This is a genomic window from Lachnospiraceae bacterium KGMB03038 (assembly GCA_007361935.1).
In the GTDB taxonomy this organism is placed as follows: domain Bacteria; phylum Bacillota; class Clostridia; order Lachnospirales; family Lachnospiraceae; genus Massilistercora.
Map to the genome: position 1 here is coordinate 1,197,843 of CP041667.1, position 57,671 is coordinate 1,255,513.

At 43.7% G+C, this 57,671-nt stretch carries 53 protein-coding genes and 6 pseudogenes (2 of these 59 cut by a window edge); 48 read left to right on the forward strand and 11 right to left on the reverse strand.

All coding sequences use genetic code 11. From position 1 onward, the window contains the following. The 12 genes and pseudogenes from FND36_05735 to FND36_05790 all read left to right on the forward strand — a co-directional run. Nucleotides 1–2,368 carry the 3' portion of a TonB-dependent receptor gene (locus FND36_05735; GenBank protein ID QDW73582.1) on the forward strand. The gene continues 1,862 nt to the left of window position 1, outside the view, so only the last 2,368 of its 4,230 coding nucleotides appear in the window; its start codon lies beyond the left edge, outside the window; the stop codon is at nt 2,366–2,368. A gap of 153 nt (nt 2,369–2,521) precedes the next feature. Beyond that, nucleotides 2,522–3,127: a hypothetical protein gene (locus tag FND36_05740; GenBank protein ID QDW73583.1), complete on the forward strand. Its 606-nt coding sequence runs from the start codon at nt 2,522–2,524 to the stop codon at nt 3,125–3,127. Nucleotides 3,128–3,250: 123 nt separating this feature from the next. Continuing rightward, on the forward strand, nt 3,251–3,460 hold the full coding sequence (locus tag FND36_05745) for a hypothetical protein (GenBank protein ID QDW73584.1): 210 nt from the start codon (nt 3,251–3,253) through the stop codon (nt 3,458–3,460). After that, nucleotides 3,457–3,735 carry a hypothetical protein gene (locus tag FND36_05750; GenBank protein QDW73585.1) on the forward strand — a complete coding sequence of 93 codons (279 nt, stop codon included), beginning with the start codon at nt 3,457–3,459 and terminating at the stop codon, nt 3,733–3,735. Before FND36_05745 ends, FND36_05750 begins: the two co-directional genes overlap by 4 nt. A gap of 834 nt (nt 3,736–4,569) precedes the next feature. Further along, nucleotides 4,570–4,923 carry a TnpV protein gene (locus tag FND36_05755; GenBank protein QDW73586.1) on the forward strand — a complete coding sequence of 118 codons (354 nt, stop codon included), beginning with the start codon at nt 4,570–4,572 and terminating at the stop codon, nt 4,921–4,923. Beyond that, nucleotides 4,851–9,494: a hypothetical protein gene (locus FND36_05760; protein ID QDW73587.1), complete on the forward strand. Its 4,644-nt coding sequence runs from the start codon at nt 4,851–4,853 to the stop codon at nt 9,492–9,494. Before FND36_05755 ends, FND36_05760 begins: the two co-directional genes overlap by 73 nt. A 430-nt stretch (nt 9,495–9,924) precedes the next feature. After that, a pseudogene (locus FND36_05765) lies at nt 9,925–10,107 on the forward strand (hypothetical protein). Further along, nucleotides 10,070–11,884, forward strand: a complete 1,815-nt coding sequence (locus FND36_05770; protein QDW73588.1) for a group II intron reverse transcriptase/maturase — start codon at nt 10,070–10,072, stop codon at nt 11,882–11,884. Before FND36_05765 ends, FND36_05770 begins: the two are co-directional and overlap by 38 nt. Beyond that, on the forward strand, nt 11,881–12,858 hold the full coding sequence (locus tag FND36_05775) for a hypothetical protein (GenBank protein ID QDW73589.1): 978 nt from the start codon (nt 11,881–11,883) through the stop codon (nt 12,856–12,858). Before FND36_05770 ends, FND36_05775 begins: the two co-directional genes overlap by 4 nt. Beyond that, nucleotides 12,839–13,213, forward strand: coding sequence for a TnpV protein (locus FND36_05780; protein ID QDW73590.1), 375 nt, complete (start codon nt 12,839–12,841; stop codon nt 13,211–13,213). Before FND36_05775 ends, FND36_05780 begins: the two co-directional genes overlap by 20 nt. A 366-nt stretch (nt 13,214–13,579) precedes the next feature. Next, nucleotides 13,580–15,500: pseudogene (gene tet(O) / locus FND36_05785) on the forward strand (tetracycline resistance ribosomal protection protein Tet(O)). Nucleotides 15,501–15,551: 51 nt separating this feature from the next. Further along, complete coding sequence (locus tag FND36_05790) at nt 15,552–15,725, forward strand: conjugal transfer protein (GenBank protein ID QDW73591.1); 174 nt, start codon at nt 15,552–15,554, stop codon at nt 15,723–15,725. On the opposite strand, the pseudogene FND36_05795 reads toward FND36_05790, so the two are convergent. Continuing rightward, nucleotides 15,722–15,947: pseudogene (locus FND36_05795) on the reverse strand (hypothetical protein). The gene FND36_05790 and the pseudogene FND36_05795 overlap by 4 nt on opposite strands. A 71-nt stretch (nt 15,948–16,018) precedes the next feature. On the opposite strand from FND36_05795, the gene FND36_05800 reads away from it, so the two are divergent. The 7 genes from FND36_05800 (at nt 16,019) to FND36_05830 (ending at nt 20,277) form a co-directional block, all read left to right on the forward strand. Next, nucleotides 16,019–16,219, forward strand: coding sequence for a hypothetical protein (locus FND36_05800; GenBank protein ID QDW73592.1), 201 nt, complete (start codon nt 16,019–16,021; stop codon nt 16,217–16,219). Continuing rightward, nucleotides 16,213–16,770 carry a sigma-70 family RNA polymerase sigma factor gene (locus FND36_05805; protein QDW73593.1) on the forward strand — a complete coding sequence of 186 codons (558 nt, stop codon included), beginning with the start codon at nt 16,213–16,215 and terminating at the stop codon, nt 16,768–16,770. Before FND36_05800 ends, FND36_05805 begins: the two co-directional genes overlap by 7 nt. Then, nucleotides 16,748–16,936 carry a hypothetical protein gene (locus FND36_05810; protein QDW73594.1) on the forward strand — a complete coding sequence of 63 codons (189 nt, stop codon included), beginning with the start codon at nt 16,748–16,750 and terminating at the stop codon, nt 16,934–16,936. Before FND36_05805 ends, FND36_05810 begins: the two co-directional genes overlap by 23 nt. A gap of 166 nt (nt 16,937–17,102) precedes the next feature. Next, entirely contained in the window at nt 17,103–17,195 is a 93-nt protein-coding gene (locus FND36_05815; GenBank protein QDW73595.1) for a GNAT family N-acetyltransferase, read from the forward strand. A 211-nt stretch (nt 17,196–17,406) separates the two neighbouring features. After that, nucleotides 17,407–18,378: a DUF3991 domain-containing protein gene (locus FND36_05820; protein ID QDW73596.1), complete on the forward strand. Its 972-nt coding sequence runs from the start codon at nt 17,407–17,409 to the stop codon at nt 18,376–18,378. Nucleotides 18,379–18,392: 14 nt separating this feature from the next. Beyond that, complete coding sequence (locus tag FND36_05825; GenBank protein ID QDW73597.1) at nt 18,393–18,797, forward strand: hypothetical protein; 405 nt, start codon at nt 18,393–18,395, stop codon at nt 18,795–18,797. A gap of 283 nt (nt 18,798–19,080) precedes the next feature. Continuing rightward, a complete protein-coding gene (locus tag FND36_05830; protein QDW73598.1) occupies nt 19,081–20,277 on the forward strand; it encodes an IS256 family transposase in 1,197 nt (398 codons plus the stop codon). A 1,184-nt stretch (nt 20,278–21,461) separates the two neighbouring features. Here FND36_05830 and FND36_05835 read toward each other — a convergent pair. After that, nucleotides 21,462–21,686 carry a tyrosine-type recombinase/integrase gene (locus tag FND36_05835; protein QDW75548.1) on the reverse strand — a complete coding sequence of 75 codons (225 nt, stop codon included), beginning with the start codon at nt 21,684–21,686 and terminating at the stop codon, nt 21,462–21,464. A 479-nt stretch (nt 21,687–22,165) separates the two neighbouring features. Between FND36_05835 and FND36_05840 the strand changes: the two genes are divergently transcribed. The 20 genes and pseudogenes from FND36_05840 to FND36_05935 all read left to right on the forward strand — a co-directional run bounded on the left by FND36_05840 (nt 22,166) and on the right by FND36_05935 (nt 41,475). Further along, nucleotides 22,166–23,266, forward strand: coding sequence for a hypothetical protein (locus tag FND36_05840; GenBank protein QDW73599.1), 1,101 nt, complete (start codon nt 22,166–22,168; stop codon nt 23,264–23,266). Next, nucleotides 23,263–24,462 (forward strand): hypothetical protein, encoded by a 1,200-nt coding sequence (locus tag FND36_05845; protein ID QDW73600.1) that lies wholly within the window; start codon nt 23,263–23,265, stop codon nt 24,460–24,462. The genes FND36_05840 and FND36_05845 overlap by 4 nt, the downstream gene beginning before the upstream one ends. A 583-nt stretch (nt 24,463–25,045) precedes the next feature. Then, nucleotides 25,046–25,480 carry a helix-turn-helix transcriptional regulator gene (locus tag FND36_05850; GenBank protein QDW73601.1) on the forward strand — a complete coding sequence of 145 codons (435 nt, stop codon included), beginning with the start codon at nt 25,046–25,048 and terminating at the stop codon, nt 25,478–25,480. After that, nucleotides 25,434–27,452 carry an N-6 DNA methylase gene (locus FND36_05855; protein QDW73602.1) on the forward strand — a complete coding sequence of 673 codons (2,019 nt, stop codon included), beginning with the start codon at nt 25,434–25,436 and terminating at the stop codon, nt 27,450–27,452. Before FND36_05850 ends, FND36_05855 begins: the two co-directional genes overlap by 47 nt. 44 nt (nt 27,453–27,496) lie before the next feature. Continuing rightward, nucleotides 27,497–28,918 (forward strand): hypothetical protein, encoded by a 1,422-nt coding sequence (locus tag FND36_05860; protein ID QDW73603.1) that lies wholly within the window; start codon nt 27,497–27,499, stop codon nt 28,916–28,918. Next, nucleotides 28,915–29,985: a hypothetical protein gene (locus FND36_05865; protein QDW73604.1), complete on the forward strand. Its 1,071-nt coding sequence runs from the start codon at nt 28,915–28,917 to the stop codon at nt 29,983–29,985. Before FND36_05860 ends, FND36_05865 begins: the two co-directional genes overlap by 4 nt. A gap of 297 nt (nt 29,986–30,282) precedes the next feature. Beyond that, nucleotides 30,283–30,700, forward strand: a pseudogene (gene tnpA, locus FND36_05870) (IS200/IS605 family transposase). A gap of 693 nt (nt 30,701–31,393) precedes the next feature. Continuing rightward, nucleotides 31,394–32,365, forward strand: a pseudogene (locus FND36_05875) (DUF3991 domain-containing protein). Between the two features lie 210 nt (nt 32,366–32,575). Next, entirely contained in the window at nt 32,576–32,692 is a 117-nt protein-coding gene (locus tag FND36_05880; GenBank protein QDW73605.1) for a DUF3789 domain-containing protein, read from the forward strand. A gap of 93 nt (nt 32,693–32,785) precedes the next feature. Continuing rightward, the gene (locus tag FND36_05885; GenBank protein QDW73606.1) at nt 32,786–33,754 is read left to right on the forward strand and encodes a hypothetical protein; all 969 of its coding nucleotides are present in this window, start codon (nt 32,786–32,788) and stop codon (nt 33,752–33,754) included. After that, nucleotides 33,751–34,101, forward strand: a complete 351-nt coding sequence (locus FND36_05890; protein ID QDW73607.1) for a MobC family plasmid mobilization relaxosome protein — start codon at nt 33,751–33,753, stop codon at nt 34,099–34,101. Before FND36_05885 ends, FND36_05890 begins: the two co-directional genes overlap by 4 nt. A 1-nt stretch (nt 34,102) precedes the next feature. Further along, nucleotides 34,103–35,548 (forward strand): relaxase/mobilization nuclease, encoded by a 1,446-nt coding sequence (locus FND36_05895; GenBank protein ID QDW73608.1) that lies wholly within the window; start codon nt 34,103–34,105, stop codon nt 35,546–35,548. Then, nucleotides 35,523–36,437, forward strand: a complete 915-nt coding sequence (locus tag FND36_05900; GenBank protein QDW73609.1) for a PcfB family protein — start codon at nt 35,523–35,525, stop codon at nt 36,435–36,437. Before FND36_05895 ends, FND36_05900 begins: the two co-directional genes overlap by 26 nt. Nucleotides 36,438–36,442: 5 nt before the next feature. Then, nucleotides 36,443–37,330 (forward strand): annotated as a pseudogene (locus FND36_05905) (hypothetical protein). 159 nt (nt 37,331–37,489) lie between these two features. Beyond that, nucleotides 37,490–37,693: a hypothetical protein gene (locus FND36_05910; protein QDW73610.1), complete on the forward strand. Its 204-nt coding sequence runs from the start codon at nt 37,490–37,492 to the stop codon at nt 37,691–37,693. Continuing rightward, nucleotides 37,680–39,503, forward strand: a complete 1,824-nt coding sequence (locus tag FND36_05915; protein ID QDW73611.1) for a type IV secretory system conjugative DNA transfer family protein — start codon at nt 37,680–37,682, stop codon at nt 39,501–39,503. Before FND36_05910 ends, FND36_05915 begins: the two co-directional genes overlap by 14 nt. Then, a complete protein-coding gene (locus tag FND36_05920) occupies nt 39,487–39,828 on the forward strand; it encodes a glutamyl-tRNA amidotransferase (protein QDW73612.1) in 342 nt (113 codons plus the stop codon). The genes FND36_05915 and FND36_05920 overlap by 17 nt, the downstream gene beginning before the upstream one ends. 5 nt (nt 39,829–39,833) lie before the next feature. Continuing rightward, entirely contained in the window at nt 39,834–40,052 is a 219-nt protein-coding gene (locus tag FND36_05925; GenBank protein ID QDW73613.1) for a hypothetical protein, read from the forward strand. Nucleotides 40,053–40,121: 69 nt separating this feature from the next. Continuing rightward, nucleotides 40,122–40,958 carry a hypothetical protein gene (locus FND36_05930; protein QDW73614.1) on the forward strand — a complete coding sequence of 279 codons (837 nt, stop codon included), beginning with the start codon at nt 40,122–40,124 and terminating at the stop codon, nt 40,956–40,958. Between the two features lie 16 nt (nt 40,959–40,974). Beyond that, the gene (locus FND36_05935; protein QDW73615.1) at nt 40,975–41,475 is read left to right on the forward strand and encodes a hypothetical protein; all 501 of its coding nucleotides are present in this window, start codon (nt 40,975–40,977) and stop codon (nt 41,473–41,475) included. 49 nt (nt 41,476–41,524) lie between these two features. Here the strand turns inward: FND36_05935 and FND36_05940 are convergent, their stop codons facing one another. Beyond that, entirely contained in the window at nt 41,525–41,905 is a 381-nt protein-coding gene (locus FND36_05940; GenBank protein QDW73616.1) for a hypothetical protein, read from the reverse strand. 172 nt (nt 41,906–42,077) lie between these two features. On the opposite strand from FND36_05940, the gene FND36_05945 reads away from it, so the two are divergent. The 8 genes from FND36_05945 to FND36_05980 all read left to right on the forward strand — a co-directional run bounded on the left by FND36_05945 (nt 42,078) and on the right by FND36_05980 (nt 49,422). Then, nucleotides 42,078–42,335: an AbrB/MazE/SpoVT family DNA-binding domain-containing protein gene (locus tag FND36_05945; protein ID QDW73617.1), complete on the forward strand. Its 258-nt coding sequence runs from the start codon at nt 42,078–42,080 to the stop codon at nt 42,333–42,335. Nucleotides 42,336–42,338: 3 nt separating this feature from the next. Beyond that, a complete protein-coding gene (locus FND36_05950) occupies nt 42,339–42,737 on the forward strand; it encodes a putative toxin-antitoxin system toxin component, PIN family (protein QDW73618.1) in 399 nt (132 codons plus the stop codon). A 67-nt stretch (nt 42,738–42,804) separates the two neighbouring features. Beyond that, on the forward strand, nt 42,805–43,212 hold the full coding sequence (locus FND36_05955) for a PrgI family protein (GenBank protein ID QDW73619.1): 408 nt from the start codon (nt 42,805–42,807) through the stop codon (nt 43,210–43,212). After that, on the forward strand, nt 43,163–45,526 hold the full coding sequence (locus FND36_05960; protein ID QDW73620.1) for a TraE family protein: 2,364 nt from the start codon (nt 43,163–43,165) through the stop codon (nt 45,524–45,526). The genes FND36_05955 and FND36_05960 overlap by 50 nt, the downstream gene beginning before the upstream one ends. Before the next feature lie 68 nt (nt 45,527–45,594). Beyond that, nucleotides 45,595–46,002 carry a hypothetical protein gene (locus tag FND36_05965; protein ID QDW73621.1) on the forward strand — a complete coding sequence of 136 codons (408 nt, stop codon included), beginning with the start codon at nt 45,595–45,597 and terminating at the stop codon, nt 46,000–46,002. 12 nt (nt 46,003–46,014) lie between these two features. Then, nucleotides 46,015–46,794, forward strand: coding sequence for a hypothetical protein (locus tag FND36_05970; GenBank protein QDW73622.1), 780 nt, complete (start codon nt 46,015–46,017; stop codon nt 46,792–46,794). A 16-nt stretch (nt 46,795–46,810) separates the two neighbouring features. After that, the gene (gene srtB / locus FND36_05975) at nt 46,811–47,590 is read left to right on the forward strand and encodes a class B sortase (protein ID QDW73623.1); all 780 of its coding nucleotides are present in this window, start codon (nt 46,811–46,813) and stop codon (nt 47,588–47,590) included. 29 nt (nt 47,591–47,619) lie between these two features. Then, a complete protein-coding gene (locus tag FND36_05980; protein QDW73624.1) occupies nt 47,620–49,422 on the forward strand; it encodes a CHAP domain-containing protein in 1,803 nt (600 codons plus the stop codon). A gap of 198 nt (nt 49,423–49,620) precedes the next feature. On the opposite strand, the gene FND36_05985 is transcribed toward FND36_05980, so the two are convergent. From FND36_05985 to FND36_06015, 7 genes are read right to left on the reverse strand one after another with little or no spacing between them, the layout of a single operon-like run. Continuing rightward, on the reverse strand, nt 49,621–50,040 hold the full coding sequence (locus tag FND36_05985) for a winged helix-turn-helix transcriptional regulator (GenBank protein QDW75549.1): 420 nt from the start codon (nt 50,038–50,040) through the stop codon (nt 49,621–49,623). Further along, nucleotides 50,040–50,432 carry a metal-dependent transcriptional regulator gene (locus FND36_05990; protein QDW73625.1) on the reverse strand — a complete coding sequence of 131 codons (393 nt, stop codon included), beginning with the start codon at nt 50,430–50,432 and terminating at the stop codon, nt 50,040–50,042. The genes FND36_05985 and FND36_05990 overlap by 1 nt, the downstream gene beginning before the upstream one ends. Before the next feature lie 34 nt (nt 50,433–50,466). Then, nucleotides 50,467–51,879, reverse strand: a complete 1,413-nt coding sequence (locus FND36_05995; protein ID QDW75550.1) for an energy-coupling factor ABC transporter ATP-binding protein — start codon at nt 51,877–51,879, stop codon at nt 50,467–50,469. A 5-nt stretch (nt 51,880–51,884) separates the two neighbouring features. After that, nucleotides 51,885–52,586, reverse strand: a complete 702-nt coding sequence (locus tag FND36_06000) for an energy-coupling factor transporter transmembrane protein EcfT (GenBank protein ID QDW73626.1) — start codon at nt 52,584–52,586, stop codon at nt 51,885–51,887. Beyond that, on the reverse strand, nt 52,587–53,189 hold the full coding sequence (locus FND36_06005) for an MptD family putative ECF transporter S component (GenBank protein ID QDW73627.1): 603 nt from the start codon (nt 53,187–53,189) through the stop codon (nt 52,587–52,589). A gap of 22 nt (nt 53,190–53,211) precedes the next feature. Then, nucleotides 53,212–54,954: an ABC transporter ATP-binding protein gene (locus tag FND36_06010; GenBank protein QDW73628.1), complete on the reverse strand. Its 1,743-nt coding sequence runs from the start codon at nt 54,952–54,954 to the stop codon at nt 53,212–53,214. Next, nucleotides 54,951–56,723, reverse strand: a complete 1,773-nt coding sequence (locus FND36_06015) for an ABC transporter ATP-binding protein (GenBank protein ID QDW73629.1) — start codon at nt 56,721–56,723, stop codon at nt 54,951–54,953. Before FND36_06015 ends, FND36_06010 begins: the two co-directional genes overlap by 4 nt. Before the next feature lie 169 nt (nt 56,724–56,892). Here FND36_06015 and FND36_06020 point away from each other — a divergent pair, with 169 nt between their 5' ends. Next, complete coding sequence (locus tag FND36_06020; protein QDW73630.1) at nt 56,893–57,588, forward strand: TetR/AcrR family transcriptional regulator; 696 nt, start codon at nt 56,893–56,895, stop codon at nt 57,586–57,588. A gap of 45 nt (nt 57,589–57,633) precedes the next feature. Here FND36_06020 and FND36_06025 read toward each other — a convergent pair whose 3' ends face one another. Further along, nucleotides 57,634–57,671 carry the 3' portion of a helix-turn-helix transcriptional regulator gene (locus FND36_06025; protein ID QDW73631.1) on the reverse strand. 193 nt of this gene lie beyond the right edge of the window, so only the last 38 of its 231 coding nucleotides appear in the window; the start codon falls outside the window, past its right edge; its stop codon occupies nt 57,634–57,636.

Consider the following 57,671-nt stretch of genomic DNA (forward strand, 5'->3'; position numbering starts at 1 on the left):
GTACTTAAAGAGCGCAGGCAGCTATGACAGCGCAAAGGACAGTGAGCGGGATACTTTGGTGTGTGACGAGAACGGATATGCCGAGACCAAAGACCTGCCTTATGGTATTTATACCGTCCACCAGACGAAAGGATGGGAAGGCCGGGAGATGATTGAGGATTTTGACGTATATATCAGCAGTGACGGAGAAGTTTACCGCTATCTCATCAACAACCGCCTGTTTGAATCCTATATCAAAGTGGTCAAAAAAGATGCAGAAACCGGAAATACCATTCCTCTTGCGGGAGCTGGGTTCCAGATCTATGACGAGTCCGGGAATCTTGTGACCATGAAGTATACCTATCCGGAGGTAACAGAACTGGATACTTTCTATACAGGAAGCGACGGTTATCTCATTACGCCGGAGGTTCTTCCTTACGGAAATTACACATTGGTAGAGGTGCAGGCTCCCTATGGGTATGTACTGGACAGTACGCCGGTTCCATTCACGGTATCCGAGGAACAGTCTGGGGAGGACAGTGGAGTGACCGTGATCACGGTGGAAAAAGAGGATATACCGCAGAAAGGCAAGATCCTTGTGACAAAGACAGGGGAAGAATTTTCCTCTGTGCAGATATCCGGAGACGGTGTGGTAGACAAAGACGGGAACCTTGTGGAAGGAGAAAACATTTATACTCCTGTTTACGAAGTAACTGGACAGGCAGGGGCGGTATATGAAGTGATCGCTGCCGAGGACATTGTGACACCGGATGGAACTGTGCGGGCAGCCGCCGGGGAAGTGGTAGATACCATTACCACAGATGAAGAAGGAAAGGCTGAGACAAAAGAACTGTATCTGGGCAAATACCAGATTGTGGAAAAGACAGCGCCGGACGGTCTGGTGCTGAATACAGGAATCCATGAGGTGGAGCTGACGTATGCCGGACAGGAAGTATCCGTAACGGAGGCAGATACTGCTTTCTATAATGAGCGGCAAAAAGTGACGATTGACCTTACAAAGACACTGGAACAGGATGAGATTTTTGGGATTGGAAATGCGGGAGAAATTCAGAACGTGGCCTTTGGCCTGTATGCCGCAGAGAATCTGACAGCAGCGGATGGTTCCATGATCCCGGCGGACGGTCTGATCGAGATTGTGTTTTGCAGTACAGAGGGAACCGCCGCATTTCAGACAGATCTGCCTTTTGGCAGATATTATGTGAAAGAGGTTGCTACCGACCAGCATTATCTTCTGTCAGAGGAAGCCTATCCTGTGGACTTTACCTACCAGGGGCAGGATACCGCTGTGGTTCACATTTCTGTGAACGAGGGCAATGCCATTGAGAATGAGCTGATCCGGGGAAGGATCTCTGGTCAGAAAGTAGACTCGGATGGTGAGGCACTGGAAGGTGCAACGATTGGTCTGTTTTCCATAGGTACAGAAGAATTTACGGAAGAAACCGCCTTAATGGTAACAACCTCTGATAAAGACGGAGCGTTTGCTTTTGAGGATGTACCGTTTGGAAGATGGATTGTACGGGAAATCGCAAGTCCGGAAGGATATGTGCTGAATGAGGCTCTCCACTATGTATCGGTTACAGAAGATGAGGAAGTGATCGAAGTGGAACTGATCAACAAACTCATTGAGGGAAGTGTGCGTCTGACAAAAGTGGACGCAGAATATCCGGCGAACAAGCTGACGGGAGCGGTGTTTGAGCTGTATGCAGACACGGACAAAGACCAGAAACTGACCGAAAACGATGAACTTGTGGGAGAAATTCCGGAAATCTCAGAAGGCATTTACCAGACGGACGGTCTGCTTTACGGAGGATATTTTGTGAAAGAAAAGACTGCCCCGGAAGGCTTCAAGCTGGATGAGAACGCTTATTACTTTGAGATCAGCGAGGACGGAAAGATTGTAGACGTGGAAAATGAGGCGGGCGTTGGCTTTATCAATCAGCCGATTACCGGAAAACTAGAACTGACCAAGACAGACGTTGCGGATGGAAAACCTCTTCCAAACGCCGGATTCCGGATTAAGGACGAGGATGGGAATATTGTTGCCACAGGTGTAACAGATGAGAATGGAATCGCTACCTTTACTTTGCGATATGGAAAATACACCTATCAAGAATACAATGCACCGGAAGGATACGAGATTGATGAGTCCGAATACGCTTTTGAGATCAAAGAAGACGGTCAGATTATAAAAGCTACTATGACCAATGAAAAGATTCCGGAGGAAGTAATCACGACACCAAAAACCGGAGATGACAGCAGACCGGGCCTGTGGATGGCATTATCTGCCCTGTCTGGTGCAGGAGCGGCAGCTTTTGGTATTCTGGCAGTCGTAAAAGGAAAGAAAAAGAAAGAGGAGGAACAGGCATGAATGCAAAGATGTGGATCACGGTCATCTTAGTGGCATTTATCGCAGGAGCCTTGATTTGGTTGAATCTGCGGAACCGGAAGAAATAGACAGAATGTGACAGGAGGCGGTGGTAAGCCGCCTCTTTACATACCAGACGAAAGGAGGATGAGGACTATGCATGAGGAGGAAAAGAAACGGATGGTGGAAACCTATGAGATCACACAGGCGATCCGGATCGGAGACAGGGAGATACTGTTTGGTGTGGACGAAAAACAGGAACTTCCCTATTTCTGTGGATTTTATCGGAGCAATGCCCTTGTAGGAGAATACAGCGAGTGCATGGCCGGAGACGACTATGTGGAGATGATGGAACTACTTGCAGACAGAATAAAAACCCAGTGTGAGAAAGTCCGGGAAGAATGGGCGAAGGTTACAGTTCCGAGGGAAAAGATCACGGAGCAGATGTGTATCCCGCTTTCCAAATGTGACAATCTGAAGGGAAAAGTAATGGCTGTGCGCCCGGAGGTATTGAGACCAGAATACCGATCTGCGGAACACCAACTTGTCTATGTGCGGAGTGGGAACGGAATACGAAGTAATTCTTTTGGAACTGCCTGCTATTGTACGAACCTGTATGACGGGGAAAATGTACGGTGGGAGAGGTATGATTTTCAAGGTGAAGTGAAACCAGAGAACCTGCCGCTGTGGGCAAGGGAACGGGTAGAGGAAGTGCGGAAACAGGAGACAGAAAAAGTATCTTTATCACAGGAGGTGCGTTGATGGAGAAACGAGTAAACCAGGGATATGAGATAGTTCAGTCTATTGAGGTGGGAACAGCGGGAGCAGCGAAGAGGAACTAAAAAGGAAATACAGGAAACAGTACAGGAAAGGTAGGTGTGGAAAGTGGCGCAGATAAATCATAAGGCTGTGCGTTCACTCTCAAAATTGATGGAGGCGGGATTTGACAGCGAAAAAGCAGTTTTAAACATGACAATGGATGATATTCTATCGCTGCCGGGGATCACAGTGGCAGAGATCGGAATGATCAATGAAATTCAGAAAGCAGTGAAAGCCGGAAAAGTCATTACGTTTTTAGGAGGCGGAGAGATATGAGCAGCAGGAAAATAATCAGCTTTACCGACAGCCGGGGAAACCCGCTCTTTTCTCTGCCCGACAGTTCTTTTCTGCGTCTGGAGTATGGAAACGGGGATTGCGTTTGCGTTTTCTGCCGCTATCACAGTGAGGAACAGGTGGAGATGGACGGAAAGTGCAGAAGTATTCGCCAGTTTGCAAAGCAGATGGAGAAAAACGGAATCCGGTATCGGCCTATGAGCGAGACAAAACGGAAAGGAGGCAGGGAGGTATGGCAAAGAAGAAATATGACTTGATCACAGACCTTTATGCTGAGGCGGTCAAGGAAGTAACTGCCAGTCCGGAAAACTGGTTGGCTTTTTTACGCTCTGCTTGCCGGAACTTCCGTCTGCCTTTTGATGAACAGATCTTAATCTATGCACAGCGCCCGGAGGCGTCCGCAGTGCTGGCTATGAAAACATGGAATGAAAAGTTTGGACGGTGGGTAAAACGGGACTCCAAAGGAATAGCAGTTTTTGACAAAGACAGTCCCTCACTGAGATTAAAATACTATTATGATGTGTCAGATACGCAGGAAGTACGTTACCGACGTCTGCTCCGGCCTGTACCATTGTGGGAAATATCGGAAGAATATCAGCCGGATGTGCAGGAAACCCTTGCCAATGCTTTTGGTGTGGACGAGACAGTGACAGGATTTGCAGAAACCATATTGGAGGCAGCAAAGATTGCAGCAGAAGATAACCTTGCAGATTATCTTCCGGATCTGATATCAGAAAGAAAAGGAAGTTATCTGGAAGAGGTGGACGAGTACAACGTGGAGGTGGAGGCACGACAGCTTTTAGCGGTCAGTGTTGCCTACATGGTTATGGTACGGTGCGGTGTGGATACAGATCTATATCTGGAAACAGAGGACTTCCGGAACATTACGGATTTTAATACGCCGGAAATGGTCAATCTGTTTGGTGTTGCGGCCAGTGATGTGTCAGAAATGGCATTATCTGAGATTTCCGATACTGTCAATAAGCTGAGAAAAGCAGAGAGAAAGAAAAATCGCACCTTTGCCGGGAGAGAGGCAGACCGATATAATGAAAGCGAAAACAGAGAACAGATTACAGAAAGGGGCGTTACACATGAGAGCGATCACATACAGCAGACAGGGCGATTATCTTCTTCCGGATCTGACCGTACCGAACGAACCGGAAGTACACCGTGGGAAGTACGCTTCCCTGCGCCAGACCTATCTGAAAGAACACCGATACGGGATGTTTCTGAACCTGTTGACGAGGGGAGAACTGAACAGCCATCTGAACGAGGTGCAGAGAGAAGCACAGGAGCGGATGGGAGTTCTGACAGAACAGATGAAAGCAGCTCAGGGCGTGACGGAGGAACTGAAAGCGAAAGACCAGATGGCGTGGGTACAGCAGATGAACAATATCCGGCAGGCGGCGGAAGAGATCGTGATGAAAGAACTGATTTACAGCTAACCGAGCAGGAACCGCAGTTAAAAGATGATGAAGATAAAAGGCAGGAACTGATTACAGAGCCACAGCCAACGGTGGCAGAACAACAGTCATTTTTAGAAGAATTGGCAGGAGAGCAGTCTCCTGCTTTTTCTATGCCACAGGAAATCATCGACTATGCGTTGCAATCCGGTTCTTCCTTTGAACATGGAAAATACAGAATTTACGCCTATTTTCTGCAAGAACACAGCAATAAGGAAAAAGCAGAATTTTTAAAGCAGGAATATGGGATGGGAGGATCTGTAACTGATTATTTAGGAGAAAGTTTTCGCCAGGATACAAATGCGAAAGGTTATACCATCCAGTGGAAGAATTATGAGACTACTCTGAAATGGACAGTGGTTGCAAAGCGGATCAATGAGCTGATCGCTATCGGACGATATATGAGCAAACGGGAGATGGAATATCTTCCGGAATATGAAAAAGACGTTCTGGCAAGGGATATTCATATTTTTTTCCGGGATCAGCCGGAAACTTTTTTACGTCCATATCCGTATGGCTCAGATTATTATAGAGCTATCGAACAGATCCGTCCGCAGCTTGATGATCCCAAACAGGTAAAAGAAATCCTTTCCATGATGGAGGAGGTACTTGCGGGAACCGCAGATTATGATCGGCGTTACCCGTCTATGCAACAGACATATCAAGACGTTGCGGATTACCGGGACGGAGTATTCAGTTTGTTTTCCCCCATACCAGCCGAAAGAGAAAACATGCAGGCTCCTCTGGAGCCTGTTCCGGCGCAGAGCCGGGAGGAGATACTTGCCAGACGTCTCAATACGTTTTACCAGGCGTATGACTGGTATAAATACCAGGATACGCTTGAGGCAGGAGAGGCACAGGAGGATGTACTGCGTCAGTTGCAGGAACAGTTGGCTGATCCTCAGTTAGTACGGGGAATACACCGCTTTCTGATCAGTGTCCGGGAAGAGATGGATACGGAGGATGAAAACTATGCCGAAGTGTCTGAGCTGATTGCCGAGATCGCGGATTTGCCTGCCATGAATCCGCCTTATGACCTGCAGGTGGATACGATTGTCACGATAGGAACAAAGGATTATTCCATTGATTTCATATCCGATGAGATGGTGGTTCTGCGTGATCAGATGTATCCGCTTTTTACTGAGGAAATGCAGCGGGAGGTGTTTGACCGCCGGATACGGGAAAATCCTGCTAACGATCATTTGAAGGCAGATAAAAAAAATTCTGAGGAACCTGCCGAAAAGAACAAAGAGGAACTGGATCTACCAGAGGAAACCGTGCAGGAGAGCGAATTTACCAGAGTTATACCGGAAGAAAATCCCTTTGAAAAGAAGCCGGAAGAACTTCTGGAAGATCTGGCTCCGGCATGGACACAGAAGAAACCTACCAGGAGGGTAAGAAGATTTGATCTGCACCCGGAGATCACGCAGGAGAGCCGCAACCAGTATCAGATCAAGGATGAGCATTTAGGGGAGGGAACAGCAAAAGAAAAGTTCCGTGCAAACCTCATGGTAATCCAGTTATTAAAGAAGTGTGAGGAGGAAAACCGCTTTGCCACGCCGGAGGAACAGGAAATCCTTGCCGGATATGTGGGGTGGGGCGGACTCTCTGACGCTTTTGACGAAACAAAATCTTCATGGTCAACCGAGTATCTGGAATTAAAGACCGTGCTGTCTGAGGAAGAATATACCGCAGCGAGACAGTCCACGCTGACTGCTTTTTATACACCGCCTGCGATCATCAGTGCTATGTATCAGGCTTTGGAGAACATGGGACTGAAATCCGGAAATATTCTGGAGCCAAGCTGCGGTACAGGTAATTTTATCGGACGCAAACCGGAGAGTCTGTCAGACTGTAAGGTATATGGTGTGGAGATTGACAGTATATCTGCCCGGATCGCACAGCAGTTATACCAGAAGTCCACGATTGCCGCACAGGGGTTCGAGGAGGCAGACCTGCCAGACAGCTTTTTTGATGTAGTAATCGGTAATGTGCCTTTTGGAAGTTATAAGGTACTGGACAGAAAATATGATAAGTATAACTTTCTGATCCACGACTATTTTATCGCCAAGTCGATTGACAAGACGAGGCCGAAGGGTGTACTTGCGTTGATCACATCCAACGGGATCAGTGGCGGAACAATGGATAAGCGGGATGACCGGGTGCGTCGGCATATTGCTCAGCGGTGCGATCTGTTGGGAGCGATCCGACTGCCGAACAACGCTTTTCTGCAGAACGCCGGAACAGAAATCAATACGGACATTCTCTTTTTTCAGAAAAGGGAGACACCGAGAGATTTGAGCGTGGATCTGCCGGAATGGGTGGAAGTAGAGCGTCTTTACGAGAATGACCATGTGAATGAACAGGGCGAGAGCCGGCACCGGGTGGTCAGCATAAATCCTTATTTTCAGCAGCACCCGGAGATGGTACTGGGAGAGCAGAAAATTGTATCCGGGCCTTATGGCCCGCAGCTTATATGCAAACCCTATCCGGACAGGGAATTAAAGGAACTTCTTGAACAGGCAGTAGAAAACCTAGAGGCGGAAATCACAGACTATGAGGTGGAAGAACTGGTGGAGGAAGAAGATCATTCGATTCCAGCCGATCCGTCTGTGGCGAACTTTTCCTATACAATCTATGATGGGAATATCTATTACCGGGAAAACAGCCGCATGAAACCTGTGGAACTGTCCGTGACAGCTCAGAACCGTGTGAAAGGTATGATTGCCATCCGGGACTGTACCAGAGATCTGATAGCTTTCCAGACCGAAGGGTATCCAGATCAAGAGATTGAAGAACAGCAAAAGAAACTAAATGCTCTGTATGATCTGTTTCAGAAAAAGTATGGCTTGTTAAATTCCAGAGCCAATAGTATAGCATTTTCCGATGACAGCAGCTATCCGCTTCTCTGCTCCCTTGAGATTATGGGAGAGGACGGTACACTGGAGCGGAAAGCAGATATGTTTACCAAACGTACGATAAAGCCTCATGAGACGGTAACGAAAGTGGATACCGCAAGTGAGGCTTTATCTCTGTCCCTTTCTGAGAAAGCCTGCGTGGACATGGACTATCTTTGTTCCTTGACTGGGAAAAGCGCAGAGGAAGTGGAGCAGGAACTAAAAGGTGTGATCTTCCGCCTTCCGGAATATGAGGGGATGGAACAGCCCCGGTTTGTGTCGGAGGATGAGTATCTGTCCGGCAACGTGCGTAAGAAACTGCGGGCGGCAAAACTTGCGGCTGAGATATCCGAGGTCTATCAAAGTAATGTAGAGGCATTGGAAAAAGTACAGCCGAAAGATCTGACTGCCTCAGAAATCAGTGTGCGTCTTGGTGCTACATGGATACCAGAGGAAGATATAGCAGAGTTCATGTTTGAACTCTTGCAGACGCCAAACTATTCCCAGTGGAAGATTAAAGTTCATTTTTCCCGGCATACCGGAGATTGGAATGTCGAGGGAAAAAGTGTAGACAGGGGAAATCCACGTGCAAATAATACCTATGGTACGAACCGGGTAAACGCCTACAAAATCATCGAGGATAGTCTGAATTTGCGTGATACCCGTGTGTATGACTATGTGGAAGATGAAGAAGGCAGGCGCAAGCCGATCCTCAATCAAAAGGAAACCGCCATTGCACAGGGAAAACAGGACTTGATCAAACAGGCATTCCAGGAGTGGATCTGGAAAGATCCAGAGCGCAGGCAGCGTCTTACCAGAGATTATAACGAGCGTTTCAATGCCATCCGGCCACGGGAATATGACGGGAGCCATCTTCATTTCTATGGCATGAACCCGGAAATTTCCCTGCGGAAACATCAGAAAGACGGAGTGGCCCGGATCATCTATGGCGGGAACACCTTATTGGCCTACGTGGTAGGGGCGGGGAAAACTTATACAATGGTGGCGGCGGCTATGGAATGTAAGCGGTTGGGCCTGTGTAATAAATCTATGATTGTGGTGCCAAATCATATCATCGAGCAGTTTGCCGCTGAATGGTTACAGCTTTATCCGGCAGCCAATATTTTAGTGGCTACGAAGAAAGACTTTGAAAAAAAGAACAGAAAGAAGTTCTGTGGGAGAATCGCCACCAGTGATATTGACGCTGTAATTATTGGTCATTCCCAGTTTGAGAAAATCCCTTTAAGCCTGGAGCGACAGGAGCGTATGTTGGAGGCGGAGATTGATGAGATTGTGGAAGGAATTGCCGAGGCGAAGCGGATACAGGGGAGCCGATTTACAATTAAACAGATGGAGCGGACAAAAAAGACATTGGAGACGAGACTGAAACGACTCCATGACCAGAGCCGGAAGGATGACATGATCACTTTTGAGGAACTGGGCGTTGACCGTCTGTTTGTGGATGAGGCAGATGGCTACAAAAATCTCTATCTTACAACTAAGATGAGAAATGTGGGAGGGATTGCGCAGACGGAGGCACAGAAATCGTCTGACATGTATATGAAATGCCGCTATCTGGATGAGGTTACTGGGGGAAAAGGAGTGATCTTCTCCACGGGAACCCCGGTAAGCAATTCGATGGTGGTGCGCCCGTAAGGGGCTGTAATAATCTTACCTTGAGCAAGTAATAGGGCAAGGTATCAAAGCGGAATAATCCGCACCCTATCGTCACCCGACTTATCCAAAAGGGGAAACCCGATGGGGAGTGTAGCATGTCGGAGGGCACGAAACACGGAAACTTCCAAAGTGTTTGCGTGGTAGTGGCGAAAAGTTATGAATAAGGATGAAAGCTAAACTGCCTGAATGACAGTCGGAGATTGGGCAAAATGTTGCTCCATGCGTAAGGAAGTTATACTCGCATGTACTCTGGTGGATATGAGTCGGCCATGCGTATCCACAAGATACCCAGAGTAAATCAGCCATAGGATAATGGAAAACGACGAACGTCACATCCGAAATCATAACAGGCTTATGTTATTACAGTTCTAAACGGGGATTGCCTAAGGTAAAATGCCGAAAATCGGCTATGAGTGCTATGAGAAAAGTGACTCTGAATATTTACTATGGCAACAGAGTCTCCGTAGTAGTCCGAGGACGGGAAAGCCGTCCACATGGCGAAGGGAGACAGTCTTTCTTCAATACAAATAATAAGGAAAGGTGCGTGAGGCATTATGAGAAGTCCCGAAAATGTATTGAAAAGTTTAAGTGAAAAAGCAAAAAACAAAGAGTACAGGTACGAGAGATTATACCGTAACCTGTACAACCCAGAGTTCTATCTGCTTGCATACCAGAATATTGCGACCTCTCAGGGGAGCATGACGGCAGGTGCAGACGGATTCACTCTTGACGGTATGAGCATGGAGCGCATTGAAAAGCTCATTCAGAAGCTGAGAGACCACTCATACCAGCCGAACCCTGCAAGGCGTGTTTATATTGCGAAGAAAAACAGCAGTAAAAAGCGCCCATTGGGGATTCCGTCAACGGACGATAAACTGTTACAGGAAGTTGTCCGTATGATACTTGAAGCAATCTATGAGCCGACATTCTCTGATAATTCACATGGTTTCAGACCGAAAAGAAGTTGCCACACAGCGTTAAAAGAAATCGTAACGCTGTTCACTGGTGCAAAGTGGATAATCGAAGGAGACATTAAGGCTTGTTTTGACAGCTTCGACCACCATATCACAATACAGCTTTTGAGAAAGCGCATAAAAGATGAAGCGTTCATATCGCTGATGTGGAAGTTTCTAAGGGCAGGATATATGGAACAGTGGACATACCATGAAACGTACTCCGGCAGTCCACAAGGCTCCGGTGTCAGTCCGATACTTGCCAACATCTATCTGAATGAACTTGATGAGTTCATGGCAAGGATGAAAAAGAGTTTTGACAAAGGCGATACAAGAAGCCGTAAAGTCCACAAAGACCATGATAAGGTACGCTGGGCTTATCGGAAAGCGCAGAAAAATCTGGAAATAGAGCGCACAGAAGCAAACCTAGCAGCATTTAAAGAAGCAAGGAAAGTGATGTTGTCCACACCACATTTAGACGAGATGGATGAGAATTACAAAAGACTTCAATACAACCGTTACGCTGACGATTTCCTGATTTCAATAACAGGTTCAAAGCAGGATGCTGAAAATATCAAGGAACAGGTAAAGATATTTCTAAAAGACAAGCTAAATCTCACAATGTCGGAGGAGAAAACTCACGTTACCCATTCCTCTGAAAAGGTGCGGTATCTTGGATACGACATAAGAATATCAAGAAGTCAGGACACAAAGCGGACGAAAAAAGGTCTGCAACGGGTGTGGTATGGAAAAGTGCAGTTATATATGCCGAAAGAAAAATGGATTGCGAAACTGCACGAATACGGTGCGTTTAAAATCAAAAAAGACGAAAACGGCAAAGAGATTTGGAAGCCACTCCACAGAGGGGCGCTTATGCCATTAGACGATGTGGCAATCATCAGTAAATATAATTCTGAAATCAGAGGATTGTACAATTATTACAGGTTAGCAATCAATGTATGCAATCTGGGGAAATTTCATTCTATCATGCGTGGAAGCTGTTTAAAGACGTTGGCGGCAAAATATAATTCTTCTGTTATGAAGATGTATAAGAAATACCGTAGCGTAAAGGGCGACTTTGGCGCAGATTACAAAACCAAGAGTGGAACAAAGCGGTGTGAGTTTTACAATGAAGGATTTAGGCGTAATAACAATATCGCACCTGAATTTGTAGACATTATGCCGAAATACAGAGGGCAGATAAAACCGAATAGTCTTGCAGGACGTTTAAAAAGCGGACAATGCGAGATGTGCGGAGCAAACCCCGTGAAAGTGTATATGCACCATGTAAAGCGCTTAAAAGATTTGAACGCTGATAATGAATTTGATGAACTGATGTTACTGAAAAGGCGGAAGTCATTGGCTCTCTGCCCGAAATGCTACGAAGAAGCAAAGACAAAATCACTTAAACTATGAAAGATGGCGAGCCGTGTACATCGAGAGGTGTAAGCACGGTTCTGGAGGGGGTTACGCCAAGACCACGGACGAAAGGAAGTATGGCGTGGCGTTTCCTACCTTATGAACTCTATACCATGCAGCGCTATCTCCAGTATGGCACTCTGGTAGAGAAGAATTTACAACACTTTGACGCATGGGCGTCCACTTTTGGGGAGACAGTGACAGCTCTGGAGATTGCTCCGGAAGGAAATGGATACCGATTAAAGACACGGTTTGCCCGGTTCTATAACCTGCCGGAACTTATGCAGATGTTCCGGGAAGTAGCAGACATCCAGACAGCGGATATGCTGAAACTTCCCGTGCCGGAGGCAGAGTACCGAGTTGTGAAAGTGGAACCAACGGAGTTACAGACGGAAATGGTAGAAGAACTTGGAAACCGGGCAGAGCAGGTACGCAACGGATCAGTGAATCCACGGGAGGACAATATGCTTAAGATTACTAATGACGGTAGGAAACTGGCACTTGACCAGAGATTATCTAATCCCTTGCTGCCGGATGATCCGGGGAGCAAAGTCAATGCCTGCGTGGAGGAAATCTGCCGACATTGGAAGGAGGGAAAAGAGAAAAAGCTGACGCAGTTGGTATTCTGTGATCTGTCTACACCAAAAACAGATGGAACATTCAGCGTGTATAATGACATCCGGGACAAAATACTTGCGAGGGGAATCCCGTTAGAGGAAATTGCCTTTATCCATGACGCTAACACAGATGTGCGGAAGAAAGAGTTGTTTTCCAAAGTCCGGCGAGGAGCTGTCCGTATCCTTATGGGCAGTACGTTTAAGATGGGAGCCGGAACGAATGTACAGGATCTGATCATCGCCAGTCATGATCTGGACTGTCCGTGGCGGCCCCGTGATGTAGGACGGATTTTGCGGACATTCAAAATAAAAAAGAATGTGGAGGTAACAGACAATGGCAAAATCATTATTTGAGGAACTGGGCGGCAAATACGAAAGGCAAGGGGATTATTTGATACCGTGCTTAACTGTACCCGCCGAAGAAGAACAGGCAATAGGCATCTGGGGGCAACGGCATTTAGATTATCTAAAACAGTACCGTAAAGTTACATACACCAATCTTCTTACAAGCGGCAGGCTAAACGCCTACCTTGCCGACATCAACAGACAGGCACAGGAACGCTTTGAAAGGCTCATAGAGGGTATGAAACAGGCACAGGGCATAACGGAACAGCTAAAGGCAGAAAACGCCTTAGAATGGACAGGATGCCTCAATAACATAAGGGCTTGTGCGAGGGAGATTGTGGAAAAGGAAATTATTTTTGCATAAACAGATGATTAGTGGCAGGGGGAAATCCTGCCGCTTTTTCTGCTTTAGTTTGTCAGCTTGACAAATAAAGGGTTAAGGAATATAATTAGATTCAGTATTATACAAGGAGTTAATAAATATGCGGCAAGGTATTCTTAAATAAACTGTCAATTTGATAGTGGGAACAAAAAGTAGCAGTCCCGTTTCACTTTTAATATGGGGCTTAGTTTTTTGTACCCAGTTTAAGAATACTTTTATCATGTAATTTTATATGCCCGAAAACATATAAGTGTTTTGGGGCTATTGGAGTTATTTACCCAGTGATAGGAGTATTTATCACTGGGTATTTTTATGCCCTTTTTTGGGTGTTGATAGGAGGAAAATCACATGAAAATAATTAACTTAGGCATTCTGGCTCACGTTGACGCAGGAAAGACAACATTAACGGAAAGTTTATTGTATACCAGTGGTGCAATTGCAGAACTAGGGAGCGTAGATGAAGGCACAACAAGGACAGATACAATGAATTTGGAGCGTCAAAGGGGAATCACTATCCAGACAGCAGTGACATCTTTTCAGTGGGAGGATGTAAAAGTCAACATTATAGATACGCCAGGCCATATGGATTTTTTGGCGGAAGTATACCGTTCTTTATCCGTATTAGACGGAGCAGTATTATTAGTTTCTGCAAAGGATGGCATACAGGCACAGACCCGTATACTGTTTCATGCACTACAGATAATGAAGATTCCGACAATTTTTTTTCATCAATAAAATTGACCAAGAGGGGATTGATTTGCCAATGGTATATCGGGAAATGAAAGCAAAGCTTTCTTCGGAAATTATAGTGAAGCAAAAGGTTGGGCAGCATCCCCATATAAATGTAACGGACAATGACGATATGGAACAGTGGGATGCGGTAATTATGGGAAACGATGAACTATTAGAGAAATATATGTCAGGGAAACCGTTTAAAATGTCAGAACTGGAACAGGAAGAAAACAGGAGATTCCAAAACGGAACGTTATTTCCCGTTTATCACGGAAGCGCTAAAAACAATCTGGGGATTCGGCAGCTTATAGAAGTAATTGCCAGTAAATTTTATTCATCAACGCCTGAAGGTCAATCTGAACTATGCGGGCAGGTTTTTAAGATTGAATATTCAGAGAAAAGGCGGCGTTTTGTTTATGTGCGTATATATAGCGGAACATTGCATTTGAGGGATGTTATTAGAATATCTGAAAAAGAGAAAATAAAAATCACAGAGATGTGTGTTCCGACAAACGGTGAATTATATTCATCCGATACAGCCTGCTCTGGTGATATTGTAATTTTACCAAATGATGTTTTGCAGCTAAACAGTATTTTGGGGAACGAAATACTGTTGCCGCAGAGAAAATTTATTGAAAATCCTCTCCCTATGCTCCAAACAACGATTGCAGTAAAGAAATCTGAACAGCGGGAAATATTGCTTGGGGCACTTACAGAAATTTCAGATGGCGACCCTCTTTTAAAATATTATGTGGATACTACAACGCATGAGATTATACTTTCTTTTTTGGGGAATGTGCAGATGGAAGTCATTTGTGCCATCCTTGAGGAAAAATATCATGTGGAGGCAGAAATAAAAGAGCCTACTGTTATATATATGGAAAGACCGCTTAGAAAAGCAGAATATACCATCCACATAGAAGTCCCGCCAAATCCTTTCTGGGCTTCTGTCGGGTTGTCCATAGAGCCGCTCCCTATTGGAAGCGGAGTGCAGTATGAAAGCAGAGTTTCACTTGGATATTTAAATCAATCGTTCCAAAATGCGGTTATGGAGGGGGTTCTTTATGGCTGCGAGCAGGGGCTGTATGGATGGAAAGTGACAGACTGTAAAATCTGTTTTGAATATGGATTGTATTATAGTCCTGTAAGTACCCCCGCAGACTTTCGGCTGCTTTCCCCTATCGTATTGGAGCAGGCTTTAAAAAAAGCAGGGACAGAACTATTAGAGCCATATCTCCACTTTGAAATTTATGCACCGCAGGAATATCTCTCACGGGCGTATCATGATGCTCCAAGGTATTGTGCAGATATTGTAAGTACTCAGATAAAGAATGACGAGGTCATTCTGAAAGGAGAAATCCCTGCTAGATGTATTCAAGAATACAGGAACGATTTAACTTATTTCACAAATGGGCAGGGAGTCTGCTTGACAGAGTTAAAAGGATACCAGCCAGCTATTGGTAAATTTATTTGCCAACCCCGCCGCCCGAATAGCCGTATAGATAAGGTTCGGCATATGTTCCACAAGTTAGCTTAACAGCTTGCAAAAGTCATATAAAATGAGATTTGAAAGGATTAGAGACTAATTATGATGAAATGCGAATGGATATTGTGTCCTGTTTGTGGGAGCAAAACCCGTAATAAAATTAGGAAGGACACTGTTTTGGAGAATTATCCCCTTTATTGTCCAAAATGCAGACAAGAAAGATTGATTAAAGTTGACAACTTGAAGATAACTGTCATCAAAGAGCCAGACGCTTAAGACGCAGAGCCGATGAAATTGTGGAACAATTCACGAATCATCGGCTCTTTTTGTTTCGTATTTGAAAGAACAAACTCACCAAATAAAAAAAACGATATTCGGGTGGGTTATTTTGTTATACCCTAAATTACCCTCTGAATTTGTTTTTAAATTTGGAGGGATTTTTTTATGTCCTTTTTTCGGGCAGTTATCTATCTGCTCATACGAAGCAAAATTTATCAATACATAGCATATCAGAGAACGGCAGGAAACCAGTTAAAAAAATTTCTGCCAGTGCAACGGTACTTCTCACCTTGAAAGTAGAAGTACAATCTCCATACAATAGAATTACTATTTCCTATAACCGTAAAGGTCACAGAGCCTTTGCGGTTTTTCTTTTGTCGATTTTTGTTGGAAAGTGCCGTAGGGCTGTTTCTGATATGCGGTGTCGTTCTCCGCCTCTCCATCTGGATTTTTTACATTTCAAAAATTCAGATGGGAGGTATTTATGGTGAAATATGCACCAAGAAAGGTATATATCAGAGAAAGTGGCGGCTATGTGGAATTATCCTACACGGAGTTCTGCCGTTGCAGGGAATCCGACCAGACCTATATGGACAAGCTGTTTATCCCCATTCAAGGCTGTCTGCTTGAAGTCGTGAGGGAGCAATACACAGACTTCTACCGTGACAAGGAACGGTGGCGTTATCTGCAAAAATTAGATACAAAGAATAGACTGCTATCTCTCGACGGATTTACGGACAGCGAGGGGAATCCTCTGGACTTTATCACTGATGAAGCGGTGGACATTGCAGAAACCGTTGTCAATGCGGTCATGGTGGACAGGCTGAAAGCCGCCCTGCCTTTGCTGTCGGATAGTGAACAGGAGCTGATACAGGCAATCTTTTTTGACGGACTTTCCGAGCGTGAAGTCGGGGCGAGGTTGGGCATAACCCAGAGCGTTGTAAACAAACGCAAAGCCAGAATCCTAATAAAACTAAGAAAGATAATAGAAAATTTATATTTGTGGAGGATAAATAAAAATGTTTCAAGAATTAGGAATTAGTGCCGGCACAGCAATCATTGTATTGATTGCATTATATTTTGTTATTAAATGGGCCGTAAAAAATGGAATAAAAGAAGCTTATAAAAGTATAACTGGTAAAAAGCCATCAGAAGATTTACAACTTGAAGCACTACTGAAAAAAGAAAATGGTGAAGACAATGAATAAAATGATTGCATATTATGGGCTGATTTGACGACAGAGTTTTAACAGTATGTCTGAAGGGCTCAAGGGCAAATTAAAGATAAAATAGGCGATTGATAAACAAATACCAGTTATAGAGTTGAGAAAATCGCAAAAGATATGAAGCTTGATTTGAGATGGAACGCCTAAAATGTTATTTGTTTCAAATGAATACAGAGGACAAGGAGTAGGAAAACAGTTACTACAATATGGTGTTGAAAATTATGCAATAGGTGAACAGTGAACTTGCTGTATAGGGGAATCCATATCCATTATTGTATATGAAAAGAAATTGATCAATCCTAATTTGTTGAAATGAAAATTTCATACTGTAATATGCAATTACATAGCCGGATGGTTTTCAAAAAAAGAAGATCATCCGGCTTTTTTAATGCCCAGATATAAGAAATGAATTGTGGAATATCCGATCACGGGCAGGAAAGGAGATGAAGTTTATGCCTTATGTTGCGCCGGAAGTGGTGCAGAGAGTGAAACAGATCGACCTGCTGACTTATCTGAAAACCTATGAACCTTATGAGCTGGTGCATTTCTCTGGGAATGTTTATACCACCAGATCTCATGATAGTTTGAAGATTTCAAATGGAAAATGGATGTGGTGGAGCCGGGGGATCGGAGGCAGGAGCGCACTGGATTATCTGATCAAAGTGAGAGGATATGACTTCGTGCAGGCGGTACAGATCATAGCGGAACAGGCGGCAATCCAGCCGCCTGTTCCCATACCAGCCGAAAAGAAAACAGAGAAAAAATTGATCCTTCCAAAGCCATACCGCTATCAAACGTATGCAGTTTCCTATCTGCAGAACCGTGGGATTGATATGGAATTGATTCAGTATTGTCTGAAAACCGGACAGGTTTATGAAAGCGTGAATTATCACAACGTGGTTTTTGTGGGGAAGGATCAGAGTGGAATACCTCGTTATGCGGCTCTGCGTGGGATCGGTACAGACTTTATCGGGGAGGCGTCCGGGAGTGACAAAAATTATTCCTTTTGTATCTCGGCAGAGAGAAAATGCCGGACAGTTCATCTGTTTGAATCGGCCATTGATCTGTTATCTTATGCCACGGAGCAAAAGCTGGACGGAAATAACTGGAGAGAGGAACACTTGTTATCTCTTGCGGGCGTGTATCAGCCAGCCAAAGAAATCGAGAAAAGTAAGGTGCCGGCGGCACTGACACGCTTTCTAAGAGAACATCCGGAGGTGGATATGGTGGTCTTTCATCTGGATAATGACCAGACAGGAAGACTTGCGACACAGGCCATCCGGACAGTTCTTCCGGAGAAATATCAGACAAAAGATGAGCCGCCAAAGCAGGGAAAAGACTGTAATGACAGCCTCTGTATCCGGCTGGGAATCCGGCAGACAAAGCGGGAAAAACGGCACAGAGAAAGAAGTTTGGAACGATAGAAAGAGAGGATTTTATGAAAACAATTCACTATGATCTGCGGATCATTCACAGAAAAAAGATTGCAATAGGTGCACCCAACCAGAAGGAAATTGACCGGATTCTGCGAGATCTGATTACGTCCGGAGAGGCTTTGAACGTGGAGGGAGGCGAAGTAGTCGGCATTGTAGTTGAAGAAAAAGAGGCGAAGGATTGTCCAGGAGACTGTAATCATTGCTCATATCTTTGCCCGGAAAGCGGAGAATGCATTGTAAATGATCGGGATGACCGATGCCGTAACTGCGAGTATGGCTGCAAAAAATGTGGCACTTGCAGACTGATAGACTATGGTGTCTGCGGAGATGAGGAGTGTGAAAACTGCCACTGGCGCTGCCCGGAGTGTGGCGGATGTACTCATCCGGAGGGAGAGAAACAGCCATAACAGGTTTTCTTTGTCGGCAGGTAATGATCCGCCGGAGGCGGAAACGGAGCGCAGGTGGAGTGTGATACACAATACCAGCAAGCAAGGCTATATAAAATCATTGTGAAACAAATGGTGGACTTGTGTTGCTTATAAACCTTATTATGTTGTACGTATTAAAGGATATGTTCGATAACGTATAATTAATTTCGCAAAATCAATTTCATAAAAATAGACATGGTCTATAGCCGTTTGGTAAAATCAAGTCACCACAACTAAATCTATCAAAGGAGGCTATAGAACCATGTCTGATAAGATTATACAGCTAAATGAGGACTTAATAAAGCATGATTTAAAGGATCTTGTCCGTAACAGTGTCGAAGAAACATTAAACGCCCTGCTCGATAAGGAAGCCGACGAATTAGTCAACGCTGAAAAGTATGAGCGCTCCTCTGACCGCCAGGGATATCGTTCCGGCCATTATAAGCGAAATCTCCACACTACCGCAGGGGAAGTCGAACTGAAGGTTCCTAAACTGAAAGGGGTTCCTTTCGAGACAGCCATTATCGAAAGATATCGTCGCAGAGAATCTTCCGTGGAAGAAGCTCTTATTGAGATGTATCTGGCCGGTGTTTCTGTCCGACGCGTGGAAGATATCACCGAAGCCTTATGGGGAACGAAAGTATCCCCTGGAACCATCAGTAACCTGAATAAAAAGGCTTATGAGCATATTGAAACCTGGCGTACCCGTCCGCTTTCCGGGAACTATCCTTATGTTTACGTAGATGGTGTTTACCTGAAACGTAGCTGGGGCGGCGAGATCCAGAACGTTTCTGTTCTCGTTGCCATTGGCGTCAGTCAGGATGGCTGCCGGGAAATCCTTGGTGCTGCGGAAGGGATGAAAGAGGATCGTGAAAGCTGGCGTTCTTTCTTCGTATGGTTGAAAGAACGCGGGCTTACTGGTGTACGTTTGATCATCGGCGATAAGAATCTCAGTATGCTTGAAACCATTCCGGAAGTCTTTCCGGATGCCAGATATCAGCGCTGTACGGTTCATTTTTACAGAAATATATTTTCTGTTACCCCCCGTAACAAGATGAAAACGGTAGCGCTTATGCTCAAGGCGATCCATGCGCAGGAAAGCAAGGAAGCCGCCCGTGAAAAAGCAATCCAGGTAGCGGAGAAACTCCGTGCCATGAAGCTTGCTAAAGCTGCCAAGAAGGTAGAGGACGGGATTGAAGAAACCTTGACCTATATGGATTTTCCTACGCAGCATTGGACCCGGATCCGAACCAATAACGCTATTGAGCGCCTCAACCGTGAGATTAAACGGCGTACAAAAGCGATCGGTGCTTTTCCTGACGGGCAGAGTGCCTTGATGCTCGTATGTGCCAGACTGCGTCACGTAGCAGCAACCAGTTGGGGAGCCAGACGCTATATGAATATGGATCATCTTTTCAAAACAGAAGAGGATCTGCTGTCTGATATCATAGCCGGCTGACTACCGGCTGCTAAACGGCTAGGTTTTGATTTTGCGAAAAACTATTGACACTATCATATGTTCATACTATTGGCGATAAATACGACGAAAATGATTTATGGGCTTGTCACTAAAATGAAGAGTCTACATATGAGAATCTGATTGAATTTAATTGTTATAAACCAGTAAGTTGGGTATTGAATACAAGCAGAAAAATTATGCCCGTTGCAAATGGGATGAATATGAATTATTTAGTGGAAGTACAATTATGATTATTAGGAATGGTAAAGATTTTTGTGATATATGGGAAAAAGAATTAACCATGGATTTGATAAAGTCAGTTTAACGATTTCAGGAACATGCCATGGATCTCAATTCAATTGATTTTGAAGAAAATTATTGGCGGAAAAGTATGATGGAGAAATGGGCTTAAGGTTGTGACAAGTTACGTTGACTGTTAGGCGTGTGTGATTTTAGAGACTCATGGTATTGATTATTTAACTGTACGTGCTGAATTTGCACAAGAAGAACCTACATATTAATGTGATGGTGATGTAAAAAACAGAAATCTGGGATAAACATATTAGGTGGCATAGAGACTAAGAAATGAGACTTTCATATTATAAATAGTTAATGGCTATTTCTTATTTTTCTTTTCGTTCTGCTGTGAAAATTCACATTTGAACGTAATAATACCTAGTATTTGAATGTAAAATTTTATATTAACTTTATATTTATGAATAATTAAGGAAACTACCAAGCACAACAAACAAATTGAGAAAATAATAAAAAATGTACAAAAAACAAACATACGACTGTACCCCATTTCCTTACTCTGGCGATGTATGATTTATCCTTTGTACCTCGAAATAACTTCTTCCAAACTGTATTTTTCTTTATTATATTAATAACATGTCAATTTGTCAATAAGATATGTGATGTCAGAGTAACGCCGAAATATATAAGGTATATACAAATCTTTTTCTTTACGGAATGGAGGTAAATAGACTTGATTTCCCATGTCCGCTCTGTATCGCATAAAGTTATGTATTGTCTTCAGATAACCGTTGATTGATGCATCAGGAACATCGGTGTTTTCCAACCACTGATTGATTACTATTTGTGGGACGATTTCTTTATTGTACGATATTCCGGTAAGATATCGGTTAAACGATGCAAGCCAGTAATTATCAAGCCGGTACGTATTACATGCAAAGTTTGCCATACAGTATTCTATAAAGAACTGCATATCTTCTTAAAGCAACTATTGAATAGGATATTCCGTCATTAATCATTGATGTAGCAAGAGAGGATCTCAGGCTGTGTGGTCCATGTTTCTTTCTCGAAATATCAATCCCGGACCGGAGAATATATTTTTTTACGGCAAAAGAAACAACAGAATAGGATATTTCTGTATAAGGGCAAAAGATTTCAAGAAAACAAACTCACTCGAAGAGGCGGGGCGCTCTGATATGATATAGTCTTTCAATGCAGCTTGGATCTTTGGTATCATATATAAATCTGATGGGTTACCAGTTTTATTAACGAAAAATAGTCAAAACTGGTATTAATGAGAACGTACATATGATTATATATGCTTCGATGATCTGGATTTCTGGAAAGGCGTTTTTTCAGAAAAAGATCCATTCGGAATAATCTGCAGACACTAAAAGCGTTGAATATTTACTAAGTTGCATTCTGAGGAGTTCGCTGGGCTCCGCAGAATGCACATTGTTTCCCGAGATAAATTTACACTGCTTTTAGACTAAGCTTTTTCCCATAAAATTGTACAATGTGGTATAATAGTTATGTGGTGAAGATTTCTCGAAACAAAATATTTTGGGAAGGCTTCTTTTTTTATGAGAATATAAAATAAGCACCTAGTATTTTGCAGAATTGAGAGGAAATTATGAACGAATTAAAAAATAATATATTTTTAGAATTCAAAATATTAAGTTTCCCATATAGAAAAATGCTGACTTGTCTTTGTATTATGTCAAGTGCAATTGTGAGTTTTTATATATTGACGTATTGTCCTTCTATGGATATTAGAAAGCATCAAGTATTCTTGATCGCTGTAATGATATGGCTTATGTTGGGATTGCAACTATTATTATTATTTATGAGCTGTTTCTATGAAAAAAAATATACTGGGCAATTGAACATTGTATGTAATGCATTAGAAAAATGTAATTTCGAGACGGCAGACTACTGGATATGCGCTCAAATGTTTACGAAATTCGCCGGCCTAAAAACTAATGTAGCTGAAATAACAAAAAAATATTATTTTTTTTATTGTATTTCCAAGCTTGCTTCTATTAGTTTTAATGTAGTTACTCTTTGCCTTTTTGCATGTGTCAGAGCGGCATTTATGGATACCATGGGCTGGGGAAAACATGTGATATTTTCATTATTGCTCATAAGTATTTTGTGTTTGGAGATAATTCTTTCGTATTATATATGTTGTGAATTATATCCGGGAACTAAAGCAACAGGGATGGGATTGATAATAGGATACTCATTGTTTCTTGTATTAACACAATATATAGTTCAAATGGAAAATATTTTTGTGATTTTTGACCCAAATGTCTCAAAATTTTGGAGTGAAAGACTGGAAATAATTTCATCGTTTTCTTTTAGCACAACTTTGATTTTGATTATTTTTTCAATTATATTCTGGAGTTTTCGGAAAAAAAGAGACGGAACAGGGATTATTTGGCACAGGATAGTCTATTATGATCAATTTGTTAATGCATATTGTGGCATGGCTCAGAGTCTGTATAATATACAGAATGATGCGATGATCATGGAATATTTTGCAGATACTACTGGAAAAAGAGTGCTATCATATGAGAAACGTAAATGTATGTTTAAGCAGTATTGCATGTTTTATGAGTGCTGTAGTGAACTTACGGAGGAAATGCAAACACAGTTTGATCCTTTATTAAAATTATTTCCGCGTGAAATAATAGAAATGATGGATGAGTATTATACTGGGAGTTTTATATGATCGATTTAAAAAATGTTAAACATATCATTAAAAGCAAATTAGAAGCAGAAAGGAAAAAGATTTTTTCAAAGAAGAAAATACCAACAGAATGGAGAAGCCGGATACAAGGGGGGTTAAACATACTAATTTGTGTCCTTATAGGCCCTGTGCTGGTAGGTATTATAACATCTTGGATTTCTCGCTATTCTGGTGATGTAGAATTAAAAAAAATTCAGATAATACCTTATGAGCAAACAAATGAACAATCAATAACGGCTGATATGGAAGCAGAAGAGAATATAAACAGTTACAGTGAGTTGATAACAGATGATTGTTACAATAAAGCATGTGCAGTGCGTGCCCTTATGTATTGCGATAAACCTTTTGGTACTTATTTAAATGATGTTACAGTACAGGTGAACTCGATTGAAAAGGGCGAATTTGCTGAGGTATCCTATTTTGCTTATGTGGAGGATACAGTGGTTTGGGTCTATGCAATTAATTATGGTAATGGAGTATTTGAGTCGAGGAATATTGCCTTATATGTCGAGGAGATGGTTGGAGAGCAAAAAGATATTATTCAGGAGTATTCTTGGGAAAATGTAGAAATATCAAATGAGAAGTTGGAAGTAGATAATGATAAAAGAGCAATTGTCCATATGGAAGATTTATACGGAGGAGATGGGAAATTAATTTACTCGTTTCAATTGAATGAACATTTTTTGGAAGAATTAGAGCGGGGGAATTATTTTGGATTTTATGCGGATGATCCTTATAACAGTTATAGTGATCGAAACTGGATCGGATGGATTACTATGGAAAATGGACAGGTGCGTATCAATGGTGACGGGGGAGCAGGAGAAACAAATATTACAGAACCTGTATACATAGATGTTTCAAAAGGTGCTGACCAGAAGATTCTGTCTGCAGCCAGCGGCGCAATTAATGGATATTCCACTATTGAGCTGGTTTTAATCCCAAGTGAATCTTGTACAATCGAGTATTCCTTAGATTATGATGTTGAAGGAGAAATATTTACAACAGAAAATTATAAAACTACTTTTAATGTACCATTGTATGAGCCACCTTTAGTTCATGTAATTGCGGAATATATGAATGAAAATCATATAGAGGATTTTATTTATCAAAAGACAAACTGGAATTTGAGCCAGAAAGTAGAATATATACCTAAAGAAACAATAGATGTCATACAATAAGTACTGTAAATCTTGTTGTGAATTTGCGCCTGCTCCCTTCAAGTTTTTCCTAACATTCCTTTTCGTCACTCAGCTGGTTCCTTCATTCGTCTGGAGAGGATTGACAGCTGAAACCGAGCAGAAGGAATCATCTTCTAGGAACTGATCAACGAGGGGATGTTGTATGAAGATTTAGAAGAACTCTGATACAGCAATATTGATCCGACAGAATACGATACGATCGCCTGCAAGGATTACAAAGAAGTACTCCGTTTGTTTATAAGAAACGAGAAAAAACTTCTAACCACCACAACTGATGAACAAAAGAAATTGTTTTCCCGGTACTCGGATGCAGTGCATGAACAGCAGAACATGGCAGCGTGCGTGCTGTTCCAAAGTGGCTTTAAGCTGGTGCGGATGATGGTTGAGGTCATGACAGAATAATTTAAGCATAGAACCAGGACCGGACTTCTTTGGCGGAGTCTGGCTCTTTAAAGTTACATAAATTGAAATTCATCTACTCGATAATTGAGGACAAATCATATTGACACTAAGAATTTAGATATGGTATCATAATGTTAGTTATTAACTGACAGCTAACATTATGAAGGGAGGAATATCAATGGCTGTATCAGCTGCCGATAAGAAGAAACTTGGCAAGTGGATTAAGCAATCAAGAGAAAAGAAGCAACCGCGTCTTTCGCAGCGGCAACTGGCGTTGACTGTTGGTATCACCAATGCATCTCTCAGCTCGATTGAGAGCGGTGTGATTTTTCCCTCTGAGGAAGTGTTCCTAAAGTTATTAGAGGAACTTCAGCCGTCTCCTGAACTGCGTGAAAAAATGTTGGTCCTTTTCGCAAGCGCAAAGGGAACGCCACCACCAGACATAAACGCAGAACTCAGTAGAAAGCCCAAGCTATGGGGTCTGATAAGACAACTAATTGCAGTAGATCCCTCAGAAGAACAATTGACACAAATCGAGCAATTTATTTATGCGGCTATTTCCGCATCAGGAGGAAATAAAAATGATATTGAATGATCTTTTCAAAAATACGACATACGATGATACCCTTTTTTCTACGGAGGACAAATCCGCAGTAGAGTCACGTATTTTCATGAAGTCTGTCCGTGGTGCAGAGGTTCCTTATATCACTTGCGCAATCCGTGGTAAGGCAATTAAACTTACTCCTGAAGAAGCTGTTCGCCAACTCTATATTCATAAACTGATGAACGAATACGGATATGTGGCTAGTCGGATTCAGCTGGAAACCCCAATTCACTTTGGTCGCGAAGTAAAGCGGGCTGATATTACTATTATGGACAAAGATCGCCCGATGGTTCCCTATATCATCGTGGAGCTAAAAAAGCCTAAGCTCACTGATGGCAAGGATCAGCTGAAGTCTTACTGCAATGCTACTGGTGCGCCTATAGGTGTCTGGACAAACGGTGAACAGATTTCTTGTTACAATCGAAAAGATCCCAATTTCTTCGAGGAAATAAGCGATATTCCTAAGGCTACGCAGAAGCTTTCAGACATCATTAACGAAAAGTTCACCTATGAAGAACTGAAACGCAAGGATAAAATTAGCACTCAGAAAAAGTCCCTTCGCTCTCTGATTAAGGAGATGGAAGATGAAGTTCTGGCGAGTGCGGCCGTGGATTCCTTTGAAGAAATCTTCAAGCTCATTTTTGCCAAGCTGTATGATGAGTTAATTTGTGCCAATGACCCTACTGCCTATTTGCAGTTCCGTAACACAGGAGACACTGATTTTGAACTGAAAGAAAAGATACAGGGGCTGTTTGATGATGCCAAGAAGAAATGGGAAGGTATCTTTACGGATGAAAGCAAAATTCTACTTTCCCCATCTCACCTTGCAGTCTGTGTTGCTTCTTTGCAGGATATAAAGCTTTTTAACAACAATCTTGATGTTGTAGATGATGCTTTTGAATACCTGATGAGTAAGGCTCAGAAGGGTGAAAAAGGCCAGTATTTTACGCCTCGATATATCATTGATATGTGTGTAAAGATGATGAATCCGACAGTCAAGGATAAGATTATCGACACCGCTTGTGGCAGCTCCGGCTTTACTGTTCATAGCATTTTCAAAGTTTGGAAAGATATTCGCAGAGAAAAAGGCCTTCCTGAAGGTGATGGATTTACTGCTGCAGAACGAATTCCTGAAGAAACTAATTTTGTTAGAGACAATGTGTTTGCAATAGACTTTGATGAAAAAACTGTTCGTGTTGCTCGCACATTGAATCTGATTGCTGGTGACGGTCAGACCAATGTACTTCATCTGAATACACTGGATTATTCCCGTTGGGGTGAGACTACCAAGCAGGAAGATTGGATTGACACCTATAATGAAGGGTTTAAGAAACTGAAAAAGCTCCAACCCGCTGGTGTAAAGGATTATAGCCAGTTCCAGTTCGATCTCGTGATGGCTAATCCTCCGTTTGCTGGTGACATTAAAGAAAACACCATCATTTCTCACTATGAACTTGGAAAAAACAGTGCTGGCAAATGGCAGAACAAGGTTGGCCGTGATGTGCTGTTTATTGAACGCAATTTGAACTTTATGAAACCAGGTGGACGAATGGCTATCGTCCTGCCACAGGGACGTTTTAACAATTCGAGCGATAAATATATTCGTGAGTTTATTGCTGAACGATGCCGTATTCTTGCCGTCGTTGGATTGCACGTCAATGTATTCAAGCCTCATACCGGAACTAAGACCTCAGTTCTGTTTGTGCAGAAGTGGGATGATGTCTTGTGCCCTAAAAAGGACGATTATCCTATCTTTTTCGCCACCATGCAGAAGCCAAGCAAGGACAATTCTGGCGATAAAATTTATGTGAAGGATCCTGTTACGGGAGAAAATATTCTTGACCACCATGGGCACTTGATCGTTGACCACGACTTATATAGTCATGATGGTTTAACTCCTGAGGGCATTGCAGAAGCGTTTATTGAGTTTGCAAAAAGAGAAGGTTTGAGTTTTTTTCAATAAGCCCATCCGTTGAACCTTTCGACGAAGCCAAGTACAAGGCTTTGATGGATGGGCTGGAATGTAGTGAAGTATATCTATCAGCTTTAGAAACAGGTTATCGTTTTGATTCTGAACTTTATCAAAAACAATACATAGTTCTCAATCAATTCGCGAAAACGCATGAATGCACTACATTTAATAAAGAAGCATCACTGGTAAGTAAAGGAATTTTTAATATTAGCGCATCATGTTATGCTGAAACAGGCATTCCTTTTGTCCGTATTTCCAACATTGACAAAATGCTAATATCGAAGGAAAATATTGTATATATCCCAGAAGAAGAACATGCAAAACACAACAAAACACGGCTTGTAAAGGGAGACATTATCTTATCTAAAACTGGAGGTCCTGCTGCTGCATATGTTGATATGCCCGAATGCAATGTGTCTCAAGATACTGTTGCCATTAAATTAAAGAGCACATCAAAGATTCTTTCTGAATATACTGTGGCTTACCTTAACTGTGTATATGGCATTGCACAAATGAGAAAACGGTTTACGGGTAATGTGCAAATGCATCTTAATTTGGATGACTGCAAAAACAATGTAATTATCCCAGTTATGAGCATGCCTTTTCAGAAAATGATTTTTGGTGTTTTTCATAGGGGCTTGCAACTTCGTAATAAATCTGACCGATCTTTTGCAGATTGTGAAAAGTTATTGTCTGATGCTTTGGGATTTTCTGAAGACGATATAGTTGGTTCTAATTTGACTCAAAAAAATTACTCAGACTCGTTTGGTAAAACTGGTAGATTGGATGCTGAATATTATTCTCCAAAATACGATCTTCTATACGAACTAATAATGAGTCGAAGCAAAAAAGTAAAAACTATACATGATATTGCGATGTTTAATTCTCGAGGAAGACAGCCGAAATATGATAAATCGGGGACATTGCAAGTAATTAACAGCAAGCATATTTTGGAAAACTCTCTTGATTATGATGGTTTTGAAAAAACAACTTCCGATGCATGGGACATGTATCCTACAAGTCGTGTTATCTTCGGTGACATTTTGACTTACACAACAGGTGCAAACATTGGGCGCACAGCTGTATATCTTAGTACAGAGAAAGCAGTTGCAAGCAATCATGTAAATATCTTACGAATCAACGAGTCCTACCCGATTTATATCGCAGTTGTTATGAATTCGTTTGTCGGAAGACTCCAGACGGAAAAGCTATGTGGTGGATCTGCTCAACAGGAACTCTATCCCACACAAATCGATGAGTTTATAGTGCCTTTCGTCGATGAGAGAATTCAGATTAAAATAACAAACACCTATAAAGCAGCTGTGGAGTACAAGGGAGAATCCCAAAAGTATTTTAATTTAGCTACTCGAGCTATCGAAATTGCTATTGAACAGGGAGAAGTTGCTGCACATGCATGGCTAAACGATAAGATCCCCAATCGGGAGGTAGTACAATGATACCGGATGCAACATATAAAAATTGGAAGACGGTCACTGAAGCAGACTTCGTTTCTCTTTTTATCAAAACTTGGTTTGCGTATATCTCTACCTTGAGAACCATGTTTCCAGAAGCATATAACCGGCGTGGCGATAAAAAGTATCTGGACGCCTACAAAAAGTTTTACAGAACGGTTGGCTATAAAAAACTAATTATTGACGATAATATTATGGCATCAATTGAAAAAGTGTATGAAGAAGGTCGTAATGTTATTTTACAGAAATATCCAGAGTATTATCTGTGGGACTTTTACAATATCAATGAGAATTTCGCCTTCACATACAAACAGATCCCTCCAGATAAATCTGAATGTCTTATAGTTGGGTTTAAGATGAATAGAAACCGTGGAACGAAATGGAGCTTTATCATCACAGGATTTGTTCGACTCTTCGGAAAGTATTACGGGGAAGAATATAACGAAAACCTGAATTTTCGGTTGAATATTTCCAATATTTTGAATCGCTCGTCTGAGTACATAGCAGAGAATCCGGAAATTAGCGAGCAGGACTATTTATCATGGCTATTGAAGGAAATCAACTATGGAGTTGTTCATGAGATTGTCGAGATATTCAAAGCTATGTATGAAAAAGCAACCTATGGGAAAAGAGTGATAACAAAAATTCACGATCTTGAAAAGCAGGCTATTTCTGCAGTATGGTCTGTGTTTTCGCTCAATGCCAAAGACGAATCATTTAAGACAAAGGAAGAGATGATGCTTAACAGGGATACTTACGAAATAATTCGACAGCGCCCGTTGAATTATTTTTTATATCACAGGGATGTTGAATGGCAACCTGTTAGAGACATGACGGCCAGCGAAGAACAATGGTATAAGGACTTGTTTGAAATCCTGAAAACAAATAGCATTTTATGGTTCCTGGATTTTGTCTATCGTCTGCGTAACGCTCTTTTTCACGAAATCATTGATCCACTTGATGAAGAATGGCAGATTATTTTTAAAAATGCGTACTTGGTACTAAAAGAAGTTGTGGACATAAATATAGTGGAAATTGAAGCAAGACGCTAATGTTCTCTTCTCGTTTATGGCATAGGGCTGGCGCATAGAAAAAATGTACAAAAAGGGTAAACTGTACTCTTTGTCAAAGTCCAGAAAAAGGCGTTGATTCATATTTATGTTTCAGCCTTTTTAGTATGGATTTTTACCAGTTATTAAATGAAAAGCCTAATCCCCCAGCTATGCTGGGGAGAATGGAGTAAGCAGGAGCGTGTAGGATATCGATAAAAAGCCTCCTATGCTAGAATGAGAATGGTGTCGCAAGCTAAATTCAAAATTTAGTATAGGAGGCGGTCCCAAAAGGACAATATGAGTTTATCACACGTAAAGTGGAAATGCCAATACCACATTGTTTTTATTCCGAAATATAGAAAAAGTACTATATGGAAAGTTGAAATCGGATGTAAGAGAGATTATATCTTCATTGTGTAGATATAAAGGAGTAGAGATCATAGATGGTGCAGTATGTGAGGATCATATTCATATAAGTATAGCAATTCCGCCAAAGTACAGTATTTCAAAATTTATGGGATACTTAAAAGGCAAGAGTACGTTAATGATATATGATAGGCATCCCGATTTACAGAGCAAATGGGACAAAGCGTTCTGGGCCAGAGGATATTATGTATCAACAATTGGTAGTATCACTGAAGATGCAATCAAGAAGTATATCAGAGAGCAAGCAGAAGAGTCGAGAAAGGAAGATTCAAGAAGTACCGCTTTATAAGCGGACCAGTAACAATGCTTGCGATACCCGCTCTTTTGGGCGCGCATGTAATCAGCCTTTATTAGGGCTAACCCAAACCACCACTTGAAGTGGTGGTTGTGACTTAGGTATGCTATTTATACATTGTCAATGAATCCATTAGGTGTTGCAAGCGGATAAAGGATTGATTCAAGTATTAATGCTGATATGATTGGCAATGTAGTAAATGTTGATGATGGTGGTACAGAGAATGGGGAATTCTATATTTATAAAATAAGTTGGTTGAAAGAAAACGATAGCATAAAACCTCATCGATATAGATCACAGCTTAAAGAAATAAAAAAGTATATGTATGTAATTGACTTATTTCTAAGAATATAATGAAAATACATAGCCGAGGGTTTTCAATTACGAAAATCACCCGGCTTTTTTCATGTCCATTTTCTCAAGAAATAAGAGAAAAACTGATAAAGAGTTTTAGAAACGGAGATGATTTTAGCTTTATGAAGGGATATGAGCCATGGGAAAATTATATATGTAAACAATAGAAAAGTAATTCATGGGTTCTTATGAGTCAAAAATTTTATATCATAATAGGCAATTACATAGCTGGATGGTTTTCAGGAAAAGAAGATCATCCGGCTATTTTTATGCCCGGATATATGAAAATAGTTGTGGAATATCCAATCATGGGCAGGAAAGGAGATGAAATTTATGCCTTATGTTGCGCCGGAAGTGGTGCAGAGAGTAAAACAGATCGACCTGCTGACCTATCTGAAAAACTATGAACCTTATGAGTTGGTGCATTTCTCGGGGAACACTTATACCACCAGATCCCATGACAGTTTGAAAATTTCTAACGGAAAATGGACGTGGTGGAGCAGGGGAATCGGGGGCAGGAGCGCATTGGATTATCTGATCAAAGTAAGGGGATATGACTTTGTGCAGGCGGTACAGACCATAGCAGAACAGGCGGCAATACAGCCGCCTGTTTCTATACCAGCCGAATAGAAAACAGAGAAAAAGCTGATCCTTCCAAAGCCTTACCATTCTCAGAATTATGCTGTTTTCTACCTGCAGAATCGTGGAATTGACAGGGAGATCATCCGTTATTGCATGGAAACCAAACAGATTTATGAGAGTGAGAGCTATCATAACGTGGTATTTGTGGGTAAAGATGAAAAGGGAATACCCCGTTATGCGGCTCTGCGTGGGATCGGTACAGACTTTATCGGCGAGGCATCCGGGAGTGACAAAAACTATTCGTTCTGTATTCAGTCAGAGGAAAAAAGCCATTCAGTTCATCTGTTTGAGTCAGCTATTGACTTGTTATCTTATGCTACAGAACAAAAGCTGAACGGGAAAAACTGGAGAAAGGAACACCTGCTGTCTCTCGCAGGAGTATATCAGCCAGCAAAAGAAATCGAGAAAAGCAAGGTTCCGGCAGCTCTGACACGATTTTTGAAAGAACATTCGGAGGTGGAAATGGTTGTATTTCATCTGGATAATGACCGGACGGGAAGACTTGCGACACAGGCTATAAAGACTGTTCTTCCGAAGAAATACCGGACAAAAGATGAGCCGCCAAAGCAGGGAAAAGACTGTAATGACAGCCTCTGTATCCGGCTGGGAATCCGGCAGACAAAACGACAAAAGTGTCATAGGAAAAGAAATTTGGAACGGTAGAAGGCGACAATTTTGTGGAAAAGAACAGGGATGAGAAGTGCTTTTTTCGGCAGACAATAATCCGTCGGAGGCGAAAACGGAGCATAGGCGAAGTGTGATACACAATACCAGCAAGCAACGCCTTTGGATTGCCAGAGCTTCTCTGACAACCCTCCGGCAGCTTGTCAGGGAAACATCCCTGAAACCCTTTTAGAAGAAATGGAGGTAGGAATGAAGATGATCCAGTTTATTTGCGGAACAATGGTAGGCGGTATGATCGGTGTGGCTATGATGTGTCTTATGCAGATCAACCGTCTGTATAAGCATGACAGGGAGGTAGACGAATGATACGCATGGAAATGATAAGGACAGAAAAAGAAGCTGCGGGAAACAGGCTGAAAAAATATCAGCAGACGATAAAGAGAAAGGGGGCGATACAGCATGATAGCAGTAAAAGTGTTCGCAGAGGGTGTGACACAGCAGATTAAAGATTATCTGCCAGAAGAATATCAGAACATGCAATGTACGCTTACGGAACAGCAGAAGAATAATGGCGTAGTGCTGACAGGAATTGTTCTCAATATGCCGGGACAGCATATCGCTCCAGTTGTCTATATGGAGCCTTTTTATGATCAGGTTCGCAAGGGAGAGCCTATGGATCGGATCATGAATCGTATCGCCGATGTGTGCAGACAGTCATTGTCTGTGCGGGAGCTGCCGGAAAGTCTGGATTTTACGGACTATGATTCTGTGAAGGATTATTTAACCGTGCAGGTCATCAATACAAAAGCGAATCAGCGGATGTTATCCAAAGTTCCGTATAAGCAAATGGAAGACCTGTCTGTAATCTGCCGGATTGAATTCCCTTCGCCCGCCGGGGAGGGAGTTGGGAGTGTCAAAGTAACCCATGAAATGCTGAGTCAGTGGGGAGTACGCCCGGAGGAAGTTTACCAGAAGGCGGTGGAAAATTCAGTCAAGGGCAGTCCGGCTGTACTGATGAGCATGGATGATCTGATGATGGAAATGATGGGACTTCCTTTTGAAACACAAAATCTCCTGCAGTTGGAAGAAGGGGCAGAGTTACCAAAAGAAGGTATGTATGTGCTGAGTAACCCGATAAGATTAAATGGCGCTTCTGTCCTAGCCTATCCCAATCTGCAGGAACAGTTGGAGTCCGTATTTCCACAGGGCTGTTATCTTCTTCCTTCGTCTCTCCATGAGATGATTGTCATTCCAAAAGATCTCGGCATGACACCCAAAGAAATGGGAGAGATGGTGCGTGAAGTGAATCAGAAAGAAGTAGCCCGTGATGAAATCCTGTCAGACCGGGTATATGAGTTTGACAAAGATAAACGACAGTTGCGTCAGATATCGGAATCCATAGAAAAAGCAAAGGAGATGGAGCGATGAGAAAACGAAATGTGGCAATCCTGTTCCGGCTGAACCGGAAAGAGGCGGAAGCACTGGATAAGAAAGTGAAGAAGAGTGGTCTGAGCCGGGAGGCATATCTCCGCCATCTGATCAGCGGCGTGGTTCCGAGAGACGCTCCGCCGCCGGACTATTATTCCATGATGAGAGAACTCCACCGGATCGGGAATAACTTAAATCAGATTGCACAGAAAGCACATACTTTAAATGTGATTGATGTGCAGCGGTATGATCGGGATATGCGGATGTTTGAAGATACCGTAAAGAAAATTACGGAGGCGGTCATCCTGCCAGAGTCAATGAGCAGAAAATCTGTGGAGGAAACTTAACATGGCCACCACATCCATCTGGAGTGTGAAAGGATGGTTGGGGAAAGTCGTGATCTATGTGGAGAACCCGGAAAAGACCACCACTCCAGAGATTGTGCAATTTCCGGGAGATGAAAAACAGAAGGCCGAGGAGGTGCAGAGTCTTTCTGATGTAATTGCTTATGCGGTCAATGAGGAAAAGACCAGACGGAAAGGAGAGGATGAGATTGCCAGTGAAACAGAGCAGGTTATGCAGCAGTATGTTTCCGGTGTCAACTGTACGCCCTCCACTGCCCGTAGCGAAATGATGGCAGTCAAAAAGCGGTATGGAAAAGACGAGGGAATCATGGCATTTCACGGGTATCAGTCTTTTGCTCCGGGAGAGTGTACTCCGGCAATGGCCCATGAGATCGGAGTCCATTTGGCGCAGGAATTGTGGGGAGAGCGTTTCCAAGTGTTGGTTGCTACCCATCTGGACAAAGCTCATCATCTTCACAACCACTTTGTGGTTAATTCTGTTTCCTATACAGACGGGAAACGGTATCACAGAACTCATCAAGACTACCGGGAAATGCGTTCTGTTTCTGACCGCCTTTGCCGGGAGTATGGTTTGTCCGTGATCGAACATCCTCAGCCGGGAAAGTCCAGGCATTACGGAGAGTGGCGGGCAGAGCAGGAAGGCAGGCCAACTTATCGCAGTATCGTCCGGGCGGACGTAGATGAGGCGATTATACGGGCGAGGACGGAGAAACAGTTCTTCTATTTTCTAAAGAAGAAAGGTTATTCCATCAAGTTTGGCAAAGACATCACTATCCGTCCGGAAGGACGGGATCGGGGATTGAAACTGGAACGAAACTTTGGAAAGGACTATTCTCTGGAGTCGATCCGGAGGAGAATACTGGAGGAAAAGACATCTGTTATCCCGCAGCAAGAGCGACAGTCAGAGAAAAAACGGTATGTTGTGCATGTAAGAGGAAACCTGCCGAAGAGAAAAATCGGAGGACTGCGGGGTCTGTATCTGCACTACTGTTTCCTCTTAGGTATCCTGCCGAAAGGACGTCCGTCCGTATCTCCGAAACAACTTCATTTTCTTTTACGGGAAGATTTGGCAAAACTGGAACAGATATCCAAAGAGACAAGGCTGCTTTGCCGCTGTCATATTGACACGGACGAGCAGCTTTTTTCTTATAAGGGATCTCTGCAGGAGCAGATAACTCAGTTAAGTAATGAGCGGCAGCATTTGCGGTATCAGTGCCGCAGTATTAAAGATGAGGAAAGTCTGTTGGAAATGAAAGCGGAGATTTCCAGACTGACTACCCGGATCGGGGAACTTCGAGGGGAGGTGGTGCTTTGTAACGGGATTGCCGCACGTTCCGGATTAATCCGACAGAAGATAGAAATTGTGCGGCAGGAAAATCACAAGGGAAAGGAGGAAGTAAATCATGAACACATCGGGCGAGGCCGCTGATCAAGTAGTGCGGATGTCACTGGAAGTGGGCGAGGCGGCCTTGAAGATCACAGGTGTCGGAGCGAAACAGCTTGCGGTGCTTTTATATGCGGTTCTGAAAGAACAGAAAAAGACCAAAGGCAGAGCAAGGTTAGAAACCCTTGTCCGTTCCGGGAAACCGCTGACCGTTTATTCTGTAAAAGAGAGTGATTTGAGACAATTTGTAACGGAGGCTAAGCGGTATGGGATTTTGTACTGTGCGGTGCGGAATCCGAAAGGGAGCATAGACGGGATGGTTGATGTAGTGGTCAAGGAGGAGGACGCTCCCCGGATTAACCGGATCGTGGAGAGATTCAAGTTTGCTTCTGTTACAGAGGCGGCGCAGATCAAGACTGAGATAGAAAAGAGCAGAGAAGAAAAATCCCGTGGAAAGAGCCGGGAGGTGTTCTCTGGAAAGGTAGAGCAAAATACCGGAAAGATAAAGCAGAAAGAGGAACAGTTCCAGGATCAAAAAGCGGTATCCGGGAAATCCCCGGCAGTTCCACAGCAGGAACGTCCGGAGAAGTCGCAGGAGGACAGGATCATGGAAGAACTGTTTGGGGAGCCGGTAAAGAAAGAGGGAAAGCAGCAAAACCCCTCATTGGCAAAGACAGAGAAATCCCGTCTGTCCGAGCCTATCTCCGTGAGGCCAGACAAAACCGCCGAGGGTACTTCTAAGCTGTACACCCCATCCGTACCGAAAAAGCCATCTGTGCGGAAAGAACTTAAGGAAATACAGGCAGCGAGGAAGAAAGAGGCGGAAGGGAAGGCGCAGGAAACGGTTTCAAAAGAGAAACCCAGCCGGACAAGGCAGACACAGCATACACAGCCGCAGAACCGGAAAAAACCGAGAAAATCGAAAGAGAGGTAGAGAGTATGGAGAACAACTTTGATTCCATGTTAAATGTATCGGCAGTGCCACAGGATGATAAAAAGGCGGCTTTTATTGCAGAAAGCAAAAATAACCGGAGCCGCTGCTATGAGCTGTCCGAGCAGATCACAAATGAAGTGGCTGCGGACAGCGGGAAATTTCAGCAGTATCTGGACGTACAGGCACGGTTTGACCGTTATACCGCTAACAATGCCCTGCTGATCCTGGCCCAGAGGCCGGACGCAGAACGCTTGGGAGATTATGGTTACTGGAGAGAACAGGGTGTATTTGTGAAACGTGCGGAGCGGCAGAATCCGGTTCTGATCATGGAACCGGGAAAGGAATATGAGCGGGAGGACGGGAGTATCGGCACCTATTACAATGCAAAAAAGCTGTATGATATTTCCCAGACCACCATGAGTGAGCGTCCGCAGCCGCAGACAGCAATGGATGAGAGGCTTCTGATCCGGGCACTGATCAATAATCCTCCGGCCAGTATTGTGACAGCGGAGCCGGATCAAATGCCGGAGGATAAAGGAGCAATTTTTGAACCGGAGGAAAACTGTATCTATGTGCGAAAAGGCATGAACGCACAGGAGATCTTCCAGTGCCTGACACCGGAACTGGCACTTGCCGGGTTTGCGGACGGAGATCCGGCGTATGATCGGAACGAGGACGCTTTCCATGCCTATTGTGCGTCCTATATGCTCTGCAAAAAGTATGGGATTGACACACAGGCATATGATTTCAGTTATGCTCCGGCGTTTCTGGAGGGAATGGAGCCGCAGGAAGTGCGGGCTGAACTGTCAAAGGCCCGTGAAGCTGCCAATACCATTTCTTCTCGTATGGCGAAAGTGTTTGAACAGAACCGCATGAGCCAGAGACAGCAGGAACAGGTGGGCCAGAACCTGGAAGGAGGACAGAACAGAGAGAACGGACCGGAAAGAGAGAACGGACAGAACCGAACGCATATGCAGAACCGGGAATCCGGACAGCCACGGGGAAACTGGCAACGCCGGGAGAGCGTGCAGGAGCGATAGGAGGTGTGAACATTGAGCGAGGACAGAGTTACTCTGGAACTGGATAAATATGAATGCGGTGTGATCTTCCATTCGCTGAAAGACAAACGGAACCAGATGTTAAAGGAGGAACGGCCCACGGACGCAGTGGATGACGTTCTCCTAAAAGTAATCGCAAAGCTGGAGGTGCCACCCGAAAAACCACGAAGGGGGCACAGACATCATGAAGAGCGGTAACAGGCAAAGCACATGGATCTTTGCTACCTTTGGTATTATGCCGGTGGTCTGGTTTGCCTTGTTGACAGCGCCTTATTTGTCCGGCGGTCTTATGGGAATCCTAACAGGTCTGCCGGAGGCCATGAACCATCCGTTTTCCATTGAAATCTGTAACGACAGTGTAAAAACTGTCCTTCTTTTTCTGCTTGCCTACGGACTGGGGATCGGGATTTATCTATCTACCCGGAGGAAGTATCGGAGAGGAGAGGAACATGGTTCCGCTGTGTGGGGAAACCCGCAGGAGATCAATAAGAAATATTGTGCCAAGCGGTTTGAGGACAATAAGATTATGACAAGGCATGTGCAGATCAGCTATGACATGCGGAAACACCGGAGAAATATGCTGACCTTAGTGATCGGAGGCGCAGGAGCAGGCAAGACAAGATTTTATGCGAAACCGAATCTTATGCAGGCAAACACTTCTTTTGTGGTGCTTGATCCCAAAGGGGAAAATCTCCGGGATACCGGGTATTTACTGGAAGCAAAAGGATATGACGTGCGTGTGCTGGATCTGATCAACATGGAGAAAAGCTACTGTTACAATCCTTTTGTCTATCTGAAGGATGACAATGACGTGCAGCGGCTTGTGACGAACCTGTTTAAAGCGACCACACCGAAGGGGAGCCAGAGCAATGATCCTTTCTGGGATACAGCGGCTTCCATGCTTCTTCTGGCGCTGATTTTTTATCTGAAATACGAGGCACCGGAAGAGGAGCAGAATTTCCCGATGGTCATGGAACTTCTGCGGGCCGGGGAAGTGAGGGAAGACAATGACGAATACCAATCTCCTCTGGACGAGCTGTTTGAACGTCTGGAAATGCGGGAGCCGGAGCATATCGCAGTGAAATATTATAAGGATTACCACTCCGGAAGTGCGAAAACGCTGAAATCCATCCAGATCACACTGGCGGCCAGACTGGAGAAGTTCAATCTGTCGAGCCTTGCGGCACTGACCGCCACGGACGACTTGGATCTTCCTTCCCTGGGAGAGAAGAAAGTGGCACTTTTTGCGCTGATCCCGGACAATGACACCAGCTATAACTTTCTGGTGTCGATTTTATATACCCAGTTATTCCAACAGCTTTTCTATCTGGCAGACCACAAATATGGCGGCAGGCTGCCCGTCCACGTTCATTTTCTGATGGATGAGTTCGCAAACGTCAGCCTGCCCGATGACTTCGACAAGATTCTTTCTGTCATGCGATCCAGAGAGGTCAGTGTATCTATTATTCTGCAAAATCTGGCACAGTTAAAGGCATTGTTTGAAAAGCAGTGGGAAAGTATCGTGGGTAACTGCGATGAATTTTTATATTTAGGAGGCAATGAGCAGGGAACCCACAAGTACGTCAGTGAACTGCTGGGGAAAGCTACCATAGATACGAACACTTATGGAAAGTCCACCGGACACTCCGGGAACTATTCCACCAATTATCAGATCACGGGCCGGGAACTGATGACACCGGATGAAGTGCGTATGCTGGACAACCGCTACGCACTTCTTTTTATCCGGGGAGAACGACCGGTCATGGACGAGAAATTTGATATTTTAAAACACCCGAACATTGCCCTGACCACGGACAGGAAGGGGAAACCCTACCTGCACGGAGAAGTGACGCAGGCAGTGGCGAGCATTACGCTGGGAGACAGTCTGGAGGGCGAGATCGCAGAGGCACCACCGGACACAGAAGGCTATGAACTCTTATCTGATGAGGATTTAGAGAAAATATTCAGTAAGAACGAGGAGGACTCAGACAATGAAACAGAGAGATGAGAAGAAAGAAACCCGGAAACTTCCCATGAGCCGCAGAGGAAAGCGGCTCATGGTCATCTATGCGGCGCTGGTACTGATGATGACAGCAGGAGCCACAACCGTGTTTGCAGCGGATGATCCTTTGACCGTGATCAATAACCTGTCCGAATTCATCTTTGGGCTGATCCGTGCCATTGGAATGATCCTGCTGGGATTTGGTATCGTGCAGATCGGCCTGTCCTTAAAATCCCATGATCCGTCACAGCGGGCGAATGGATTTCTGACACTGGCCGGAGGCGTGATCATTACGTTTGCACGAGAAATCTTAACACTGATTACGGGGTGATGGAAATGAAAACGTGTGAGTGCTATATCCATTCATTGAAAACAGACGGGAAAAACGTGCTTGCAAAGGCAGCTATTCTGGAACGTCTGGGCGAGAATGATTATCTGGCAGAGTATAACGGTGTGAAATGCCATGCGATATTCAACCCTATTGTGGGGAGATATTATGTGGATGATGTTTACGGTGTAATCCGGAACAAACCGCTGGAGCGGGACAGCAGATAATCAGAAACCGGGCAGAGGGGCAGGCCGGAAACGGTCTGTCCTGTTTCTGCCGGAAAGGAGGAATGTGTTTTGAGTGATAACTGGGTGGTTCAGAACCTTCAGAACGCCCTGGACACATGGAACAGCAAACTGGCGGAAATCTGGCAGATCATTACCCAGTCTCCGGAAAATTTCAAAGGGGGAGACATCTGGAACGTGATCGTCAGTATCCACGGTGCGCTGCAGGCAATCGGGTACGCCCTTCTGGTTTTGTTTTTCGTAGTAGGCGTGGTAAAGACCTGCGGAAGTTTTACGGAAGTGAAAAAGCCGGAACATGCACTGAAACTGTTTATCCGCTTTGCGCTGGCGAAAGGCGTGGTCACTTACGGACTGGAACTGATGATGGCGCTGTTCGAGATCGTGCAGGGGATAGTCAGTACCATCATGGACGCTGCCGGATTTGGGAGCGCACAGGAGACGGTACTGCCACAGGAGATCATTACCGCAGTGGAGGACTGCGGATTTTTTGAGAGTATCCCTTTGTGGGCAGTCACACTGATCGGCGGCCTGTTTGTTACGGTCTTGAGTTTTATCATGATCATGAGCGTCTACGGGCGGTTTTTCCGGCTGTATCTCTATACCGCAATAGCGCCGGTTCCCCTGTCCACCTTTGCCGGGGAGCCGACACAGAACGTGGGAAAGAGCTTTTTAAAATCCTATGCTGCAGTGTGTCTGGAGGGAGCCATCATTGTACTGGCCTGCATTATCTTCTCCGTGTTTGCGTCATCCCCGCCAGTGGTTGATCCGGAGGCAGCGGCAGTCACAATGGTGTGGAGCTATATAGCGGAACTGATCTTTAACATGCTGGTTCTGGTAGGCGCTGTGAAAATGGCAGACCGTGTGGTACGGGAGATGATGGGCCTGTAAGAAAGGAGGAGAGCCGATGACAGTCAACAGAGAAAAAATATGGCGGGCAGCTAACCGTGCCTTGAAACGGGAAGAGTTCTATCAGGAAAACAGGGAATGGGGAGAGAAAGATAACTATGAACTGATGTATGTACTTGCAAAAGGAAAGCACCCGAATCCGGATCAGATCATTGCAGTTGCGGGTATGCAATGTATTTGTTATCAGTTTTATCCCTATACACGAGATGAGCCCTGTGAGCTTTGGGGCTTTAATTACGAACGGGATCTGTTTAAACTGTTGGAATCCGGCTATGAAATCGTTGGCATGAGTATGGATTGTCATCTTGATGTGTGGAGTACCATTGAAGCATGGCAGGATGAAATCGAGACGGAGAAAGGTATGCAGAAATATCTGAAATATTGCAGGCAGAACCGTATAACGAAAGAAAAGATCGAAACAGAGACAGGGCTTTCTGGTATGATGGATGTAATGACTCTCCATCATCCGGAACGGGTGCCGAAAGAACCGGAGAGATGAAATCCGGCTGTGGCTGGAGGATAAGAAAAAGACACGGAGCCCCGTGCCTTTAGTCTACCACCTCATTGGTATCTTTGTACCGCATGTTCCCGGTACTATCAAAGTACACGGTGTCCATAGCGATTCCGTTGTTTCTGGCCCGCTTGATCTGCCAGCTCATATCTTCTTCCAGCGCCTTATAATATCTCCGGTCACGGATAGCATTTCTTAAGGAAAACAGCCAGCTTATGACGGAGAGGGCGAGCAGTCCATAAAGGATTGCAAAAGCAAGCGTCTCATGGGCTGCGGCCCACGGGTTCAGAACCGTAGCGGTCAGAAGGAAATAAAGCAGTGGCAGAGTCAGCCTTAATTTTCCCGCCAGACGGAAGACCAGAGATAAAAAGAGCAGGACAGCAGAGATACCGAGAGAGATAAAAACAGTGTATGGCATATCGAAGCCCCCTTTGCAGTTTTTTCTTTGAGTATAGCAGGAAGAGCAGAGGGAGACAAATGTGCGAATGGCCTATATTTTTCTTGAAATGCTCTTGTAAAAATGGCAGAAAGAGCATATACTATAAGCAAAGGTAAAGAAAGTAAAGAAAACCAAGAAAGGAGTGTGCGCTATGGAGATTGCTAAAATTTCAAGCAAAGGCCAGATCACGATCCCCGTATCTGTTAGGAATCGTCTGCACTTAAATACAGGAGACAAGGTGTTGATTTTAGAAGAAAACGGAAGATTTTATATTGAAAATGCGGCGAATGTAGCTTTTCAGCACGTTGAGGAAGGTTTTCGTGGCGCTGCTGCAGAGGCGGGCTTTAACAGTGAGGATGAAATGCAGGATTATATGAAAGAAATCCGGGAAGAACTCAGGAGGAAATAACCAATGAGAGTTATGCTGGATACAAATATTCTGGTTTCCCTTATCTTTTTCCCGTCTGCGGTTACCCGTGATTTTGCACGGAGAGTAGGATTTGGAAACCGGATCGTACTCTGTGATTATGTGGTGGAAGAACTTCGATTGGTAGTGGAAAGAAAATTTCCGAACCGAAAGAAGATTTTGGAACAGTTCTTCTATGAATTACCCTTTGAGCTGGTCTATACGCCAAAAGAGTTAAATGCGGAAGAATTTCCTTCTGTGAGGGATACCAAGGATTTCCCCATCCTTGCCACAGCGATCATGGAGAATGTAGATGTATTGGTAACTGGGGATAAAGATTTAAGGGTTGTAGAAATTGAATATCCGGAAATCATGACAATGAGCGAGTTCATTGAAAAATATTGATCCGGGAAGAAAATGGGCAATCGGAGACGGTTGCTCTTTTTTATGCTTTTTTGAAGGAGGTCATCATTTGGAGATTAAGATCAACCGGGAAATCCGGGAATATACGGAGGCCATGTATTTTGGCCTGTCACTCCGCCAGTTTATCTGTGCGGTTCTGGCCTGCGGCGTTGCTGTGGGCCTTTATTTTTTGCTCCGCCCGCATATGGGAATGGAAACAGTCAGTTGGGTGTGCATGTTGGGAGCAGCGCCCTTTGCGGCCATTGGCTTTATCAAATACCACGGAATGACCGCAGAGATATTTTTGTGGGTGTGGATCAAGAGCGAGATCCTCATGCCGAAATATCTGGTATTCCATCCGGAAAATTTGTATTACGAACTGGCAAAGGACGAGATCAGAAAGCAGGAAAAGGAGGCGATGGGAAAGCATGTTAAGAACACTAAAAACCGTCATGCGGCAGGACAAGGAGAAGTTTAAAATCCCGAAGAGCGTACAGCAGGCAATCCCGATCCAGACCATCTGGAAAGACGGGATCTTTCTGGTAGGGAAAAACAAGTATGCGAAGACGTATCGGTTTACGGACATCAACTTTGAGGTGGCGTCCGAGGAAGATAAGAAATCCATGTTTCTGGATTACACAAGTATTCTGAACTTTTTTGACTGCGGAGCCACGACCAAGCTGACGATCATTATCCGCAGACTGAACAAGGAGGAGCTGAAAGAGGCTGTCTTTATCCCCATGCAGGAGGACGGACTGGACAAGTACCGGAAGGAAGTCAACGACATGCTCATGGAAAAGACCGTGGGAGCCAATGGCATGATCCGGGAATTGTATGTGACGATTTCCGTGTACCGGAAGAACGTGGAGGACGCAAGGAACTATTTTCTGCGTACCGGAAACGGGCTGATCTCTCATTTCAGCAACCTGGGTTCTAAGTGCGAGGAACTGGACGCACAGGAAAAACTTCATGTGCTGCACAGTTTTTACCGGGCCGGAGAAGAAAGTCATTTCTCTTTTGATATGAAAACGTCCGCAAAACTGGGCCACAGCTTTAAAGATTATATCTGTCCGGACACGATGGAGTTTGAAAAGGACTACTTCAAAGTAGGGGAACGGTATGGAAGGGTGCTGTATCTGAAAGACTATGCTTCTTATATCTCAGACACTATGGTATCGGAGTTTGCCGACATCAACCAGAACATGATGATCAGCATTGATATTATCCCGATCCCTACAGACGAGGCGGTCAATGAGGCACAGAACCGTCTGCTGGGTGTAGAGACGAATATCACGAACTGGCAGAGGCGGCAGAACGCCAACCAGAACTTTTCCGCTACAGTTCCCTATGATATGGAATTGCAGAAGGAGGAAAGCAGGGAATTTCTGCGGGATCTGACTACAAGGGATCAGCGGATGATGGTAGCTGTCGTGACTTTAATGCACATGGCCGGAGATAAGAAACAGTTGGACGCAGATACCAGCACGATCCTGTCCGTGGCCAGAAATAAGATGTGTCAGATGGCAGTGCTGAAATTTCAGCAGATGGACGGAATGAATACTGCACTCCCGATTGGAGTGAGAAAGATTGACAGCATGAGGACGCTGACCACAGAAAGTCTTGGCAGTCTGATTCCCTTCCGGACACAGGAAGTCATGGACAAAGGCGGGATCTACTGCGGAATCAATGCGATCTCCCACAATCTGATCTTGGTAAACCGTGGACTTTTGCTCAATCCGTCCGCTTTTATCTTAGGCGTACCCGGAAGCGGCAAATCCATGTTGACAAAATTATTTGTGTTGTTAATTATTCTCACAACGTCAAAAGATCAGGTGCTGATCTACGATCCGGAAGGGGAATATGAACCTCTGGTGCAGGCGCTGGGCGGCGTGAGCCTGCCAATCTGTGCCGGAAGTGATATTCACTTAAATGCTATGGATATGGTAAAAGGCTATGGCGATAAAAACCCGATTGTGGACAAATCCCAGTTCGTCCTCTCCCTGTATGAGCGGATCACGGATGACCGCTATATTATCGGACCGAAGGAAAAGAGTATCCTTGACCGCTGCGTGGAGCGTGTGTATTCCAAAAAACGCCAGTACGAAATCCCGACCTTTTTTACGTTACGCCGGGTACTGCAGGAGCAGGATGAGCCGGAGGCAAAAGATCTGGCTCTGATGTTGGAACTGTTCACGGACGGTACGCTGAACAACTTTTCCCATCCCACCAACATTGAGACGGAAAACCGTCTGATCAGCTTTAATACACGGGGCATGGTGGAAGATATGAAAGATCTGGGGCAGCTTGTGATCACTGACCACATGATCAACCGGGTATCCCAGAACTGGGAGAACGGTGTGAGAACCCATATCTTTCTGGATGAGTTCCACACGCTGTTGCAGCATAAGTACAGCGCGAATTTTTTCGACAGTGCTTACCGGCGGTTCCGTAAGAGAAACGCATGGACGACCAGTCTGACGCAGAACGTGGAGTATGTGCTGGATTCACTGACCGCAAGGACAATGCTCTCCAACTCGGAATTTATTGTCATGCTGAATCAGTCTGCTTCTGACCGGGAGCAGTTGGCAGAACTTCTCCATATTTCCGGGGAACAGATGAAGTATATTACAAATGCCAGAGCCGGAAATGGCCTTGCGAGGATCGGCAGCGCCCTGGTTCCGTTCTATAATCAGATGAGTAAAAATTCTGAGATCTACAAGCTGATGTCCACAAAACCAGAGGATTTTGAGAAAACGTGGGGCAGTCCGGTAGACGGTATTCCAGAGTCATAATACAATCATTTTTAGCAGTCTGTGAGGAAAGAAATTTCCCGCAGGCTGTTTGTATATGGAGGGATCATATGAAAACAATTCGATTTGAATCAAAGGAACACGAAAATTTCTTTTATTCCATGATCAAGAGAACCGGGAACACAGACAGTTATCATCAGGCGTTTTTCTATTGCGTGGGGATTTCCGATACCACCAGAAGAAACGTGGAGCGGATTTTTGACTTTAAACAGGGGCATATCAAACCAGCGGGCTTGCATGAAGGATGGCAGACAGGCGGTTCCATCCGTCTGACAAGGCTTGCCTTCAATCTCTGGAACGGCTACACAGAGAAGGGAGACGAGCAGATGTCCACTCCGTATGAGATTTTTGACTGCGGGTATGCACCTTACTTTTTTGAGGCGATCCGGTTGAAATATCCGGATTACTGCCGGGAACTGCCTGCCATGAAACCGCAGAACGCACAGAGAGAACGATAGGAGGGAGCGCAGATGGAGACAGCAAGACAGACGGCTTTGATGGAACAGCCGGAGATCGTGGAACTGTTCCGGGTATTGGAAGGAAATGGGCTTAAAAAAGAGCAGAAAGAAGTGGAATCCCTTGTAAAGTATCTGGATGGAATGGAATCCCAGTTTGGACAGGTGCTTGAGGAATTGCGGGATGTGAAGGAACAGTTATCCCAGATCCAGGACGGAGGCGTGAAAGCGTCCGTCCTGCGGATCGCTGAACAGGCACAGGGTAAAGTGCAGGAAGTTGGAGGACAGTTCCATACGGTGCGGAAAAAACTAATCCAGTCCGCAAAAAGTGCTTTGCAGACGTTTAAAGAGAAAGGAAAGGACGCTCTGCAAAAAGCAGTATCAGCTATGAAGATCCCGTCCGTTCTTGCCCGGATACAGGAAAGACTTCACGGAGCGATGGAGAGTATGAACCGGCAGGCGGATAAAATGGAAGCCTTAAGCGGGGAACTCCACGCTGCAGGCGGTCATATCAAAAACGTGGGTAGGATTTTCCGAGGGAAAGAACGGGAGAAAGTAGAACCACAGGCCACAGACAGGGGGATTACAGCAAAGATCCGCAAGTCATTTTTGACGATCAGCGGCAGGCTCTCCAGCATGGAGCAGACCACGGGCAATGTGAGGAAACGTCTGGAACAGTTCGTGCAGAAGGAGGAAAAGAAACCATCCGTGAAAGGGGAACTGAAAAAATTGAAAGAGGAGAAGAAAATGGTTCCACAGTTGCCGGTTCCGGTCAAACAGCAGGCAAGAGAATAAGGAGGAGAATTGCAGAATGAAACATCAGAAGATCAAAGGGAAATGGTATCTGGCAGGACTGGCGGTATGCGTCCTGCTTTTTGGCGTGTCGCTGTTTCAAGTGATCAGCCATTATGCGGGCGCACAGAAAGCGGAGAAAGAATTTACCGAACTGGCACAGATCGTGGAGCAGACAGAGGATACGCCGGAGGAAGAACCGGCAGGAGAGGAGCAGGAAGTCGTCTCTCCTTTAGAGCGGTATGCCGAGCTGTTTGCCATGAATAATGATATGGCCGGATGGATCAGGATTGAGGATACGCAGATTAACTATCCGGTCATGTATACGCCGGACAACCCGGACTATTATCTGAAACACAATTTTTACAAGGAGTCCAGCGCCTATGGTGTTCCCTATATCGCAGAGCATTGCGATCCGATGGAACCCAGTGACAATGTGATCATCTACGGACACCATATGAATAACGGTTCCATGTTCGCCGGATTGATGAATTATGAGGATCGGGATTTCTATGAACAGCATAAAACGGTCCGTTTTGATACGCTGACGGAAACCGCCGAATACGAAGTGATCGCAGTATTCAAGACCACGGTATATGACGATACCGGATTCAAGTTCTATCTTTTTTCTCATGCAGAGACAGAAAAAGAGTTCACGGACTATATGGAGCAGTGCAGGGAACTTGCCCTTTATGATACGGGAGCGACCGCCACATATGGAGACAAGCTGCTTACTCTGTCCACCTGCGAATATTCCAATACCAATGGAAGGCTTGTGGTTGTGGCTAAGAAGATCTGAAAATCCCATATCCGAAAGGAGGGCAGGCGATGGGAAGAACGATCAAAACCCGCCACGTCCAGAAGGATATCAAGGTATTGGATAAAACAGTGACAGCGGCGGAGCATATGAAAGGGGCCTATATCCGGACAAGAGACAGCGCAGAACAGACACAGGTCAAGGAACAGGGAAATCCCGTAGGCTATGCCGAAGATCAGGTCATGGAAAAAGGGGAGAGAGCCGCCCGTGGAACGGTTCAACAGGCGGAAAAACAGGGGAAGAAAGTAATCCATGCTGTCCGGGAGCGGGGCAGGGCAGAAAAAGAGGCAGAGGCTTTCCGGGAGAAAAACGGAGATCCTTCCGCCTCTTCTTTTTCGTCTGGTACAGAAAAGACTTACCAGTCGAAAGGACAGAGGAAAAACCGGACAGGAGCGCAGACCGGGCGGACAGCCGGAGGGCAGGCCGCCGGAGAAAGGGAGACTGGAAAGAAAGGAGCGCAGATCCGGGAACTTCCAAAGCAGACGGTCAAGACGATTGACCGGGGAGAGAAAACAATCAAAACAGCTCATGCTTCTATAAAAACTTCCGGGAAAGCCGCAGTGAAAGGCACGGGCAGGACAATCAAAACAGCGCAGAGAACGGGATACACAGCAGTCCGGACTACGGAGGTTACTGCCAGAGCTGCAGGCCAGGGAGCGAGAGCAGCGGTTCTGACTACTCAGAGGACAGCGGTTGTAGCAAGACAGGCGGCGATTGCCGCAGCGCAAACTGCAAAAGCGGCGGCGAAAGCTATATCAGCCGCAGTGAAAGCTGTCATTGCGTCAACGAAGGCGCTTGTCTCAGCTATCCTTGCAGGGGGCTGGATCGTGGTGTTGATCCTGCTGATCGTCATCCTGTTTGGAGCATTATTCAGCATGGTGGGAGGAAGTAATTCTAGTACTGTTACACCTGTCAGTGCAGAGGTGGAGGCATATGAGCCACTGATCCGGCAGTATGCCAGACAGTATGGAATTGAGGAATATGTAGAACTGATCAAAGCGGTTATGATGCAGGAGAGTGGCGGACAGGGAACCGATCCCATGCAGGCGTCCGAGTGCGGGTATAATACCCGTTATCCAAATACGCCAAACGGGATCACAGATCCGGAGTATTCTATTGATGTTGGTATCCAGAACCTTGCGGCCTGTCTGCGGGAGGCAGGCGTGGAAAGTCCGGTGGATATGAACAATATTAAACTGGCACTGCAGGGATATAATTATGGAAACGGGTATATCTCATGGGCGAAAGAGAATTATGGAGGATACACCTATGCCAATGCGGTGGAGTTTTCTACAATGATGGCAGAACGGAACGGGTGGAGCGGTTACGGGGATACGGAGTATGTATCCCATGTACTGCGATACTATGTGTTTGGGCGTATCCCTACGGGAACCGGAAATCAGGCGATTGTGCAGGTGGCGTTGACGCAGGAAGGCAACGGAGGAGACACCTACTGGAGCTGGTACGGTTTTACAGAACGGAAGGAATGGTGTGCCTGCTTTGTAAGTTGGTGCGCTGACCAGTGCGGTTATATTGAAAATGGTGTAATACCAAGGTTTTCTCTTTGTTCTGCAGGTATGGAATGGTTTGAGAGCCGGGGCCAGTTCATGGACGGTAGCTATGTTCCCACCTCTGGAGATTTGGTTTTCTTTGACTGGGGAAATGACGGGAGTGTTGATCACGTAGGGATTGTGGAGCGTGTGGTAGACGGAACTGTTTATACAGTGGAAGGAAATAGTGGGGATAAAGTGGCTAGACGGAGCTACCCGATTGGATATGGTCAGATTGTGGGATACGGAGTTCCGATATATTGATTGAAAGGCAAAAGAAAAGTAGAGATTTTCTGCCATTTCTTTTGCCATACATAATGGCTTTAAGACGTGTCTATAGTTTATCTATATATTATTTATATTGAATGTTGATTATTCTCTCATTATTTGGATATCTTAGAATTTTTCAATCTGAAAAATTAGAGAAAGAACAGCAGCCTGAGAGGATCAGACTGCTGACTCTTATTTTTCTGCTTGTACTTCAAAACAGTATCCGACTTCCCGGACGGATCGGATGGTAAAGGGAGCATTGGGAGCTGCCTGGTACAGCTTTTCCCGCAGGTTGCAGATGTGAAAGCCGATAGTGTTGCTCTCGCAACCGGAGGGAATATCTCCCCATACCTTCTCGTAGATTTGGCTGTATGTAAGCACATGCCCCTTGTTGGCCGCAAGCAATAGAAGAATTTCGTATTCCTTTGCGGTGAGCTGGATCTCCTGGCGATCACGAAAAACTTTCCGCTTGCTTGGATAGATCTCCAGACCAGGGAGGGATAGCAGCGATTCCCCGGCTAATTCATATGTTTCTATCTCTGGATGGCATTTCAGAATGGAAAGAATCTCATCGAATGCATCAGAGTCTTGTTCCTGTAGATCTAAGATGATTACTCGTCCGATAATATCACCCCCTGATCCTTTCCCAAGGCAGCCTCTTTGAGTTTTCTGTAACTTGTTTCGCTGATCACATGCTCAAGGCGGCAGGCATCCTGCGTTGCAACATCTTCTGGAACGCCGGCTTTTATGAGTTGATGGGTAAAGAATTGATGTTTTTCATAAACCAGGTTGGCAATTCGATACCCCGTTTCCGTTAAGGAGAGTGTACCATCTGCTTGTTTTACTAAGTATCCCATCTTGGTTAATTCTTTAACTGCTCGACTCACAGAGGGCTTCGTAACCCCTAATTGCATAGACACATCTACACAACGGACAGCCCCATATTTTTTCTGAAGTACAAGAACAGCTTCCAGATAATCCTCCATAGATGATGTTAAAGTCACATGATACACCTCCTATCTGCTATAAATAGTGCAGTTATAAATCATAAATTTGGTTATTTTCCAGTCTAAGACAACGGTCGCAAGCTGATTCAATCAATTCAAAATCATGGGTAATAACTAAAACAAAATAGTCCTTTTCCGCCAGCGCTTTAAGCGTTTTACTGACTCGAAGCATATTGTCATAATCTAATCCACTTGTAGGTTCATCAAAAATCAGAACCCTCTTATTAGATAAAAGGGCGGTAACAACTGCCAGTCTTTGCTTTTGTCCACCTGATAAAGTCTGCGGATGTTTTCCCCTGAATTGATAAAGACCAAATTCTTTCAGCAACCCATTAACATCTGCTTGTGAAGCCATACTACCTAAAAAACATTCCGCTTCAACACTTTCAGCAAACAGTTGATGATTTACATCCTGCATAACCAAATAGCTTATCTTTCGACGCTGCTTGGCTAATAGTTTTCCTTCATCTAAAAAAATATCACCTGTTGCCTCTTTATGTAATCCGCATAAACATCTTGCAAGCGTGGTTTTGCCAGCACCATTACGTCCTGTCAATGCAGTAACTTCGCCTGAATACAATGTAAAATTCAAATCGCTGGCGACACACTTTCTCTCGTAAGCCAAACACAAATTTTTGAATTCAAGTTTGTGCGAAGCTCCATCATGTTTGTTTTTGGCTGAAAAGGCTGATTGATTTTCTAATTGTCTAAGTCCTCGATAACGTCTCCATTCATCACTTTTTTGGTAGAATGACGTTGCTTCATATTCTTCGATCAGTTTGCCGTTTTCAAAAAGGAAAATTCGATCAACAAGTGACTTTAGCCAATTTAATCGATGTTCCGCTATTAATATAGTTTTGCCGCAGGCCTTTAATTTACCAATGATTTTAGCAATTTGTGCAGTAGCGTCCATGTCTAAGTTGGCTGTCGGTTCATCCAAGACTATGATTTCTGGATTTGTAGCATAGGCACAGGCAAAAGCAATACGTTGTTTTTCACCTCCAGACATTGCAAACATACTTTTCCCGAGCAATGGTTCGAGTTCCAATTCTACGATTGTCTTTTTAAGTCTCGCTTCGACTTCTTCAAGAGCTGTTCCTTGATTTTCCAGTGTAAAGACAATCTCGCTTTCTGGATCAATATTAAAGAATTGACTTTTAGGATTCTGAAAAACACTAGCCACAATATCAGAAATTTGATACATAGCTAGTTCTTCAATGTTCTTTCCACCAAGAAAAACAATCCCTTGCTTTTTTCCTTCCACAAAATTAGGAATCAAACCATTTATCAGTTTGGTAACCGTTGTTTTTCCACATCCACTTTTTCCACATAACAAAACGCACTCGCCTGGTCGTATCTCGAAATTAATTTTCTGGACTCCACCAGAAATTTCGTTATCATACAAATAGCTAATATTTTCCAATTTAATATGAGCATCAGCCATTTGCTCTAACATAAACTCACCACCTTTGCTATAGCAGCCGTAAAGATAATTATTACGCATAAGATAATAAGAAAAATATCTATCCGACTAATCTGATGGTAACCTCTGCATGTTCTTTGGGTTGGATTTTCTATTCCTCTAGTAAGTGCAGCTGCGGTTAATTCATCAGCTGTTTTAGAGGCAGCAATAAATAACGGAACAAGATAACACTCCACGTTTACTGCGATTTTTTTAGGAATACTTTTTTGTGTGGATGCAATAGGTCTTAATCTCATAGCCTCCCGAATATGTGACCATTCTTCCACAATAGCTGGAAAGTATCGCAGGGTTACTGCCAAAGTAATTGTTGCTGGTTTTGGAATCTTCATTTTGGTCATGGTCGCTATGAGCTCGTTCACTTTTGTTGTTCTCACAATCATTAAAATCCCCATTAAAAGAGGGATCATGGATCTAAACTGTACGACAATAACAGAAAGTGCAGCTTCCACCACTGTTGGCATTAAAGGAAGAATGGTACACTGAGCGAAAAAAAGAATGACATAAGCAAAAACAAGCCATTTGCTAAACACTTTTTTACCAAAAGCAAGTTGCGTTCCGCTTAGTATAATTACACATAGAACTTCAATCCAAAGTGTATTTACAATAAACGTAGATGTACTTATCGTCAGTAATATAATAATTTTGGTGCGGATATCTAATCTTAACATTTACAGAATACCTGCTTTGATAAGGTGTTTTTTGAAAATCAGTCGGCTCAAATAAATTCCTACAACGGCTGCCACTACACTGCCAACAATAACAATAGCCCAAGTAAAGTAATTCGCCTGTGAACGCAAGAAATCAATATATACTTCGCTCAAACCAAGATTCTTTGCATATTCAAGGTAAGATTCAGTTGTTGCAAACAGTCTAAATTGCCCACCAATGGCATTCCACATAGCAAACACAATATAGGAAATGGTAATCCTCTTGAAATTCTTTCTATCATTTCCTAAAATGAGTTCTGCAAGAATGGCGAAAACCGCAAAGAAAACCGCTACAATCATGCCTTCCGTTCCTGCAAGCAGCAGAAAATAAAGGAATGGAACAACTGCAAAAAGCAAAACAGTACCCTTTTTAGGAATTTTCGTAGTGATAAAAAGATACGGAATGGCGCCGACAAAAGCCGTGGCCGGCGAGTAAATCAAATAAGTAATCGGTGTGACATTTGTCATTGCCGCCACCAGATACAAAACCATGAGAATTGCGCTGAATATACCGATGTTGATATAGTCTTTAATCTGTAATTTGTTAGAATTTTTAGAGTTCATTTTACATTCACCTTCCTATTTTTTATTCTGCTTTAACAGCCCACTGTTCAGCCTGCTTCTGTTCTTTAATCATTTGAGCGTACCAACCTCCATGCTTCATGAGTTCAGCATGCGTTCCGGATTCTCGAATACGGCCTTTATCCAATACCAAAATATTGTTGGCATTGACAATCGTATTAAGGCGGTGAGCTATAACCAGCACTGTTTTATTTTTCATTAACCGATCAAAAGCATGTTGGATTTCTCTTTCATTATCAGCATCCAAACTGGATGTTGTTTCGTCAAGCAAAATAATCGGAGCATCCTTCAGTAAAGCGCGTGCGATTGAAATACGCTGTTTTTCTCCGCCTGAAAGAGTTGATCCTCCTTCACCAATTATCGTTTCGTATCCATTTTCCATCCCCATAATAAATTCATGACAGTGAGCAGCCTTTGCAGCTTCAATCACTTCCTCTTTGGTTGCGGTTGGTTTCCCAATGCGAATATTGTTTAGAACTGTATCTTTCAAAAGGTAAACCTCTTGAAAGACAATCGCCATCTGTTCTGCCAATATATCTGGATTGATTTTTCGTAAATCTATCCCATCAATTAAAATTTGCCCTCCAGTCACATCCCAAAAGCGAGCAAGCAAGCTTACAATAGTTGTTTTACCTGAACCAGATGGGCCAATAAGGGCGGTGGTTGTTCCTGGTTTGGCACTAAACGATACGCCATGTAGAACAGTAGTTTCTGGATTGTATCCAAAAGTTACATTTTTAAATTCAATGGCGTAATCTGTAAATTTTACTTCTTTTTCCTGATAGGTCAGTGGCGACTCATCCAAAATTGAAATAATACTATCAGCCGCTTTTGAAATAGAACGTACCTGTGGATAAAGAGAACTCACTACTGTCATAGTACTGGAAATAGAGATTGCCAACAGGATTGCCAGCAAAAAGTTAGCTCCGTTAATTTCAGTAGAAGTCAATAGCCATGTTCCTAAAATTAGTGAAACAGGGACAATCATTGCAGCAATTGCTGAAAAACTCATAGAGAGCGGTAAAATAGATATTTCCGCCTTCGTGGATTGTTTCCGCAATTCCTTCAGTGCATTATCGAGGCGATCAAAGCGTTTGCCAATCAAATTGTAAAGTCGAAAAGTACGCATACCACTAATGTACTCTACAATGCGTGAGACTACAGTTCGGTTTGCTGCTCTAAGTTCATCCGAATTACGAGCAGACACTTTTCCTGAAATCACTAACAACGGCAGAGCTATGCCTACCAGCAAAGTGATTGCAAGACCAAAATGCCAATCTAACATGAACGCTATGACAAGAGATAAAATTGTAAGGGATGTAACTTTGATAACATCACATAAGCAATGTGTGATAATTGTTTCAAAATCATTAATGTCAGTAAGCAGTGTGCCAGACAACTTCCCAATACTGTTTTTAGTGAAAAAGCCCAAGTTTAGGCTTCTAATATGGTTTCCCATTGAAATCCGTAGTTTATGAGAAACGTCTGGCCCAACACATTGCGCTTGTGTGAAACTGATCCCCTGAACAATGCAACGTAGCACAAAAATAATTACGACAGCGATTATGCACGTTTTCAGTCCTTCAGCAGAAAATTGTCCGTTTGATAAGTCAATCAATACGAATAGCATGACACCATACATACAGGAATTGAGAACTGAATCTAACATACTCAAAAGAATAGATGGCACCAGTCGTATACCGTTTTGACCAATCAAGCGATGCAGTGATTTTATAATTGAAATCATTTATGTAACACCTCCTTTCCCTGCTGGGTATATGCACGCCACATCTCGGCATAAACACCATTTTTTTCGAGTAAGTCTGTATGGCACCCCATTTCAACGATTGAACCATTTTGAAATACGCAAATATTATCTGCATTGACAATCGTATGGAGTCGATGAGCAATCATAATTGTTGTCTTGCCTTTCAGCAAATTCTCCAAGGCTATTTGGATCTTATGTTCATTTTCAATATCGGTAAACGAAGTCGCTTCATCAAAAACAATGATAGGCGCACCCTTTAAAATTGCTCTGGCAATACAAATACGTTGCTTTTCTCCTCCAGACAATTTGATCCCGGCAGAACCAAGGTAAGTGTCGTACCCATCAGGAAGCGATTGAATAAAAGAATGAATCTGTGCTGCTTTTGCAGCATTCTCAACCTCTTCCCATGTGCAATTATCCTTGCCGATTGAAATGTTTTTATAAATCGTATCATCCAACATAAATGCGTCCTGGAACACGAAAGATACTGTGTCCATCAAATTATCCATACACAAGTCTTTTATATTGTGTTCCCCAATTTGAATCTGTCCGCTCGTGACATCCCAAAAACGCGGAATAAGTTGAGCTGCAGTACTTTTTCCAGCTCCAGATACACCAACAAATGCCGTTAAACTTCCTGCAGGAAGTTCCAAGTTAATATCATGCAGAACTTCTTTTTTCTGATAAGCAAACTTTACATGAGAAAATGCGATACGAGGACAATTTTTTTCTACCACGAAATGATCTTGTCCAGTCGGCATTTCTGGGATGTCCATAATATCTTTAATACGTCCGAGGCCTGCGGATATTTGACTAAATATTTGAGCAAAGTTCATAAGGTTATTGTACGAGGATAAAAAAACGATACTCATAATAACAAAGAACACATAGGAACTTAAATCTAAATATCCGGCCAGAGACAAGAATCCTCCCATTGGCAGAGTAAAGCTAACTCCTGATTCAATCAGGACTTTACACACAGCACTGATTGGAGCCGCCATACGCGATATTTGTTTCCAAAGAATATTAAAATCTTCACCCGCTTTAGAATATGCCTGGTAGGAATTAGCTGTAAGGTTGTATGCTTTCATAACTGGCATCCCATTGACGAATTGCAGAAGAGCTGAATTGAGCTGTCCTTGCACCACTGAAAAATCCTGCATTTTCGGTGTAACAAGCACCATCATGATTGACTGCAAAACCAGTGTTAAGATAATTGGAACAACCAAAATCAACGCCATCGGAATATTAACGGTTAGAAGATAAACAAAGACCGTCAGTGGAACAACTATCGCAACTGTAATGTCTGGAACTTGATGTGCGAGGAATTGTTCTAATCTTTCAACATCCTCCATTAACACTTTTTTTATCTCGCCGGTACTATTATCAGTAAAAAAGCCAAGATTAACTTTCCCAATATGCTCACAAATTTTTTTGCGAACAGCATACAACGCTGAATAAGCACCATAGTGTGTAAGACTCACAGATATTGCTTGAAATATAAATCGCAGCAGAATAAATGCAGCTGCTATCAGCCCATAACGCATAGCTTCCGTACTATTGCCATTTCCATCAAAAAGGAATAGCACTGTACGGAATATCATGAGATATGGTACAAAAGTGCATAGGCCTGATAGAACGCTAAAGATAACAGCGATATACAAGCCTGTTTTTTTACTGCCTGCCAGTTCAAAAAGATATGATATTTTCACAGCTTCTGGCTGGTCAGGGGTTCGTTCTTTACTCATGTTATCCTCCTATCTGGTTAATTGCGTTAGGTTACGCTAACCTCCCTCCAAAATAATTGCCGCAGCCCGATGGACTACGGCAAGTGCAGACAAGCATTTTCTTTAAAGAGACACTTGTATCTTTCGGGAAATCTGTTATCATTATACCAAAAAGAATTGTCAATTCAATATGCTGAGAAAAATGATACAAAAACGAAAAAATGTCGCAGAGGTGAAGTTTATGTCAAAAGAAAAAGCAGCCAAAACACCAAATCAGATTGAACAATGGATGATGGATTCTTTATTATCGCTGATGAAAGAAAAACCGTTTCGTGAAATTAAAATCACTGAAATTGTGGAGAGGGCACAATTAGCACGCTGTACCTTTTACCGATATTATGCAACTAAAGAGGAGCTTCTAATGCAATGTTGTAAGACGGTTTTCAGTGGATTGAGCAGACGGCTAGAGAAAGAAGACTGTAACACTTTTTATGGTACAGCTATCGGATATTTTTCATATTGGCTAGAACATCGTTCTTTTCTTGAATTATTGCGAGATAGTGGAATGCTCTATTTTATGTTACAAAGCTATGATGAACTGATGTTTGATGTTGCTAAAGACTTAAAGCCAGAAAACGCAGATAAAAGTGGTTTTGATTTTTCTCCCAAAATACGTTATCACTTCTTTCTGGGTATGTCTGGTTTTTGGGGAATGGCGAATCGTTGGTTATTGAATGGCTGTAAAGAGTCTCCGGAAGAATTGGCACAATATGTTGTTGCATATTTTGTAGAGACTTATCAGTTAGAACCAGCTTGCCAATATTGGGATAAAAATCACGAGTATCCTTTTTCCCCATGCTATATTAAGGCAGGATACGAAATTTAGTAAGTAATAAAAAGACTCGCAGGATAACCCCGTTTCCTGCGAGTCTCATTCTTCCTTTTCTTCTGGTGGCACAAATTCCAGTA

Coding starts and splice junctions, on each gene's coding strand:
- FND36_05740 (QDW73583.1), top strand. CDS start 2,522: ATGCATGAGGAGGAAAAGAAACGGATGGTGGAAACCTATGAGATCACA.
- FND36_05750 (QDW73585.1), top strand. CDS start 3,457: ATGAGCAGCAGGAAAATAATCAGCTTTACCGACAGCCGGGGAAACCCG.
- FND36_05755 (QDW73586.1), top strand. CDS start 4,570: ATGAGAGCGATCACATACAGCAGACAGGGCGATTATCTTCTTCCGGAT.
- FND36_05770 (QDW73588.1), top strand. CDS start 10,070: ATGAGAAGTCCCGAAAATGTATTGAAAAGTTTAAGTGAAAAAGCAAAA.
- FND36_05775 (QDW73589.1), top strand. CDS start 11,881: ATGAAAGATGGCGAGCCGTGTACATCGAGAGGTGTAAGCACGGTTCTG.
- FND36_05780 (QDW73590.1), top strand. CDS start 12,839: ATGGCAAAATCATTATTTGAGGAACTGGGCGGCAAATACGAAAGGCAA.
- FND36_05790 (QDW73591.1), top strand. CDS start 15,552: ATGATGAAATGCGAATGGATATTGTGTCCTGTTTGTGGGAGCAAAACC.
- FND36_05805 (QDW73593.1), top strand. CDS start 16,213: ATGGTGAAATATGCACCAAGAAAGGTATATATCAGAGAAAGTGGCGGC.
- FND36_05810 (QDW73594.1), top strand. CDS start 16,748: ATGTTTCAAGAATTAGGAATTAGTGCCGGCACAGCAATCATTGTATTG.
- FND36_05815 (QDW73595.1), top strand. CDS start 17,103: ATGTTATTTGTTTCAAATGAATACAGAGGACAAGGAGTAGGAAAACAG.
- FND36_05820 (QDW73596.1), top strand. CDS start 17,407: ATGCCTTATGTTGCGCCGGAAGTGGTGCAGAGAGTGAAACAGATCGAC.
- FND36_05825 (QDW73597.1), top strand. CDS start 18,393: ATGAAAACAATTCACTATGATCTGCGGATCATTCACAGAAAAAAGATT.
- FND36_05830 (QDW73598.1), top strand. CDS start 19,081: ATGTCTGATAAGATTATACAGCTAAATGAGGACTTAATAAAGCATGAT.
- FND36_05840 (QDW73599.1), top strand. CDS start 22,166: ATGAACGAATTAAAAAATAATATATTTTTAGAATTCAAAATATTAAGT.
- FND36_05845 (QDW73600.1), top strand. CDS start 23,263: ATGATCGATTTAAAAAATGTTAAACATATCATTAAAAGCAAATTAGAA.
- FND36_05850 (QDW73601.1), top strand. CDS start 25,046: ATGAAGGGAGGAATATCAATGGCTGTATCAGCTGCCGATAAGAAGAAA.
- FND36_05855 (QDW73602.1), top strand. CDS start 25,434: ATGCGGCTATTTCCGCATCAGGAGGAAATAAAAATGATATTGAATGAT.
- FND36_05860 (QDW73603.1), top strand. CDS start 27,497: ATGGATGGGCTGGAATGTAGTGAAGTATATCTATCAGCTTTAGAAACA.
- FND36_05865 (QDW73604.1), top strand. CDS start 28,915: ATGATACCGGATGCAACATATAAAAATTGGAAGACGGTCACTGAAGCA.
- FND36_05880 (QDW73605.1), top strand. CDS start 32,576: ATGAAGATGATCCAGTTTATTTGCGGAACAATGGTAGGCGGTATGATC.
- FND36_05885 (QDW73606.1), top strand. CDS start 32,786: ATGATAGCAGTAAAAGTGTTCGCAGAGGGTGTGACACAGCAGATTAAA.
- FND36_05890 (QDW73607.1), top strand. CDS start 33,751: ATGAGAAAACGAAATGTGGCAATCCTGTTCCGGCTGAACCGGAAAGAG.
- FND36_05895 (QDW73608.1), top strand. CDS start 34,103: ATGGCCACCACATCCATCTGGAGTGTGAAAGGATGGTTGGGGAAAGTC.
- FND36_05900 (QDW73609.1), top strand. CDS start 35,523: ATGAACACATCGGGCGAGGCCGCTGATCAAGTAGTGCGGATGTCACTG.
- FND36_05915 (QDW73611.1), top strand. CDS start 37,680: ATGAAGAGCGGTAACAGGCAAAGCACATGGATCTTTGCTACCTTTGGT.
- FND36_05920 (QDW73612.1), top strand. CDS start 39,487: ATGAAACAGAGAGATGAGAAGAAAGAAACCCGGAAACTTCCCATGAGC.
- FND36_05925 (QDW73613.1), top strand. CDS start 39,834: ATGAAAACGTGTGAGTGCTATATCCATTCATTGAAAACAGACGGGAAA.
- FND36_05935 (QDW73615.1), top strand. CDS start 40,975: ATGACAGTCAACAGAGAAAAAATATGGCGGGCAGCTAACCGTGCCTTG.
- FND36_05940 (QDW73616.1), bottom strand. CDS start 41,905: ATGCCATACACTGTTTTTATCTCTCTCGGTATCTCTGCTGTCCTGCTC.
- FND36_05945 (QDW73617.1), top strand. CDS start 42,078: ATGGAGATTGCTAAAATTTCAAGCAAAGGCCAGATCACGATCCCCGTA.
- FND36_05950 (QDW73618.1), top strand. CDS start 42,339: ATGAGAGTTATGCTGGATACAAATATTCTGGTTTCCCTTATCTTTTTC.
- FND36_05960 (QDW73620.1), top strand. CDS start 43,163: ATGTTAAGAACACTAAAAACCGTCATGCGGCAGGACAAGGAGAAGTTT.
- FND36_05965 (QDW73621.1), top strand. CDS start 45,595: ATGAAAACAATTCGATTTGAATCAAAGGAACACGAAAATTTCTTTTAT.
- FND36_05970 (QDW73622.1), top strand. CDS start 46,015: ATGGAGACAGCAAGACAGACGGCTTTGATGGAACAGCCGGAGATCGTG.
- srtB (QDW73623.1), top strand. CDS start 46,811: ATGAAACATCAGAAGATCAAAGGGAAATGGTATCTGGCAGGACTGGCG.
- FND36_05980 (QDW73624.1), top strand. CDS start 47,620: ATGGGAAGAACGATCAAAACCCGCCACGTCCAGAAGGATATCAAGGTA.
- FND36_05995 (QDW75550.1), bottom strand. CDS start 51,879: ATGGCTGATGCTCATATTAAATTGGAAAATATTAGCTATTTGTATGAT.
- FND36_06000 (QDW73626.1), bottom strand. CDS start 52,586: ATGTTAAGATTAGATATCCGCACCAAAATTATTATATTACTGACGATA.
- FND36_06005 (QDW73627.1), bottom strand. CDS start 53,189: ATGAACTCTAAAAATTCTAACAAATTACAGATTAAAGACTATATCAAC.
- FND36_06010 (QDW73628.1), bottom strand. CDS start 54,954: ATGATTTCAATTATAAAATCACTGCATCGCTTGATTGGTCAAAACGGT.
- FND36_06015 (QDW73629.1), bottom strand. CDS start 56,723: ATGAGTAAAGAACGAACCCCTGACCAGCCAGAAGCTGTGAAAATATCA.
- FND36_06020 (QDW73630.1), top strand. CDS start 56,893: ATGCTGAGAAAAATGATACAAAAACGAAAAAATGTCGCAGAGGTGAAG.